Source organism: Pseudomonas sp. Ps21-P2 (assembly GCF_039672565.1).
GTDB lineage: Bacteria > Pseudomonadota > Gammaproteobacteria > Pseudomonadales > Pseudomonadaceae > Aquipseudomonas.
Map to the genome: position 1 here is coordinate 57,672 of NZ_JBDFPL010000008.1, position 56,937 is coordinate 114,608.

At 60.6% G+C, this 56,937-nt stretch carries 52 protein-coding genes (1 of these 52 cut by a window edge); 17 read left to right on the forward strand and 35 right to left on the reverse strand.

The annotated features are described in order from the left end of the window. Positions 1-84 precede the first annotated feature (84 nt). From ABEH28_RS20055 to ABEH28_RS20110, 12 genes are all read right to left on the reverse strand, one after another. Positions 85-729, reverse strand: a complete 645-nt coding sequence (locus ABEH28_RS20055; RefSeq protein WP_346630894.1) for a methionine ABC transporter permease — start codon at positions 727-729, stop codon at positions 85-87. After that, positions 719-1,849 (reverse strand): ATP-binding cassette domain-containing protein, encoded by a 1,131-nt coding sequence (locus ABEH28_RS20060; RefSeq protein ID WP_346630895.1) that lies wholly within the window; start codon positions 1,847-1,849, stop codon positions 719-721. Before ABEH28_RS20060 ends, ABEH28_RS20055 begins: the two co-directional genes overlap by 11 nt. 2 nt (positions 1,850-1,851) lie before the next feature. Beyond that, a complete protein-coding gene (locus ABEH28_RS20065) occupies positions 1,852-2,646 on the reverse strand; it encodes a MetQ/NlpA family ABC transporter substrate-binding protein (RefSeq protein WP_282371881.1) in 795 nt (264 codons plus the stop codon). 75 nt (positions 2,647-2,721) lie between these two features. Continuing rightward, positions 2,722-4,089 (reverse strand): LLM class flavin-dependent oxidoreductase, encoded by a 1,368-nt coding sequence (locus ABEH28_RS20070; protein ID WP_346627274.1) that lies wholly within the window; start codon positions 4,087-4,089, stop codon positions 2,722-2,724. Further along, positions 4,089-5,294, reverse strand: coding sequence for an SfnB family sulfur acquisition oxidoreductase (locus ABEH28_RS20075; protein ID WP_346631026.1), 1,206 nt, complete (start codon positions 5,292-5,294; stop codon positions 4,089-4,091). Before ABEH28_RS20075 ends, ABEH28_RS20070 begins: the two co-directional genes overlap by 1 nt. 37 nt (positions 5,295-5,331) lie before the next feature. Continuing rightward, positions 5,332-6,573: an SfnB family sulfur acquisition oxidoreductase gene (locus tag ABEH28_RS20080; protein ID WP_282371883.1), complete on the reverse strand. Its 1,242-nt coding sequence runs from the start codon at positions 6,571-6,573 to the stop codon at positions 5,332-5,334. Positions 6,574-6,710: 137 nt separating this feature from the next. Then, entirely contained in the window at positions 6,711-6,851 is a 141-nt protein-coding gene (locus ABEH28_RS20085) for a hypothetical protein (protein WP_192173021.1), read from the reverse strand. 210 nt (positions 6,852-7,061) lie between these two features. Further along, the gene (locus tag ABEH28_RS20090; RefSeq protein ID WP_346630896.1) at positions 7,062-7,796 is read right to left on the reverse strand and encodes a hypothetical protein; all 735 of its coding nucleotides are present in this window, start codon (positions 7,794-7,796) and stop codon (positions 7,062-7,064) included. 572 nt (positions 7,797-8,368) lie between these two features. Then, complete coding sequence (gene tcyN, locus ABEH28_RS20095; protein ID WP_192173019.1) at positions 8,369-9,112, reverse strand: L-cystine ABC transporter ATP-binding protein TcyN; 744 nt, start codon at positions 9,110-9,112, stop codon at positions 8,369-8,371. A gap of 3 nt (positions 9,113-9,115) precedes the next feature. After that, positions 9,116-9,784 carry a cystine ABC transporter permease gene (gene tcyL / locus ABEH28_RS20100; protein WP_133775647.1) on the reverse strand — a complete coding sequence of 223 codons (669 nt, stop codon included), beginning with the start codon at positions 9,782-9,784 and terminating at the stop codon, positions 9,116-9,118. Further along, entirely contained in the window at positions 9,781-10,578 is a 798-nt protein-coding gene (tcyJ, locus tag ABEH28_RS20105; protein WP_192173018.1) for a cystine ABC transporter substrate-binding protein, read from the reverse strand. The genes tcyL and tcyJ overlap by 4 nt, the downstream gene beginning before the upstream one ends. 230 nt (positions 10,579-10,808) lie before the next feature. Beyond that, positions 10,809-11,810, reverse strand: coding sequence for a D-cysteine desulfhydrase (locus ABEH28_RS20110; protein ID WP_346630897.1), 1,002 nt, complete (start codon positions 11,808-11,810; stop codon positions 10,809-10,811). A gap of 206 nt (positions 11,811-12,016) precedes the next feature. On the opposite strand from ABEH28_RS20110, the gene epsC reads away from it, so the two are divergent. Both epsC and betT read left to right on the forward strand, forming a co-directional pair. After that, on the forward strand, positions 12,017-12,970 hold the full coding sequence (epsC, locus tag ABEH28_RS20115) for a serine O-acetyltransferase EpsC (protein ID WP_192173231.1): 954 nt from the start codon (positions 12,017-12,019) through the stop codon (positions 12,968-12,970). 492 nt (positions 12,971-13,462) lie between these two features. Then, positions 13,463-15,457, forward strand: a complete 1,995-nt coding sequence (betT, locus tag ABEH28_RS20120) for a choline transporter BetT (RefSeq protein ID WP_346630898.1) — start codon at positions 13,463-13,465, stop codon at positions 15,455-15,457. Positions 15,458-15,487: 30 nt separating this feature from the next. Here betT and ABEH28_RS20125 read toward each other — a convergent pair whose 3' ends face one another. Further along, on the reverse strand, positions 15,488-16,240 hold the full coding sequence (locus ABEH28_RS20125) for an SDR family oxidoreductase (RefSeq protein WP_282373249.1): 753 nt from the start codon (positions 16,238-16,240) through the stop codon (positions 15,488-15,490). A gap of 238 nt (positions 16,241-16,478) precedes the next feature. On the opposite strand from ABEH28_RS20125, the gene mgrA reads away from it, so the two are divergent. Continuing rightward, a complete protein-coding gene (gene mgrA / locus ABEH28_RS20130; protein ID WP_346630899.1) occupies positions 16,479-17,516 on the forward strand; it encodes an L-glyceraldehyde 3-phosphate reductase in 1,038 nt (345 codons plus the stop codon). A gap of 107 nt (positions 17,517-17,623) precedes the next feature. Here the strand turns inward: mgrA and ntrC are convergent, their stop codons facing one another. The 6 genes from ntrC to glnA all read right to left on the reverse strand — a co-directional run bounded on the left by ntrC (position 17,624) and on the right by glnA (position 23,923). Further along, entirely contained in the window at positions 17,624-19,060 is a 1,437-nt protein-coding gene (gene ntrC / locus ABEH28_RS20135) for a nitrogen regulation protein NR(I) (protein ID WP_074890141.1), read from the reverse strand. Beyond that, a complete protein-coding gene (gene glnL / locus ABEH28_RS20140) occupies positions 19,057-20,142 on the reverse strand; it encodes a nitrogen regulation protein NR(II) (RefSeq protein ID WP_074890143.1) in 1,086 nt (361 codons plus the stop codon). The genes ntrC and glnL overlap by 4 nt, the downstream gene beginning before the upstream one ends. A 302-nt stretch (positions 20,143-20,444) precedes the next feature. Continuing rightward, entirely contained in the window at positions 20,445-21,089 is a 645-nt protein-coding gene (locus tag ABEH28_RS20145; protein WP_346630900.1) for a DUF4124 domain-containing protein, read from the reverse strand. Beyond that, the gene (locus ABEH28_RS20150) at positions 21,073-21,621 is read right to left on the reverse strand and encodes a DUF4124 domain-containing protein (protein WP_346630901.1); all 549 of its coding nucleotides are present in this window, start codon (positions 21,619-21,621) and stop codon (positions 21,073-21,075) included. The genes ABEH28_RS20145 and ABEH28_RS20150 overlap by 17 nt, the downstream gene beginning before the upstream one ends. 126 nt (positions 21,622-21,747) lie before the next feature. Then, complete coding sequence (locus ABEH28_RS20155; protein WP_346630902.1) at positions 21,748-22,314, reverse strand: chorismate mutase; 567 nt, start codon at positions 22,312-22,314, stop codon at positions 21,748-21,750. Positions 22,315-22,516: 202 nt separating this feature from the next. Beyond that, positions 22,517-23,923: a glutamate--ammonia ligase gene (gene glnA / locus ABEH28_RS20160; RefSeq protein WP_037018763.1), complete on the reverse strand. Its 1,407-nt coding sequence runs from the start codon at positions 23,921-23,923 to the stop codon at positions 22,517-22,519. Positions 23,924-24,255: 332 nt separating this feature from the next. On the opposite strand from glnA, the gene thiI reads away from it, so the two are divergent. Together thiI and typA are read left to right on the forward strand one after the other, a co-directional pair. Next, positions 24,256-25,710, forward strand: coding sequence for a tRNA uracil 4-sulfurtransferase ThiI (thiI, locus tag ABEH28_RS20165; protein WP_122624387.1), 1,455 nt, complete (start codon positions 24,256-24,258; stop codon positions 25,708-25,710). A 140-nt stretch (positions 25,711-25,850) separates the two neighbouring features. Further along, entirely contained in the window at positions 25,851-27,671 is a 1,821-nt protein-coding gene (typA, locus tag ABEH28_RS20170) for a translational GTPase TypA (RefSeq protein WP_122536774.1), read from the forward strand. Between the two features lie 191 nt (positions 27,672-27,862). Here typA and ABEH28_RS20175 read toward each other — a convergent pair whose 3' ends face one another. From ABEH28_RS20175 to ABEH28_RS20185, 3 genes are all read right to left on the reverse strand, one after another. Then, the gene (locus tag ABEH28_RS20175; RefSeq protein ID WP_074890161.1) at positions 27,863-28,318 is read right to left on the reverse strand and encodes a YkgJ family cysteine cluster protein; all 456 of its coding nucleotides are present in this window, start codon (positions 28,316-28,318) and stop codon (positions 27,863-27,865) included. 121 nt (positions 28,319-28,439) lie between these two features. Then, a complete protein-coding gene (locus tag ABEH28_RS20180) occupies positions 28,440-29,825 on the reverse strand; it encodes a GTPase/DUF3482 domain-containing protein (protein ID WP_282373380.1) in 1,386 nt (461 codons plus the stop codon). Then, positions 29,818-31,197 (reverse strand): DUF2868 domain-containing protein, encoded by a 1,380-nt coding sequence (locus ABEH28_RS20185; protein WP_346630903.1) that lies wholly within the window; start codon positions 31,195-31,197, stop codon positions 29,818-29,820. The genes ABEH28_RS20180 and ABEH28_RS20185 overlap by 8 nt, the downstream gene beginning before the upstream one ends. Before the next feature lie 254 nt (positions 31,198-31,451). On the opposite strand from ABEH28_RS20185, the gene ABEH28_RS20190 reads away from it, so the two are divergent. Then, positions 31,452-31,964 carry a dihydrofolate reductase gene (locus ABEH28_RS20190; protein ID WP_282373378.1) on the forward strand — a complete coding sequence of 171 codons (513 nt, stop codon included), beginning with the start codon at positions 31,452-31,454 and terminating at the stop codon, positions 31,962-31,964. 217 nt (positions 31,965-32,181) lie between these two features. After that, on the forward strand, positions 32,182-33,237 hold the full coding sequence (locus ABEH28_RS20195) for a haloacid dehalogenase-like hydrolase (RefSeq protein ID WP_346630904.1): 1,056 nt from the start codon (positions 32,182-32,184) through the stop codon (positions 33,235-33,237). A 42-nt stretch (positions 33,238-33,279) separates the two neighbouring features. Here the strand turns inward: ABEH28_RS20195 and ABEH28_RS20200 are convergent, their stop codons facing one another. Then, positions 33,280-34,548 carry a DASH family cryptochrome gene (locus ABEH28_RS20200; RefSeq protein ID WP_346630905.1) on the reverse strand — a complete coding sequence of 423 codons (1,269 nt, stop codon included), beginning with the start codon at positions 34,546-34,548 and terminating at the stop codon, positions 33,280-33,282. A 143-nt stretch (positions 34,549-34,691) separates the two neighbouring features. Here ABEH28_RS20200 and ABEH28_RS20205 point away from each other — a divergent pair, with 143 nt between their 5' ends. After that, positions 34,692-35,156 carry a DUF3429 domain-containing protein gene (locus ABEH28_RS20205; protein WP_346630906.1) on the forward strand — a complete coding sequence of 155 codons (465 nt, stop codon included), beginning with the start codon at positions 34,692-34,694 and terminating at the stop codon, positions 35,154-35,156. Positions 35,157-35,300: 144 nt separating this feature from the next. Here the strand turns inward: ABEH28_RS20205 and ilvD are convergent, their stop codons facing one another. After that, positions 35,301-37,148 (reverse strand): dihydroxy-acid dehydratase, encoded by a 1,848-nt coding sequence (gene ilvD, locus ABEH28_RS20210; RefSeq protein WP_282373373.1) that lies wholly within the window; start codon positions 37,146-37,148, stop codon positions 35,301-35,303. 471 nt (positions 37,149-37,619) lie between these two features. Between ilvD and ABEH28_RS20215 the strand changes: the two genes are divergently transcribed. Further along, positions 37,620-38,078, forward strand: a complete 459-nt coding sequence (locus tag ABEH28_RS20215; protein WP_346630907.1) for a transposase — start codon at positions 37,620-37,622, stop codon at positions 38,076-38,078. Between the two features lie 228 nt (positions 38,079-38,306). On the opposite strand, the gene ABEH28_RS20220 is transcribed toward ABEH28_RS20215, so the two are convergent. After that, complete coding sequence (locus ABEH28_RS20220; RefSeq protein WP_192173004.1) at positions 38,307-39,503, reverse strand: class I SAM-dependent rRNA methyltransferase; 1,197 nt, start codon at positions 39,501-39,503, stop codon at positions 38,307-38,309. Between the two features lie 167 nt (positions 39,504-39,670). Between ABEH28_RS20220 and ABEH28_RS20225 the strand changes: the two genes are divergently transcribed. The 3 genes from ABEH28_RS20225 to ABEH28_RS20235 all read left to right on the forward strand — a co-directional run bounded on the left by ABEH28_RS20225 (position 39,671) and on the right by ABEH28_RS20235 (position 41,889). Next, positions 39,671-40,537 (forward strand): HDOD domain-containing protein, encoded by an 867-nt coding sequence (locus ABEH28_RS20225; protein ID WP_192173003.1) that lies wholly within the window; start codon positions 39,671-39,673, stop codon positions 40,535-40,537. Between the two features lie 38 nt (positions 40,538-40,575). Continuing rightward, on the forward strand, positions 40,576-41,388 hold the full coding sequence (gene mutM, locus ABEH28_RS20230) for a bifunctional DNA-formamidopyrimidine glycosylase/DNA-(apurinic or apyrimidinic site) lyase (protein WP_192173002.1): 813 nt from the start codon (positions 40,576-40,578) through the stop codon (positions 41,386-41,388). Positions 41,389-41,553: 165 nt separating this feature from the next. After that, positions 41,554-41,889 (forward strand): multidrug transporter, encoded by a 336-nt coding sequence (locus ABEH28_RS20235; protein ID WP_192173001.1) that lies wholly within the window; start codon positions 41,554-41,556, stop codon positions 41,887-41,889. Here the strand turns inward: ABEH28_RS20235 and ggt are convergent. The 4 genes from ggt to ABEH28_RS20255 all read right to left on the reverse strand — a co-directional run bounded on the left by ggt (position 41,871) and on the right by ABEH28_RS20255 (position 46,309). Then, positions 41,871-43,604, reverse strand: a complete 1,734-nt coding sequence (gene ggt / locus ABEH28_RS20240) for a gamma-glutamyltransferase (protein WP_346631027.1) — start codon at positions 43,602-43,604, stop codon at positions 41,871-41,873. The genes ABEH28_RS20235 and ggt overlap by 19 nt on opposite strands. Positions 43,605-43,691: 87 nt before the next feature. Beyond that, a complete protein-coding gene (locus ABEH28_RS20245; protein ID WP_065991092.1) occupies positions 43,692-43,943 on the reverse strand; it encodes a YfhL family 4Fe-4S dicluster ferredoxin in 252 nt (83 codons plus the stop codon). Between the two features lie 99 nt (positions 43,944-44,042). Continuing rightward, positions 44,043-44,525 carry a pantetheine-phosphate adenylyltransferase gene (gene coaD / locus ABEH28_RS20250; RefSeq protein WP_192172999.1) on the reverse strand — a complete coding sequence of 161 codons (483 nt, stop codon included), beginning with the start codon at positions 44,523-44,525 and terminating at the stop codon, positions 44,043-44,045. Between the two features lie 344 nt (positions 44,526-44,869). Further along, positions 44,870-46,309, reverse strand: a complete 1,440-nt coding sequence (locus ABEH28_RS20255) for a coniferyl aldehyde dehydrogenase (RefSeq protein WP_346630908.1) — start codon at positions 46,307-46,309, stop codon at positions 44,870-44,872. A gap of 147 nt (positions 46,310-46,456) precedes the next feature. Here ABEH28_RS20255 and ABEH28_RS20260 point away from each other — a divergent pair, with 147 nt between their 5' ends. The 3 genes from ABEH28_RS20260 to ABEH28_RS20270 all read left to right on the forward strand — a co-directional run bounded on the left by ABEH28_RS20260 (position 46,457) and on the right by ABEH28_RS20270 (position 49,330). Beyond that, the gene (locus ABEH28_RS20260) at positions 46,457-47,653 is read left to right on the forward strand and encodes an MFS transporter (protein WP_346630909.1); all 1,197 of its coding nucleotides are present in this window, start codon (positions 46,457-46,459) and stop codon (positions 47,651-47,653) included. 72 nt (positions 47,654-47,725) lie between these two features. Then, positions 47,726-48,412, forward strand: a complete 687-nt coding sequence (locus ABEH28_RS20265) for a TetR/AcrR family transcriptional regulator (RefSeq protein WP_282368652.1) — start codon at positions 47,726-47,728, stop codon at positions 48,410-48,412. 63 nt (positions 48,413-48,475) lie between these two features. Further along, positions 48,476-49,330, forward strand: a complete 855-nt coding sequence (locus ABEH28_RS20270) for a sulfurtransferase (RefSeq protein ID WP_346630910.1) — start codon at positions 48,476-48,478, stop codon at positions 49,328-49,330. A gap of 18 nt (positions 49,331-49,348) precedes the next feature. Here ABEH28_RS20270 and ABEH28_RS20275 read toward each other — a convergent pair whose 3' ends face one another. From ABEH28_RS20275 to ABEH28_RS20300, 6 genes are all read right to left on the reverse strand, one after another. Next, positions 49,349-49,672: an AzlD domain-containing protein gene (locus ABEH28_RS20275; RefSeq protein ID WP_346630911.1), complete on the reverse strand. Its 324-nt coding sequence runs from the start codon at positions 49,670-49,672 to the stop codon at positions 49,349-49,351. Continuing rightward, positions 49,669-50,397, reverse strand: a complete 729-nt coding sequence (locus ABEH28_RS20280) for an AzlC family ABC transporter permease (RefSeq protein WP_346630912.1) — start codon at positions 50,395-50,397, stop codon at positions 49,669-49,671. Before ABEH28_RS20280 ends, ABEH28_RS20275 begins: the two co-directional genes overlap by 4 nt. A gap of 68 nt (positions 50,398-50,465) precedes the next feature. After that, positions 50,466-51,482 (reverse strand): hydrolase, encoded by a 1,017-nt coding sequence (locus ABEH28_RS20285; RefSeq protein WP_346630913.1) that lies wholly within the window; start codon positions 51,480-51,482, stop codon positions 50,466-50,468. Next, positions 51,466-52,086 (reverse strand): 16S rRNA (guanine(966)-N(2))-methyltransferase RsmD, encoded by a 621-nt coding sequence (gene rsmD, locus ABEH28_RS20290; protein WP_065991110.1) that lies wholly within the window; start codon positions 52,084-52,086, stop codon positions 51,466-51,468. Before rsmD ends, ABEH28_RS20285 begins: the two co-directional genes overlap by 17 nt. Continuing rightward, positions 52,086-53,582: a pitrilysin family protein gene (locus tag ABEH28_RS20295; RefSeq protein WP_346630914.1), complete on the reverse strand. Its 1,497-nt coding sequence runs from the start codon at positions 53,580-53,582 to the stop codon at positions 52,086-52,088. The genes rsmD and ABEH28_RS20295 overlap by 1 nt, the downstream gene beginning before the upstream one ends. Next, positions 53,579-54,931 carry a pitrilysin family protein gene (locus ABEH28_RS20300; protein WP_346630915.1) on the reverse strand — a complete coding sequence of 451 codons (1,353 nt, stop codon included), beginning with the start codon at positions 54,929-54,931 and terminating at the stop codon, positions 53,579-53,581. Before ABEH28_RS20300 ends, ABEH28_RS20295 begins: the two co-directional genes overlap by 4 nt. A gap of 250 nt (positions 54,932-55,181) precedes the next feature. Here ABEH28_RS20300 and ftsY point away from each other — a divergent pair, with 250 nt between their 5' ends. Further along, a complete protein-coding gene (ftsY, locus tag ABEH28_RS20305) occupies positions 55,182-56,735 on the forward strand; it encodes a signal recognition particle-docking protein FtsY (protein WP_346630916.1) in 1,554 nt (517 codons plus the stop codon). After that, positions 56,732-56,937 carry the 5' portion of a cell division ATP-binding protein FtsE gene (gene ftsE / locus ABEH28_RS20310; RefSeq protein ID WP_037018829.1) on the forward strand. It continues 466 nt past the right edge of the window, so only the first 206 of its 672 coding nucleotides appear in the window; its start codon is at positions 56,732-56,734; its stop codon lies off the right edge, out of view. The genes ftsY and ftsE overlap by 4 nt, the downstream gene beginning before the upstream one ends.

Genomic DNA, 56,937 nt, shown 5'->3' on the forward strand with positions numbered 1-56,937 from the left:
CCGGCTAAAGCCAGTCCTACTGAATGAACGCATGCCGATAGTGGGACCGGATTCAGCCAGTCCTGCAGGGAAGGCGCTCTTTGATCAGCGCTTGTTCAGTCGCAATGCCAATCGATCCCCGCCCAACTGAATCACCGCTACCAGGATCACGAGCAACACGATCACGGTGAGCATCACCTGCGTATCAAACCGCTGATAACCGTAGCGATAAGCGATGTCGCCCAGGCCGCCCGCGCCGATGGCACCGGCCATGGCCGACGAATTGATCATTGTCACAATGGTGATGGTAAATCCGCCGACGATGCCCGGCAGCGCTTCGGGCAACAGCACGTGCCAGACGATGTGCCACCGGCGGCAGCCCATCGCTTGTGCCGCTTCGATCAGGCCGTGGTCCACCTCGCGCAGGCTGACTTCCGCAATACGCGCGAAGAATGGCGTCGACGCGATGGTCAGCGGCACCACCGCCGCCCACACGCCGTAGGTCGTGCCGACGATCAGCCGCGTGAACGGAATCAGCGCGACCATCAGAATCAGGAACGGCACCGAACGAAAAATATTCACGAACGCGCCCAGCACCCGGTTCACATTGGGCGCCTCAAAAATGCCTCCCTTGCCGCTGGTGACCAGAATCACCGCCAGTGGAATGCCCAGAATCAACGCAATCAGCGACGACATGCCCACCATCAGAAAGGTGTCGATGACGCCCTGCCACAGACGATCAAGCCACATAACCCAATACCTCCGCGTGCTGCGCGTGTTTGCGGGCACGATTGAGCAATTCGTCCGCCGACAGCGGCGAATGACTTACCGCCAGCAGCAGGTGACCCAGCGCACGCCCCTGAATGCGTTCGACGCCGCCATGCAGCAGGCTCACCCGCCCGCCAAATGCATTGAACAGTGCCGACAAATCAGGCTCCTTGCCGTCGCTGCCGGTGAATTGCAGGTCCAGCACAACGCTGACGTGTTGTTCGGATGGCTGCGGCTGCAAGCGCGCCTGCAAATCCTCCGGCAGCGCATGTTGCAGCGGCGCCAGCAGCGTCTTGCTCACTTCATGCTGCGGGTTGCCGAACACCTGCCAGACCGGGCCCTGCTCGACGACCTCACCTTTTTCCAGCACCACCACCCGGTCACAGATCTCCCGGATCACCGCCATCTCGTGGGTGATCAAAATGATCGTCAGGCCCAGGCGCTGATTGATCTCGCGCAGCAGGCCGAGAATCGATTGCGTGGTTTCCGGGTCGAGGGCCGAGGTCGCCTCGTCGCACAGCAGAATCGCTGGATCATGCACCAGCGCCCGGGCAATGCCGACGCGCTGCTTCTGCCCGCCCGACAATTGCGCGGGATAGGCGGTGTGCTTGCCTTCCAGCCCCACCAATGCCAGCAGCTCGGCGACTTTGCGCTGACGCTGCGCCTTCGGCACGCCCGCAACCTTGAGCGGCAGCTCGACGTTCTGCCAAACGGTCTTGGCCGACATCAGATTGAAGTGCTGAAAGATCATGCCGATGCGTCGGCGCAGCGCCACCAGCGTGTCTTCGTTAAATTCGCCGATGTCCACCTGATCGATCAGCACGCGCCCGCTGCTGGGTTTTTCCAGGCGATTGATGGTGCGGATCAGCGACGATTTGCCTGCGCCGCTTCGGCCGATGATGCCGAACACTTCACCGCGCTGGATATCCAGATCGATGCCCGTAAGCGCCGGCACCGGCCCTTGCGGACCTCCATAGACCTTGCCCAGATTGATGAAGCGCACATGGGCGCGTTGCTTCTCAGGATGCAGTTCTGCTTGCTCGGCGGCATGGGGAGCCGCAGCACCCTCAAGCGTCAAAGCGCGTTGCGCGGATGCCGTCATGATCAGTTCTTCCAGCCAACCTGATACAGCGAGCCATTGACCTTATCCAGCGAGGCGCGCACGACCGGCGAGTGTTGGTAGATGTCGATGAACTTGGCCAGACGCGGGTCATCCTTGTGGTCGGGCTTGATGACGAACTGAATCACGTACTCCGGGTGATCGAGGCCGTCGAACAGAATCGCCGAGCCGGCATCGAAGGTCTTCGACAAACGAATGTAGGCCGGGTAGCCCTGCACCAGATCGGCATCGTCATAGGCGCGCACCAGTTGCACGGCTTCGACCTGAATCAGCTTGATCTTCTTCGGGTTGGCGGTGATGTCGTCTTCGGTGGCCTTGTAGCCCACGCCCGGTTTTAGGGTAATCAAGCCGGCTTTGGCGAGCAGCTGCAGGCCGCGTCCGCTATTGATCGGGTCATTGGCGATTGCGACGGTGGCGCCGGTTGGCAGCTCATCGAAGCTTTTGTACTTCTTCGAATACAGCCCGACATTGTTGATGATGCCCGGCGCGTACGGCACCAGATCAAAACCCGACGCCGCTTTGGCGTTTTCCAGAAACGGGATGTGCTGGAAGTAGTTCACGTCAATGTCGCCAGCGTTGAGGCTGACGTTGGGCGCGATCCAGTCGGTGAATTCCACCAGCTCGACCTTCAGGCCTTGTTTATCGGCTTCGGCGACGGCCGCTTCCAGCGGGATGGCGAACGCCGCCGTGGTGCCGACTTTGAGCGGTTGATCGGCAGCGTGGGTGACGCCGGCAAACAGGCCCAGGGACAGCGCGAGGGTGAGGAGGGTTTTGATCATTGAGGGGTAATCCGTGTCAGTGGTCTGGTTTGAATTTGGGGTGCTTGTAAGGCCGTCTCGCGAGCAAGCTCACTCCTACAGATTGCTACGTGTTCTATAAGCCGCCCCCGCATGCCGTTCCGGCAGTCGAGCGTCGCCGTCCTCAAACAGCTTCTCGCGCAAGGTGCCGTGCTCGTAGGCGGTCTTGTATGAGCCGCGCCGTTGCAGCTCGGGGATCACCAGATCGATGAAATCCTCGTAGCTCTCCGGGGTGACGATGCGGGTCAGGTTGAAGCCGTCCAGGCCGGTTTCGGCGATCCACGATTCCAGCTCGTCGGCGACCTGCCCGGGCGAGCCGATCAGCGTGATGTAACGGCCGCCGAGGGCGTGTTGATCAAGCAGCTTCTGGCGGGTCCAGTCGTTGTTCTTGAGAATCTTCGTCGCTGACTGAATGGCATTGCCTTTCACGTGCTGGATCGGCTCGTCGAGCTCGTAGTCGGCGAAGTCGATGCCGGTGGACGCAGCAAAATGCGCGAGCCCGGCCTCGGCGCTGGCGTAGTTCAGGTACTCCGCGTGCTTGGCCCGCGCCGCTTCTTCGGTGGGGCCAACGATGACGTTGAGGCCCATGAACACTTTGATGTCATCGGGGTTGCGCCCGGCCGCCACGGCACTGGCGCGGACCTTGTCGACCTGCTCGCGGGTCGCGGGTTTGTTCTGCGCGCTGATGAACACGCACTCGGCGTTGCTGCCGGCAAACTGCAAACCGCGCTCGGAACTGCCCGCCTGAAACAGCACCGGCGTGCGCTGCGGCGACGGCTCGCACAGGTGATAACCCTCCACCTGATAGAACTCGCCGCTGTGCCGCACGTAATGGACTTTTTCCGGCTGGGCGTAGACGCGCGCCTGACGGTCCTCGATGACTGCGTCGTCCTCCCAACTGCCTTCCCACAGCTTGTACAAAACCTCCAGGTATTCATCGGCCTGGTCGTAGCGGCGGTCGTGTTCGATCTGCTCGGTCAGGCCCATCGCGCGCGCGGCGCTGTCCAGATAACCGGTGACGATGTTCCAGCCCACGCGGCCGCGCGTCAGGTGATCCAGCGTCGACATGCGCCGGGCGAACAGATACGGCGCCTCGTAGGTGAGGTTGGCGGTCAGGCCGAAGCCGAGGTTTTTGGTGACCGCGGCCATGGCCGATACCAGCAACAGCGGATCATTCACCGGCAACTGGATCGATTCCTTCAGGGTTACGTCCACCGACTTCTGGTAGACGTCATAGACCCCGACGATGTCCGCGATGAACAACCCGTCGAACAGCCCGCGCTCCAGCAACTGCGCCAGCTCTGTCCAGTATTCCAGGGTCTTGTACTGGGTCGACGTGTCCCGGGGGTGTGTCCAGAAACCGTGATTGATGTGGCCGATGCAGTTCATGTTGAACGCGTTGAGCAGGATCTTTTTCTTGCTCATCAGATCGTCCCCCGGCGTGGCGGGTTGACGTCATTGAGGTAGTAGTTGCCGATGGCGTGATACTTCCAGCGCACCGGGTCGTGCAACGTGTGGACTCGCGCGTTGCGCCAGTGCCGGTCAAGGCCGTGCTCTGCCAGCGTGGCCTGGGAACCGGCGAGTTCGAACAAGGTGCTGCCGGCTTCCAATGAGATGTCGGTGCTGATCGCCCGCGCCTCCGCGACCGCTATCGATGCCTGGGCCAGATTGTCGGCTGTGGTGTCGGCCTGGGCCCGATCCAGGAATTCCCCCGAACGTTCGAGCAGGGCTTCGGCGGCGTGCAGGCGAATGCCGAGCTTGCCAAAGCTGTGCAGTGTCAGCGGGTCATCGACGGCTTTTTCGATGCCAGAGTCGATCCAGGGCCGCGTGCGGGTGCGCACGAAATGCAGCGCGTCTTCAAAGGCCGCGCGGGCGATGCCGGTGTCGATGGCCGCATGGAGGATTTGTGCGAGAGGGCCGACGGTGGTCGGGCGCTCGAAGGCGGTCTGAAACGGCACCACGTCGTCGGCGTCAACGTACACGTTATCGAACACCACCGAGCCGCTGCCCGTGGTGCGCTGGCCGAAGCCGCTCCAGTCATCGATCACGCTCAGCCCCGTTGCGTTGGCTGGCACGAATGCCAGCTGCTGCACGCCGTTTTCATCGACCACCGAGGTCGGTATGCGTTGGGCGTAAAGCGCGCCGGTGGCGTAGAACTTGCGGCCGTTGATGCGCCAGCCGTTGCCGTCGCGGCTCAGTCGGGTGGTGCGGTCGTGGGCGGTTTTGGTACCCAGTTCAGCCAGCGCGTTACCGAAGCGCTGACCGGCGAGGACCTCGGCGTACAGACGCGCCTGCTGCGCCGGGCTGCCATTCACGCGCAGCACTTCCAGCGCGTAAAAGTGGTTCTGTGGAATTTGCCCCAGAGAGGCGTCGGCGGCAGAGATGATCCGAATGACCTCGGCCAGGGTGACATTGGACACGCCAGCGCCGCCAAAGGCCTTTGGCACGCTGATGCCCCACAGTCCCGAGCGGGAAAACGCTTCCAGTTCCTGATGGGGCAGGCGCCGTTCACGATCACGGGTGGCGCTCTGTTGTTTGAAATCTTCCGCCAGCGTGCGGGCGATACGCAGCGCCTCGGCGTCGTCACGAATGATCGCGGTCACGGCGGTCGCCTGCGTGTCACGCGGCAAGGTTTGAAGGCTCATAGGTGTGCTTCCAGTGGTCTGGTTATATCCAGGAGTGACGGGCGGGCAGGGCGCCGTTCAGGTGCCAGGCGCCGACGGCGTGGACCTTCCAGCGCACCGGGTCGTGGAGGGTGTGAACCCGCGCGTTGCGCCAGTGACGATCGAGATTGAATTCGGCCAGCGTCGCGCGACTGCCCGACAGCTCGAACAGCTTTTCGCTGGCCTGCAGGGCGATTTGCGTGGTCAGCACCTTGGCTTCGGCGACCACGATGGACGCCCGCGCCGCTGATTGTTCGTCGATGGGTTCGGCGGCGATGTCATCCAGCGCACGGCCGGCCTTGCGCAGCAGCGCTTCGGCGGCGTGCAGCTCGAGTTTCAGCTTGCCGATGTCAGCGATCACATACGGATCGTCACCGGCGCGCTCGACATTGGCGTCGATCCACGGCCGCGAACGCTCGCGCACAAAACGAATGCTTTCGTCGATGGCTTCCCGGGCAATGCCCGCATCGATGGCGGCCTGAATCAGTTGCGAGACCGCGCCCTGAATGTTCGGAGACAGGCCCAGCTTCCAGTTATCAACAACCAGTTCGCCACTCACGCGCACGTTTTCCAGCAGCACGCTGCCGCTGGCGGTGGTGCGCTGACCGAAGCCGGACCAGTCGTCGATGATGTGCAGCCCCGGCGTCCCGCGTGGCACGAACACCAGCACTTGTTTGCCGTCGTCATTGATGGCCTTGACCGCCACCCAGTGGGCGAACAGCGCGCCGGTCGAGTAGAACTTGCGGCCATTGAGCAAAAACTGATCACCGTCCGCAGTTATTCGCGTTCTGACGTCGAGGGTGTTTTTGGTCCCGCGTTCGGGGCCGCCGTTGCCGATACGTGCGCCGCCGAGCACGCTGGCGAACAGGGTTTCTTTCTGCGCCTCGGTAGCGCTGCCGATCAGCGAGTTGAGAATCCCGAAGTGGTTTTGCGGAATCTGGCCCACGGCAGGGTCAGCCGCCGAGAGGATGGCGAAGACCTCGGCCACGGTTACGAACGACACCTGCGGCCCGCCGTATGCGCGCGGTACCGTGATGCTGCCCAGGCCGCTGCGGCTGAACAACTCGATTTCCGACCAGGGCAGTTGCCGCTCGCGGTCTCGCGTGGCGGCATTCGGGCGCACGATCGCGGCCAGTTCATGGGCCGCGGCAAGGGCATCGGCGTCGTTGCGCAGTACGTTGGCAGGGAGCAGGGGAGGAGCCACGTCCAGGGTGTGCTGGACAGAAAGGGCGTTCAGATCAGTCATGGTGGTGACCTTCACGAGCGCGAGCACTGGGGTCGTTGTGCTTGACCATTCGAACCTCGAATCAATACCGCGATAGCGGCGGGAAAATTGACGATGGTCCGGTGGTCCGGTGCATATACCCTAAGCGTGTATAAACATTAAATAAACTCACATTTAGGAATAAGCATAGAAGGCGAAATGGCGGCTGCTGTCGCCAGCGCCGTGGCTTGCGTGTAGGTCAGGCATGAACCGAAGGCCAGCGCCAGAATCATGTACTTGACCAAATGTCTGAAGGGCATGGCGAACACCTTGTGAGGGGTTTCACCGCAGGCTAGCAGCCCGTTCCCGCGTATCCAGGGGGAAGCTGTAGGACGCTGATGGAGATGATGTGGGAGGTTTCTTCTCTGTGGCTGATCCGTGGCGCCGTTCACGGTTGCAGCACGCCGGGCGGCAGACGTATCGCGGCACGCCGAGGGTGCGCCGCGACAGCGTCTTGAGCGGGGTCGATATCAAGCTCCGACCTCATCGGTCATGTCGGTCGATACCTTGATCAATCGCGCCGGCGCCCAACGCGAGTTATTGCCGACCCGGTCAATCACGCAATAGCTCACCTCCAGGTGCGGATCATCGCCCGCCTCGCGCACCAATTCTGCTGGTACTTCAACCACGATGGGCAGGCCGACCTCTTCTTGGGTGAGCGCTGGCAGATCCAGACGCATGTCGCCCCAGCGAAGAGTGATTTCATCGTAGGCATCCATGTTGGGATAAGCGTCGAGGGTGAGCTGTACGCCCTCATCGAAGTGGCGCGCAGTCAAACCGTCCTGCATGACCGACTCGGCGAACGTCACCGGTGCCAGTCCCTGATTCTCATCGCCCTCGCCGCTGACCAATTGACCGCCGGGAATCTCCAGTTTGACCCATAGCTTGGCGCCGGGAGATTTAATGGGTTCGCTGCCAATTTTGGTAACGCGATAGTAGGTTTTCACTTTTCCACTTCGAAGAAAACTTTCGGGTACATGTAGGACGGATGTATGCCCGATGTCGGACTCCGATAAAAGTTTTGAGGCGGCATAACAGCCTCCCCAAAACAATTCGATCAAATCACCGCAGTCCATCTCTGGCCAAGGGTCGATGTGCACTCGCAGATCGGCCGCCGCCAAGGCGCCAATCCCGTGCTTGTTCGACTGCGGAAGATACGGCGCCATCAACTTGAAAGACTGAGTCATTACAGGGATACGGATCATCTTTTAATACTCTTCGAATGCGTGCCTGGATCAAGGCAAGTCAGGTGATTAATTCACTGCAACTGCAGCGTGATAACGACTGGCACTAGTACACGCCGGGATGCATAGGCATGGCAAACATTACAAACGGAGGTAATTAGTGGGTTGCTGTTCTGGAAAAAGAATAAACCGAGAGCGATTTCAGCTAATTGTGTTGCGGTGTTTGTGTCAACGGTAATTAAGTTTTTAAAGTGTGTGTAACGCAAATGCAGAAGTTTCCTACAGTTGGGCGTTGCTTATGGGGAGGGGGGTGCGACTGTGGTCCTACCTGAGCCGCCGGGCGCGCCATATTCCGCAGTCAGTAAGCTAATGAAAAGTGTCAGCGACAGTTATTTGTGGGCGAGGAAATGGTCAATCAACGTTGCGGGGAAGTAGAGACAGTGAGCGCTGTTCGTATTGAAAAAACAGATAGATTGATTACGGCTAGCCGGCGTCGAAATAGTAGGACTTTTAGTGAGTCAACGCTTTTCTAAATATGAACGACAAAGAAAACGGCGCCTATGGGCGCCGTTTTAAACACATAACGTGTCGGACTAATTCCTGCTGCGCTCAAGAAACTGCCTTGTGCGTTCTTCTTTGGGGTTGGCGAACAGCTCTTTCGCTTCGCCCTGTTCAACGATGACGCCCTTGTCGATGAAGATCACCCGGTTGGCGACGTCCCGCGCGAAGCTCATCTCATGGGTCACGATCACCATCGTGCGTTTCTCCAGAGCGAGGGCGTGAATGGTATTCAGCACCTCACCCACCAGCTCGGGATCGAGCGCCGACGTCGGTTCATCAAACAGAATGACCTCCGGCTCCATGGCCAGCGCCCGGGCAATCGCCACACGCTGCTGTTGACCACCGGACAGACGACGCGGATAAGCGTCTTCTTTACCCGCGAGGCCGACCTTCGCCAGCAGCGTGCGGCCCAGCTCGATGGCCTGTTCGCGCGGCATCTTCTTGACCACAGTGGGGCCTTCGATGACGTTTTCCAGCGCGGTGCGGTGGGGGAACAGATTGAAGTTCTGGAAGACGAACCCGACATGCTGGCGCAGTTGCCGGATCAGACCCTGCTGCTGGCTCAACGGGCGGCTCAAATCGACTTTGATGTCGCCCACGACAATGCTGCCGCTCGTAGGCACTTCCAGCAGATTCAGGCAGCGCAGCAGCGTCGTTTTACCCGAACCGCTAGGGCCGATGATCGCTACCACTTCGCCCGGCTCGACCGTCAGGTCAATGCCCTTGAGCACTTCGTTGCCCTTGAATTGCTTGGTCAGTTTTTCAACCGTGATCATGCCTCAGGACTCCACATCGTGGCGGTTGGCCCGTGCTTCCAGGCGATTTTGAAAATGCGCCAGGATGCTGCACAGCACCCAATAGATCACCGCAACGGTGAAATACATGGTGAAGATCTCCAGCGTCCGCGAAGAGATCAGCTGCGCCTGGCGGAACACTTCCGGCACCTGAATGGTGGCGGCCATCGCCGTGTCCTTGACCAGTGAAATAAAGCTGTTGCCCAAGGGCGGCAACGCGGTGCGTGCAGCTTGCGGCAGGATGGCGCGGCGCATGGTCTGGGCGCGCGTCATACCAATGCTCGCAGCGGCTTCCCATTGCCCCCGGTCCACCGAACCGATCGCGGCCCGAAGGATTTCGCAGGCATACGCGGCCATGTTCAGCGACAGGCCGATCAGCGCTGCGGTGATCGCATCCAGTTCAATGCCCAGGTCCGGCAAGCCGTAATAGATCATGAACAGCTGGACGAGCAGCGGCGTGCCACGGAAGAACGAGACGTAAACCCTGGCGACGGCGCTGATGACCCAGATCTTCGACAAACGCATCAGTGCCAGGCCGAAGCCCAGCACCAATCCGAAAAACATCGACCCCAGGCTCAAGCCCACCGTGTAATACGCGCCCTTGAGCAGGAAGGGCGCGGAGTCCAGCGCGAGCTGAAGGCTCTCTGGAATCATTTGGTCACGTCAGCCTTGAAGTACTTGTCCGACAGCTTGGCGAGGGTGCCGTCTGCGCGCAGCTTGTCGATGGCCTTGTTGATCGCGTCCAGCAGTTCAGGCTCGCCCTTGCGCAGTGCGATACCGGATTCCTGACGAGAGAACGGTTCGCCGGAAACGGCCAGCTTGTCCTTGGTCTTGGCGACCAGTTCCAGCGCAGCGAGACGGTCGACGAGGATGGCGTCGATACGGCCGACACGCAGGTCCTGGTATTTGGTCGGATCATCGTCGTAGGTTTTGACGATGGCATCAGGCACGTTGGCTTTCAGCCATTCTTCGTAGTTGGTGCCCAGGCCGACGCCCACTTTCTTGCCTTTCAGGTCTGCGGCCGTTTTGATCACGCCGACGTCTTTGGTCTGCACCAGCGCTTGAATGCCCGACACGGTGTAGGGTTCGGAGAAGTCGTACTTCTTTTTACGCTCGTCGGAGATGGTCACCTGATTGACCACGACATCCAGACGCTTGGACTCCAATGCCGCCAGAATGCCGGCCCACGGCGTGGCTTGCAGCTTGACCTTGACGCCCAGTTCCTTGGCCAGTGCTTCGGAGAACTCCACTTCGAAACCGGTCAGCTTGCCGTCTTCACCCACGAAGCTGAACGGGGGATAAGTGCCTTCCAGGCCGACATTAAGGGTTCCGTTCTTTTTGATGGTTGCCAGTTGATCGCCAGCGACAGCCTGGCTGACCAGACCCGTGCCCAGCACCAGGCTAAAGGCCGACAACAGAAAGGTGCGGCGGATTGCAGACATGTTCATGAAAGTCCCCTGTTTTAATTGGAATGTCAGGCAAGTATCAGACCCGACGAAGCTACGTTGGCATCACGCGTTTATCCAGCTTTTTCAGTCGCCTGCAAGGCTCTGCACGCCGGCTGGCGGCGATCATAAGACTCGAGCCCAACGATGAAAAATAATAAAAAGCGGATCGGTTATCAGTTTCTGGAATATGGCGTTCACGCGACAGTTTGCGTGGCAGCGGGACGAAGGCCCTATCCCGCCGAAAAGACGTCTTGATACGCAAACAAAGCTGGCGCGCCGCCGGTGTGGAGAAAGACGATCGGGCCGTCTTCGAAGCGCTGCCGGCCAATGCCGTCGAGCAGTCCAGCCATGGCTTTGCCGGTGTAAACCGGATCCAGCAACAGCCCTTCATGGCTGGCCACCAGCCGGATTGCCGCCAACGTCCCGGCATTCGGCTCGCCGTACCGTGGGCCGAAGTATTCATCCCACAGCTGCACCTTGAATGCGGCGGGCAACGATTCTTCCAGCAGTTCGACGGTTTGCTCGGCCAGGCGCTGAACCTTGGGCGCCTGGGTTTCTTCCGGACGCGATACGGTCACGCCTATCACCGGAAGCTCAGGCAGTTCTTCCGCCAGCGCCAACGCCAGGCCGCTGTGGGTGCCGGCACTGCCCGACGCGAGCACGACGGCCGCGAATGACAGGCCGCTTTGCTTGATCTGCTCGGCCAGTTCAAAACCGGCCTGCACATAACCCAGCGCGCCGAGGGCATTCGAACCGCCGATTGGCACCAGATAGGGCCTCTTGCCGCTGAGGCGAAGTCGGCTGGCCAGGGCTTGTAACTGGTCGTCGGCGTTGTCGAGGTTCTCGACCAATTCGACCTTGGTATCGAACAAATCCAGCAGCAGGCGATTGCCGTTGCCCAGGTAATTGCTGTCGTCGGTTGCAATCGGGTTTTCCAGCAGCGCCACACAACCCAGGCCGAGGCGGGCGGCGAGGGCAGCCGTCTGACGCACGTGGTTGGACTGAATGGCGCCCGCGGTGATTAATGTGTCGCATCCTTGAGCCAGGGCATCGGCCGCGAGGTATTCCAGCTTGCGCAGCTTGTTGCCGCCCATGGCCAGCGGGGTGACGTCGTCGCGTTTCACGTAAATGTCGCGCCCGGCCCAGGTCGAAAGGCGTTCGAGCTTTTCAAAGGGCGTCGGACCGCCGAGCAATTCCAGACGATTAAAACGGGCGAGCTGTTGTTTGATCATGGTGGCGTCGACAGGTCTGCAATTGAGTCGCAGGACTATAGGCAGACGTTTCCCACAGGGCAACCGCCCGGCGTCCTCCATCCCCTGCACAGAAGCCCCACGAAAATAGTTATTTTTTTGCCGCGAAGGGATGTCGTAGAGTGATTCCACTTCGGCCGTTACAGCCTGACTGGCCGTTGAATTGAGGAGAAATCTGCGTGAGCACTATTCCCGACCTGTCCCCGGAATCCTGCGCCGAGGGCGTGACCGGCCACTGGCAACTGCAGCGGATTGTGGGCGAATTGCGCGCCGCGCGTGATGACTGGCGTACCAGCAACGGCCGAATCAGCGGGGAGAAGGGCGGCCGCGAGCTGCCTTCCCGCGAGGCCATGCGCGACATTCTCGATGCGCTCTGCGGCGCGCTGTTTCCAATGCGGCTGGGGCCGGTGGACCTGCGCGAAGAGAGCGAGGACTTCTACGTCGGCTACACCCTCGACGTGGCATTGAATTCGCTGCTCGATCAGGCGCGGCTCGAACTGCGCTACGCCGCCCGCCAGAAAGGCCAGGATGCCAGCTGCGCGGATGTGCATGCGGAACGGCTGATTCAGGATTTCGCCAGCGCACTGCCGACGATTCGCCGCGTCCTCGACACCGACGTGCTGGCGGCGTACCACGGTGACCCTGCCGCGCGCAGTGTTGATGAGGTGTTGTTGTGCTACCCGGGCATTTTGGCGGTGATTCACCATCGTCTGGCCCATCATCTGTACCACAACGGTTTGCCCCTGCTGGCGCGCATCAGCGCCGAACTGGCCCATTCCGCCACGGGCATCGATATCCATCCCGGTGCGCAGATCGGCCCGAGCTTCTTTATCGATCACGGGACCGGCGTGGTCATCGGCGAGACCGCGATCATCGGCGAGCGCGTGCGCATCTATCAGGCCGTTACCCTCGGTGCCAAACGCTTCCCCTCCGATGAAGACGGCCAATTGCTCAAGGGCCATGCCCGTCACCCGATCGTCGAAGACGATGTAGTGATCTATGCCGGCGCCACGATTCTGGGGCGCATCACCATCGGCAAGGGCTCGACCATCGGCGGCAACGTGTGGCTCACGCGCGGCGTCCCGGCGGGCAGTAACGTCAATCAGGCGAGCCTGCAGCATGAGGATGGCTGTCCGAAGTAGCCCGTCATATCGCAAATTTCAGGGTGAGCACACTGGCCTCTTCCCGGCTGAAGCCGGCCCCACTAATTGACCGCATAGCTCTTGTAGGACCGGCTTTAGCCGGGAAGGCGTCAGTCGTTATGTCGCAAATCTTCGGGTGAGCACACTGGCCTCTTCCCGGCTGAAGCCGGTCCTACTAATTGACCGCATAGCTTTTGTAGGACCGGCTTTAGCCGGGAAGGCGTCGGTCGCCATACCGCCAAGCCTCCATAATTTTCCAGCGCATTGAAAACCCTCCCGAACCCACGGAACGAAAGGCTTTCGTCGTCCGTCCTACTCTCGCCTGATTAAGCGTCACGCCACCGTGCATTAGTCTCCGGCCGTCTATTCGTGCTTTAATTGAACGTTCAATCAAGTTAAACCGGTGGTTCGCTGCCCGCTGATCTCAGGAGGCCTACCTTTGCCGCATCTACGTTCCATGATCGATCCCCTCGCCCGCGCGGCGGTATTCATATGAATAATTCAAGCGCTTCGAACAGCTCGCCTGTTCGCATGAATGGCCCTGTTTTCTACTTCGCTGCCAGCTTCATCCTGATCTTCGGACTGGTCGTGATCGGCTTCCCGGAAGCCTCAGGGGCCTGGTTGCTCGCCGCGCAGAACTGGGCCGCCAACACCGTTGGCTGGTACTACATGCTGGCCATGACCCTGTATCTGCTGTTCGTTGTGGTCACTGCACTGTCCGGCTACGGCAAGATCAAGCTCGGCGCCGACCACGACGAACCCGAATTCAGCTATCTATCCTGGGCCGGCATGCTGTTCGCCGCCGGGATCAGCATCACGCTGTTCTTCTTCTGCGTATCCGAGCCGCTGACCCACATGCTGCAGCCGCCGCAGGGTGAGGGCGGGACCACCCAATCGGCCCGTCAGGCCATGCAGCTGCTGTTTCTGCATTGGGGCCTGCACGGGTGGGGCGTTTTCGCCTTCGTCGGTATGGCGCTGGCCTACTTCGCCTATCGCCATAACCTGCCGCTGGCGTTGCGTTCGGCGCTGTATCCGTTGATCGGCAAGCGCATCAACGGCCCGATCGGTTACGCAGTCGACGGTTTCGGCATCATCGCCACCATCTTCGGCCTCGGCGCCGACATGGGGTTTGGTGTACTGCACCTGAATTCCGGGCTGGACTACCTGTTCAACGTGCCGCACACCCAATGGATTCAGGTCGGTTTAATCACTCTGATGATGGGCGCGGCAATCCTGGTGGCCATTGCGGGCGTCGACAAAGGCGTGCGCGTCATGTCCGACATCAACATGCTGCTGGCCTGCGCGCTGCTGCTGTTCGTGTTGTTTGCCGGACCCACGCAGCACCTGCTCAATACGCTGGTGCAGAACATCGGCGATTACCTCGGCGCGTTGCCGGTCAAGAGCTTCGACGTCTATGCGTACGATGGCCCGAGCGACTGGCTGGGTGGCTGGACCGTGTTCTATTGGGCGTGGTGGATTGCCTGGTCGCCGTTCGTGGGTCTGTTCATCGCGCGTATCTCCCGTGGTCGCACCATTCGTGAATTCGTCTGCGGCGTGCTGCTGATCCCGCTGGGCTTCACCCTCGCGTGGATGTCGATTTTCGGTAACAGCGCCATCGACCTGGTGCTGAACCACGGCATGGCTGCGTTGGGCCAATCGGCTATCGACGATCCGTCGATGACCCTTTACCTGATGCTGCAGACGTACCCATGGAGCCGGACGGTCATTGCCGTGACGGTGTTCATCAGCTTCGTGTTCTTCGTGACTTCGGCCGACTCCGGCACCGTGGTGCTGTCGACGCTTTCTGCCAAAGGCGGCAGCCCGGACGAAGATGGCCCGAAATGGCTGCGTGTGTTCTGGGGCGTGATGACGGCGCTGATCACCAGCGGCTTGCTGTTCTCGGGCAGCATCGATGCGCTGAAGTCGGCGGTGGTACTGACTTCGTTGCCGTTCTCGCTGATTCTGCTGCTGATGATGTGGGGGCTGCACAAGGCGTTCTACATGGAGTCCCAGCGCCAGATCGCTCAGCTGTATTCACTGGCACCGGTCTCCGGATCCCGGCGTGGCGGCTGGCGTCAGCGTCTGACTCAGGCCGTGGCGTTCCCGTCCCGTGATGAGGTTTACCGCTTCCTCGACCAGACCGTACGCCCGGCGATTGAAGAAGTGACGGCAGTGTTCGTCGAGAAGGGCCTGACCGTCGTGACTCAGCCGGATCCGGCCAACGACACGGTGGGCCTGGAAATCGGCCACGGTGAAGAGCGTCCGTTTGTGTACCAGGTGACCATGAGTGGCTATTTCACACCGTCCTTCGCACGCGGCGGCATGGGCTCCAAACAGCTGAACAACCGCCGTTATTACCGCGCCGAAGTGCACTTGAGCGAGGGCAGTCAGGACTACGACCTGGTGGGCTACACAAAGGAACAGGTCATCAACGACATCCTCGACCAGTACGAGCGCCACCTGCAGTTCCTGCACCTGGTGCGTTAAGGCGCTTGCTTTTACACCTTCGATTTCTACCTAAGCCAAGCCACCATTGGCCCGCAGCACCTGCCCATTCACCCAGCCTGAATCCGGGCCGGCTAGAAAGGACACGACGCTGGCGATATCTTCCGGCTGCCCCAGGCGCTGCAACGGCGGCATGTTGGCAAAGTGCTGGATTTGCTCCTCGGTTTTGCCTTGCAGGAACAGCTCGGTCGCCACCGGCCCCGGCGCGACGGCATTCACCGTGATATTCCGCCCGCGCAGCTCCTTGGCAAATACATGGGTGAAGGCTTCGACGGCCGCCTTGGTCGCGTTATAGATGGCATAGCCCGGCAGGTTCAGCGCCAGCGCAGTGGTGGAGAAGTTGATGATGCGACCGCCGTCGTTCATCCGCGCGCTGGCCTCGCGCAACGTGTTGAAGGTGCCTCGGGTGTTGATGTTGAACGCCTGATCGAATTGCTCATCGCTGGTGTCTGCCAGCGGCAGTGCCTTCATGACGCCGGCGTTATTGACCAGCACATTGACCTTGCCCAGCTTCGCTTCCGTTTGCTCGAACAACTCGCGGACCTCGTCAGCCTGGGCAACGTCGGCTTTCATCGCGATGGCCTGACCGCCCTCGTCTTTGAGCTGCGCAACCAGGGCGTCCGCTTCTGCCGCGCTGCTGGCGTAATTCACGACCACCGCGAAACCGTCGTGGCTCAAGCGCCGGGCGATTTCCGCGCCGATACCACGGGAGGCGCCGGTGACGATGGCGACCGGACGGGGGATGTGTGGAGTGGACTGCGTCATGGTGAGGCTCCGATTCATTTGAAAGTGAGTGCAGCTTCACATGGCAGACCGCGTTGATAAACGCCGCAGAAACGCCTTCATTGTTCTGCTGCAGCGAACAATGCAGTGGCCGTCGCTTTCCTTCAGCGCTGGAGCGTAGCGTTCGTCCACTCTCTTGAACCCCCTCGCCGCAGAGAAATCCGAGTAATCTCGCAGGTTCGTTTTGTGACTGACTTCCATACAAGAAAGAGAGGACTGGATGACTTACATCGCTGCCGAAAACCGTTATGAACGCATTCCCTATCGCCGTGTAGGCCGCAGTGGGCTGGTGCTGCCAGCGCTCTCCATGGGTCTGTGGCACAACTTCGGTGACAGCACGCCGATCGACACCCAGCGTGCGATGCTGCGCACGGCCTTCGATCTGGGTATCAACCACTTCGACCTCGCCAATAACTATGGCCCGCCGTACGGCAGTGCCGAAATCAACTTCGGTCGCCTGCTCAAGGAAGACTTCAAGCAATACCGCGACGAACTGATTATCTCCAGCAAAGCCGGCTGGGACATGTGGCCAGGGCCTTACGGTCAGGGCGGCGGATCGCGCAAATACGTGCTCGCCAGCCTCGATCAGAGCCTGCAGCGCATGGGCCTGGACTACGTCGATATTTTCTATTCCCACCGCTTCGACCCTGATACCCCGCTGGAAGAAACCGCGAGCGCACTGGCCACCGCTGTGCAGCAGGGCAAAGCGCTGTATATCGGGATTTCGTCGTATTCGGGCGCCAAAACCCGCGAAATCGCAGGCCTGCTGAAAGAGTGGAAAGTGCCGCTGCTGATTCATCAGCCGGCCTATAACCTGCTCAATCGCTGGGTGGAAAAAGACCTGCTGGACACCACCGAAGAACTCGGCTCGGGCGTCATTGCATTCACCGCGCTGGCCCAGGGGCTGCTGTCGGACAAATACCTGAACGGCATTCCAAAAGACGCACGGGTCAACCGTCCCGGTGGCGGGTCGCTACAGGCGGCGCATTTATCGGAGCAGAACATCGAGCACGTGCGTGCGCTGAACGAGATCGCCAAGCGTCGCGGTCAGAGCCTGGCGCAGATGGCACTGGCCTGGACACTGCGCGATCCGCGCGTCACGTCCGCACTGATCGGTGCAAGCCGTCCGGAGCAGATCATCGAGAACGTCGGGGCCCTCGACAATCTTCAGTTCAGTCAGGAAGAACTGGCCGAGATCGACCGGTTTGCGGTGGAAGGCGGAATTAATCTGTGGGAGAAGCCATCTTCGGCTGAGTAAACCCGCAGCCATCGTGGGCGCTCTTGCCCGCGATGGCGTCCTGCCTGCGGCGAATCCGTCTTTCAACTGACGCCATCGCAGGCAGGCGCTGCTGCCTATCGCAGGGATTAGCCCTCGTCACCCTCGTCGTCATCCCCGCCATCGATCTTCATGCCCAACTCCTTGATCTTGCGGGTCAAGGTATTGCGGCCCCAGCCCAGCAGCACGGCGGCGTCGCGACGACGGCCGGCGGTGTGCTTGAGCGCGGTCTCGATCATGATGCGTTCGAACGTCGGCACGGCACTGTCCAGCAGGCTGGATTGACCGCGGGCCAGCGCCTGATCGGCCCATTGGCGCAGCGCTTGTTCCCAGTTGGTCACCGGGGCAGCGTCCTGGGGCAGACTCAGCAGTTCAGGTGGCAGATCGCTGACATGCACTTCGCGGCCCGACGCCATCACCGTGATCCAGCGACAGGTGTTTTCCAGCTGACGGACGTTGCCCGGCCACGGCAGGTGCTTGAGGTATTCCTCGGTTTCCGCCTTCAGCAGCTTGGGCTCAACCGCCAGTTCCTGCGCAGCGCGGCTGAGGAAGTGGCGCGCCAGCGTCGGAATGTCTTCGCGACGGTCGGACATGCGCGGGATGTGAATGCGGATCACGTTCAGGCGGTGGAACAAGTCTTCGCGGAACTTGCCGGCCTGGACCAGGGTTTCCAGATTCTGGTGCGTCGCCGCAATAATGCGCACATCGACTTTAACCGGCACGTGGCCGCCAACGCGGTAGAACTCGCCGTCAGCCAAGACGCGTAGCAGCCGGGTCTGGGTATCGGCTGGCATGTCGCCGATTTCATCGAGAAACAGGGTGCCGCCGTCGGCTTGCTCGAAACGCCCACGACGCAGGTTCGCCGCGCCGGTGAATGCGCCTTTTTCGTGGCCGAACAGCTCGGACTCCATCAAGTCTTTCGGAATCGCTGCCATGTTCAGCGCAATGAACGGCGAAGCCGAGCGTGGGCTGTGGCGGTGCAGGGCGTGGGCAACCAGCTCTTTACCGGTCCCGGACTCGCCGTTGATCAGCACGGTGATGTTGGAGTGGCTCAAGCGGCCGATGGCGCGAAACACCTCCTGCATCGCCGGCGCTTCGCCGATGATTTCCGGGGTGCGGGTCAAGGTTGGCGGAACGGCCAGGCCCTGCTGCTCCTGAGCGTGCTGATTGGCGCGTTTGACCAGCGAAACGGCTTCGTCAACGTCGAACGGCTTTGGCAGGTACTCGAACGCACCGCCCTGATAGGACGCCACGGCGCTGTCGAGGTCCGAGTGAGCGGTCATGATGATGACCGGCAGGCGTGGATGCTGTTCGCGAATGCGCGCCAGCAAGTCCAGGCCGCTGGCGCCGGGCATGCGGATGTCGGAAATGATCACGTCCGGTTGCTGACGGGCCAGGCGGCTCATCACGCCATCGGCGCTGTCGAAACTCTGCGTGGTCATGCCCTCTTGCTGCAGGGCTTTCTCCAGTACCCAGCGGATGGAACGGTCGTCATCGACGATCCAGACAGTTTCACTACGGCTCATGTCGACGCTGCTCCTTGTTCCAGCGGCAGGAAGATCGAGAATGTTGTATGGCCAGGGTGGCTATCACACTCGATCAGCCCCTGGTGCTGACTGATGATGTTCTGGGTAATGGCAAGGCCCAGCCCGGTGCCATCCGGGCGGCCGCTGACCATGGGGTAAAAAATGGTTTCTTGCAGCTCCGGCGGAATGCCGGGGCCGTTGTCGATGATTTCGATCTTGCTGACCAGACGATGGCGCACATGGCCGATGGTGAACTGGCGCATGGCGCGGGTGCGCAGGCTGATGCGGCCCAGACGCAGCTCGTTCTGGCTGCTGATGGCCTGCATGGCGTTGCGCACGATATTGAGCACGGCCTGAATCATCTGCTCGCGGTCAATCAGCACATCGGGAATGCTCGGGTCGTAGTCGCGCACGATGGTGATGCATCCCTGGCTTTCGGCTTCGACCAGGCTGCACACGCGCTCGAGCACTTCATGCACGTTGGTCATCGCCAGCATCGGCAGCTTGTTCGAGCCCAGCATGCGGTCGACCAGATTACGCAGGCGGTCGGCTTCTTCGATGATGACGTTGGTGTAGTCCTTGAGGCTCTCCTCCGGCAGCTCGCGTGCCAGCAACTGCGCGGCGCCGCGAATCCCGCCAAGGGGGTTCTTGATTTCATGGGCCAGGCCACGCACCAGCATTTTGGTGGTCTCCTGCTTGGACAACTGAGCCTCTTCCTTGGTGATCCGCAGCAAGCGATCACGGGGGTGGACTTCCAGCAGCAGCATGGTCTCGGCCTGGGAAAGAATCGGGGTGACGGCGTAATCGACCGTCAACGTCTGGCCGGTGAGGGCGGTCAGCATCGCTTCACGTTTCGTGAACGGGTGCGCCTGTTCCACCGCCTGACGAAGCGAACTGAGCGCTTCGGCAGATTCAGTGAACAGCTCGCTGATGAATTGGCCGTGGCTACGTTGACCACTGATGGCCAGCAGCATTTCAGCGGCAGGATTCATGTACTCGAGGCGCAGGTCCGAGTTGAGCAGAATCGTGGCAGTGGTCAGGTTGTCGAGTAACAACCGATGCAACGCATCGCTGATAGTCATGAATCCCGGTGACCTCTTTTGGCTCTATGCACTCGGGCTGGGCCGTGAGTGCAGGCTCTGATTGGTCTTTGCCAGCGTATGGAACCGCTAGAACGTGTGGTGTGCTCGCGCATTCATTACAAAATGCAAAAACCAAACCAAGGCTCCGAAAAGAAGCGCGGATTGAGTAATTACGAACGTTTTTTGGACGGCAGGCCCGGCGACAGTGCATGGATTTCTGAACGCTGAACCAAAATGGGCTTTTTACGCGAAAGCTCGTTCAGGTTGTGCACCAGAATAGAGCATAGGCGGTCGGGCAGGGTTTAGCGGAAGAACGAAAAGAAACTCGATTCTTCTTCCGGCTTGTCCTTGATAGGGCATTCGGGGCGCACACCGTAATCATCGTTTTTACAGGGCTGTGCGAGCCGCTTCTGGGCCAGAGAGATGCGGATGAGGTGAAAGGGTTGATTGGGGGTTCGCTCCAGCACTCGCCCGTACTGATCAATGATCTCTACGGACAGCTGGTGAGTGCCACGGTCGATGTTCGTCAGCGGGAAAACCGGGCTGCGCGTCGGCTCGCCGTAGGGTTTGCTGTCAAGCAGTAACCTGTACAAGTGATCCGGCTGCAACTCGGGATCATTGCTGACGGTGACATTCAGATTGCCTTCAATGTCGCGGATCGTGCTGTCGGGTTCCGGCGCCAGAATCCGCAGCAACTGATAATGGAAGATGGGTCTCGCCGCTGGCTTCGGTGTGGATGCCCGACTGGGCGCCTTCGTGGGCTGATCGACCCGGTTGGTCGGCGCTATGTCGACCTTCTTCGCATTGCGGTGAGGCTGATCGGTGAAGACCCGATTGCCGTCTGCATCGACGTAGGTATACACCTCCGCCAAAACGGCCTGGCTCACGCTGAACAGCAGGCACAGAGCGACGGCCAACTGGCAGACGAATTTAAGGCCGGCCGACATGGACTCGCTGCACTGTCAGATTGACCGTCTCGCTTTGCTGGATCGAACGCTGATTTTCCAGCACCTGAACCGAAAAGCTGTGTTCGCCCCGATCAAGCTCCATGACCTGTAGCCGCGGAATATTGGTGGGCTGGCCATAGGGTGCGCCGTCCACCACTAACTGCAACAGGTGCCCGGGCTGCAAACGGGGTTCTATGGCCACGCCAACGGTGAACGAGCCGTTATTGGCACGAAGCGCTTCGTCTTGGGGTAGGTCTTTCAGCGCGAGCACCTGATAGGCAGCGGCGCTTTGCTGGTCCCGGTTTTGGTTTTGGTTTTGGTTTTGGTTCTGCGTGGCGGGCAGTGGCGGCGGCGGTGCAGGGACGACGGTCTCGACACTGTTGAGTGGCGGCAGCTCGACGGTTTCGGCTTTGGTCCCGTTCGGCGGCTGGTTGCTGTACGCCGTATTGCCGGAGGCATCGGTGTATTTGTAGATCTGCGCGGCAGCGGGCAGCGCAAATACCAGCAACAGAAGGGCAAGACATTGACGCATGAACACTCCAGTGCAGCGATCAGGACAACCAACAATGGTGCCGCGCTAAATCCATGACGCGGCATGGATCAGCATAGAGGAATACTGATCGACGGTGTCATTCGAGAAGCGGACCTGCGCACCCGCTCACGGGCTTGGTGTGGTCCGGCAGAGGTCGCCTCCCGCCCGTTGCAGCGCGGTCTCAATGACGGGATCACTTGCCTGTCGCTGGATTTCCGACTGCACCCAGCCAGCGCATTTGGCATCGCTGCGGTAAGGCTGAAACGCCGAGTAACTTTGCATCAACACCGGCAGCAGCGTATCCAGCCGACCGCGGATGCCATCGGTCAGGTTGACGTCTGGCTTCTCCGGAGAGTGGCCGGTTTCGCGCCACTGTTCGAGGCGCGCGTATTGCACCATTTTGTTGGCTTCCATCTGGGCGGTCATGAAATCGCGTACGTCGTCGGCGCCCAGCTTGAATTCACTCGCCCGTGACTCGGCGTTCTCAATCACCTGGCGCTCGCGCTCACTGTCCTGAACCGGCTTGCCGCTGTGCCATTTGCTGCGCGCCACGTCATTGGCGATTTCCAAGCGTTGCTCGATGGCCGCGATGAGCAGTTGAAGCTGTGCGGGAGGCTGCTGAGTGTTCGCTGCATAAAGGCCTGGCGCAAACACGGCCAGCGCGAAGAAGGTGATCTGAATCAGCTTGGGCATAAGGGTGTGTTCTCGCATGAGTAATCTGGCTCGCGATCGTCGAGGCACGTATTCGGAAAAGTCGGAGTGCTGACTATATTGCCTCAACAGGTGATCTCAACTGCGTTACATATGTATGTACGTAACGCGGCGAAAGACGAGCACAAAAAAGGCCTCCCGAAGGAGGCCTCTTGTTCACGCGGCTCTCGCCGGCGCGACTGGATCAGCAGCTGTAGTACAGCTCGTATTCCAGTGGGTGTACGAACGTGCGCACTTTGATTTCTTCTTCGGATTTCAACGCGATGTAAGCGTCGATGAAGTCGTCGCTGAATACGCCGCCTTTGGTCAGGAACGCACGACCTTTGTCCAGCTCTTCCAGGGCTTCCTTCAGGCTGCCGCAAACTTGCGGGATCTCTTTCGCCTCTTCAGGCGGCAGGTCGTACAGGTTTTTGTCAGCCGCATCGCCAGGGTGGATCTTGTTCTGGATGCCGTCCAGGCCAGCCATCAACAGGGCAGCGAAGGCCAGGTACGGGTTGGCTGCCGGGTCCGGGAAACGTGCTTCGATACGACGGCCCTTAGGGCTGTTGACGTAAGGAATACGGATCGACGCCGAACGGTTACGAGCCGAGTAGGCCAGCATGACCGGCGCTTCGAAGCCTGGAACCAGACGCTTGTACGAGTTGGTTGCCGGGTTGGTAAAGCCGTTCAGGGCCTTGCCGTGCTTGATGATGCCGCCGATGAAGTACAGAGCGGTGTCGGACAGGCCGGCATAACCTTCGCCTGCGAAGGTGTTCTTGCCATCTTTGGAGATGGACATGTGAACGTGCATACCCGAACCGTTATCGCCGTACAGAGGCTTTGGCATGAAGGTAGCGGTGCGGCCGTAAGCGTCGGCAACGTTGTGCACGACGTATTTCAGGGTCTGAACTTCGTCAGCCTTTTTAACCAGCGTGTTGAATTTCACGCCGATTTCGTTCTGGCCTGCGGTTGCCACTTCGTGGTGGTGAACTTCGACGACCTGGCCCATTTCTTCCAGGGCGTTGCACATTGCGGTGCGGATTTCGTGGTCGTGGTCGAACGGTGGAACCGGGAAGTAGCCGCCTTTGATGCCTGGACGGTGACCCTTGTTACCGCCTTCGATGTCAGCATCGGACATCCACGAACCTTGTTCGGAGTAGATTTTGAACATGGAGCCGGAGATGTCGGACTTGAATTTCACTTCGTCGAAGATGAAGAATTCTGGCTCAGGGCCGGCGAATACAGTGTCACCGATACCGGTCGACTTCAGGTATTCCTCGGCGCGGTGAGCAATGGCGCGTGGGTCGCGATCATAACCTTGCATGGTCGAAGGTTCGATGATGTCGCAAACCAGGATCAGGGTAGGCTCTTCGGTGAACGGATCCAGCACGGCGGTTTCGTCGTCCGGCAGCAGGATCATGTCGGAGGCTTCAATACCTTTCCAGCCCGAGATGGAGGAACCGTCGAACATTTTGCCGACTTCGAAGAAGTCGTCTTCCAGCGCATCGCGGGCCGGCATGGTCACGTGGTGCTGAGTGCCTTTGGTGTCCGTGAAGCGCAGATCAATCCACTTTACGTCATGATCTTTGATGAGTTGAACCGACTTCGACATGTTGTCCTCCGGGGTGGATTAGGGCCTGAGTAGTGGTTGGCCCTTCAATTTGGGTGATGCCGGGCGCGATACTCGACCAAGGCAACCTGCCTCACAAGGGAGCAATTTGCATGCCAGTGCCCTGTGTTGGGTTTTCCGCGGGAATACCTGTCTTTAACCGCGTTAAACGTCGCATATTCGAAAACCGACGCACCCTTATGGTGCCAAGTAATTGTATACAGGGCCGTTTTGGTGCGCGGACGATTGGCCGTACGATAACTGGTTAAACCTTGAGCAATTTCCGCTATAATCCGCGCCCCCCTTTTTCGACCGGGACCTAGCGCGCTGTTTTCATGAAATTAATCGTCAAAGTCTTCCCAGAAATCACTATCAAAAGCCGGCCTGTGCGCAAGCGCTTCATCAAACAGCTGGCCAAGAACATCCGTACGGTGCTCCGCGATCTGGACCCGGCGTTGGTGGTGGATGGTGTGTGGGACAACCTTGAGGTCGAAACCAGGGTCGAGGATGCCAAAGTCCTGCGCGAGATGACCGAGCGGCTCAGCTGCATGCCCGGCATCACGCACTTTCTGCAGGTTGACCAGTATCCGCTGGGCGACATGGAAGACATCTACGAGAAGTGCAAGCTGCACTTCGGCGACGCGCTCCCCGGCAAGATTTTCGGGGTGCGCTGCAAGCGTGCGGGCCATCATGACTTCAGCTCCATGGACGTCGAGAAGTACGTCGGCAGCAAGCTGCGTCGTGAATGCAACGCCGCCGGCATTTCGCTGAAAGCCCCGGAAGTCGAGGTCAGAATCGAGATTCGGGATCAGCGCCTGTTCGTGATCCACAGCCAGCACAACGGCATCGGCGGTTATCCGCTGGGTTCGCTTGAACAGACCCTGATCCTGATGTCCGGTGGCTTTGACTCAACCGTGGCCGCGTACCAGATCATGCGTCGCGGCCTGATGAGCCATTTCTGCTTCTTCAATCTGGGCGGACGTGCTCACGAGCTGGGCGTGATGGAAGTCGCGCACTTCATCTGGAAGAAGTACGGCAGCTCTCAGCGGGTGCTGTTCGTGAGCGTACCGTTCGAGGAAGTTCTGGGAGAAATTCTCGGAAAAGTCGATAACAGTCATATGGGCGTAGTATTGAAGCGTATGATGTTGCGCGCTGCGACCAACATTGCCGACCGGCTGGAAATCGACGCGCTGGTGACCGGCGAGGCGATTTCCCAAGTGTCCAGCCAGACGCTGCCCAACCTGTCGGTCATCGATTGCGTAACGGAGAAGCTGGTCCTGCGACCGCTGATCGCCAGTCACAAGCAGGACATCATCGACCTGGCCGATCAGATCGGCACCGGCGATTTTGCCCGGCACATGCCCGAATACTGCGGTGTGATTTCGGTGAATCCGAAGACCGCCGCCAAGCGCAATCGGGTCGAGCACGAAGAAAAATCGTTCGACATGGCCGTGCTCGAACGTGCGCTGGAAAACGCTCGTCTGGTACCGATCGATCGCGTGATCGAGGAATTGGGCCAGGACGTTCAGATTGAAGAAGTCAGTCAGGCGCTGGCGGGGCAAGTGGTCATCGACATCCGTCACCCGGATGAAGCAGAAGACCGCCCGCTGGCGCTGACTGGCGTCGAAGTACAAACGCTGCCGTTCTTTGCATTGAACAGCCGTTTCAAGGAACTGGATGACACGCGCCAGTACCTGCTCTATTGCGACAAAGGCGTCATGAGTCGCCTGCATGCTCATCATCTGCTCAGTGAGGGGCATGCCAATGTGCGCGTTTATCGACCGAGCTAAGTGCCCGGGGCTGTTTGCCTGTGGCTTGCGTCACCGGCCCCCCGACACCAGTCGTCAGCCGTAACGGCTTTCGCCGGCTCCACCGTTCATAGCTGCCTACAATCAGACAGCTGACCGAATCCTCTGATCGAGATACACAAGTGATCGAAAATCTACGCAACATCGCCATCATTGCTCACGTTGACCACGGTAAAACTACCCTCGTCGACAAGCTTCTGCGCCAGTCCGGCACCCTTGAGCGCAACGAGCTCAACGACGAACGCGTGATGGACTCCAACGACCAGGAAAAAGAGCGCGGTATTACCATTCTCGCGAAGAACACCGCGATCAACTGGAATGGCTACCACATCAACATCGTTGACACCCCGGGCCACGCCGACTTCGGTGGTGAAGTAGAGCGCGTGATGTCGATGGTTGACTCCGTTCTGCTGCTGGTCGACGCTCAAGACGGCCCTATGCCGCAAACCCGTTTCGTGACCAAGAAGGCTTTCGAAGCCGGCCTGCGTCCGATCGTGTGCATCAACAAGGTTGACCGTCCAGGCGCGCGTCCGGACTGGGTTCTGGACCAGATCTTCGACCTGTTCGACAACCTCGGTGCCACCGAAGAACAGCTGGACTTCAAAGTCGTCTACGCCTCGGCCCTGAACGGCATTGCCGGTCTGGATCACACCGACATGGCTGAAGACATGACCCCGCTGTACCAGTCGATCGTCGACAACGTACCTGCGCCGAAAGTCGACCGTGACGGTCCGTTCCAGATGCAAATCTCGGCACTGGACTACAACAGCTTCCTGGGCGTCATCGGTGTTGGCCGTATCGCTCGTGGCCGCGTCAAGCCGAACACCCCGGTTGTCGCGATCGGTGCTGACGGCAAGCGCCGCAACGGCCGTATCCTGAAACTGATGGGTCACCACGGTCTGCACCGCATCGACGTAGAAGAAGCTGCCGCTGGCGACATCGTCTGCATCAGCGGTATGGACTCGCTGTTCATCTCCGACACTCTGTGCCACCCGGACGCAGTTGAAGCGATGAAGCCGCTGACCGTTGACGAACCGACCGTTTCGATGACCTTCCAGGTCAACGACTCGCCGTTCTGCGGTAAAGAAGGCAAGTTCGTGACCTCCCGTAACATCAAGGAGCGTCTGGACAAAGAGCTGCTGTACAACGTTGCTCTGCGCGTTGAAGAAGGCGACTCGGCTGACAAGTTCAAGGTCTCGGGCCGTGGTGAGCTGCACTTGTCGGTACTGATCGAAACCATGCGTCGCGAAGGCTTCGAAATGGGTGTCGGTCGTCCTGAAGTGATCATCCGTCAGGTAGACGGCGTGAAGCAGGAACCGTTTGAAAACGTGACCATCGATACCCCGGAAGAATCCCAGGGCAAGGTCATGGAAGAGATGGGTCTGCGTAAGGGCGACCTGACCAACATGGTGCCGGATGGCAAAGGCCGTGTGCGTCTGGAATACAACATCCCTGCTCGTGGCCTGATTGGTTTCCGTAACCAGTTCCTGACCCTGACCAACGGTGCTGGCATCCTGACCTCGATCTTCGACCGCTACGACACCATGAAGTCCGGCGACATGTCCGGTCGTCAGAACGGCGTTCTGGTATCGGTTGAAACCGGTAAGGCACTGACCTACTCCCTGGAAACCCTGCAGGCGCGCGGCAAGCTGTTCGTCGAGCACGGTCAGGAGATCTACAACGGTCAGATCGTTGGCTTGAACAGCCGCGACAACGACATGGGCGTCAACCCAACCAAAGGCAAGAAGCTCGATAACATGCGTGCTTCGGGCAAGGACGAGACCATCGCTCTGGTTCCACCTGTTCGCTTCACACTGGAACAGGCTCTGGAATTCATCCAGGACGACGAGCTGTGCGAAGTCACCCCTAAGTCGATCCGTCTTCGCAAGAAGATCCTCGACGAAGGCGAGCGTACCCGTGCTGCCAAGAAAGCCAAGGCGTAACTAGCCCCGGCTGAACGAAAACGCCCCCGGTCGAAAGGCCGGGGGCGTTTTTGTTTGTCTGGGGTTTGGTTTGGCCGGGTCGATGTTGCTCAATCCGGCCCCTTCCCGGCTAAAGCCGGTCCCACTAAAGCCCGCGCGCCTTTGGTAGGACCGGCTTTAGCCGGGAACGCGTGCGCGAACTCTGTAGGGGCTTAGAACTTCAACGGCACACGGCCGGAGTTCGAGTTCAGCGTGCCGGTGCTTTCGCGCACGACTTCTTTCGGCTTGTACGCGCAATAACCCGGGCGTGGGCCGATCTTCGGGTGATTGCGGCAGGTGTCGGGGCGCTTGTCGTAGATCGTGCACAGCCGGCTCTTGCGATCCAGGTACAGGCAGTCGTTGTTGCTCATGCGCTGGAGGGTGAAGATCCCGGACTTCTGGTTGAAGCGCTCGACGATCCCGTCCTTCTGCAACCGCTTGGCGATGTTCTTCGGGTTATCCCCTTGTTCGAACTCGTCAACGATGCCGATCCGGATCAGGTCCTTGATCTTCACTTCCACAGGCAGCGTGCAGCAGCTGGAAACGCAGCCCCCGCACATATAGCTGGAGTATTTCTGCCAGGTCTCGATGCGGTCGAGTTCTGCAGCGGCGATCAAGGTGGGTTTCATGCGCGTGTGCTTCCGGGTGTATCGGGCGCGCGATCATACCGGTCCGCGCGCAATTCCCCTACCGCAAAATGATTGAAGCGACTGTCGGCAGCTTGCCGCCCGATCAGTCGTGTGGCTCATTTCAGACGAGCACGGTTTTCGCCAACGCCTCGACTTGCTCCTGCCGCTCGCTTTGATTCAGCTTCGCCCCCGGATTCAGCGACGACCATTGCGGATGCGCTCGCGCCTTATGCAGCGCCTCCGGCAACTTGCCTTCGCGCCAGGTTTTGTCGAGAGGGGCCGTCAGTTTGATGCTCTCTATCGCGGCATGACCCCGCACCTCCAAGGCTTGCAGCAGTTGCCGTTGGCGCAGCGCCAGCAGTCGGAGCACGGCATCGTCGACCGTCAGTTCGCGCTGCCCCTTGAATTTGTCCATCAACCGGCTGCCATAACTGCGCGCTGTTTGCAGGGCGCCGCCGGCAATCGCGCCGACCAGTGCCGCCGCACCCAGCGTGATGCCGCCAACCAGCAAATCCACGCCAGCACCTGCGGCCGCGCCCGCAGCGATACCGCCACCCACGCGCACGCCCAGCAATTTCAGGGTTTCGGGATTGAACAGATCATCGCCCCAACGGCCATCCATCAACGGTAAATCGCTGGCCGAGGCGTCTTCGCGACGAAAGGCGTAGAGCTTGAGCAGCGACTCGACGCAACGTTGTTCGCGCTGGCGCACGGCCTTGCGCAGGTCATCGATCGCCGCCTGGACCTGACCGGAATCGGTGGCGACACTTCGGCGGCAGGCCGCGCAGTCCAGCAACAGTTCGGCGATCAACCTGGCTGCGCTCTGCTTGCGAGCTTCACGCTGGGCCTGTTGGTCTGCGATGAGACGCTCAAGTCTTCCCCGTGAGGTTTCCAGCAGCAGGGCGAGGCTTTCATACAGACGGCGTTCGCCATCTTCGGGCGGGGCGACGCTGTCGAAGCGTACCAGCGCATGCAGCCCAAGACGCGCCAGCGCTTCACGCCAGTCCGGTTCGCGCTGCTGCGCACTGCTGACAAAATTGAGCACGGGCAGCAAGGGTTTGCCGCAACTGGCGAGCACCGCCAGCTCGTCGCGATATTTGGCGAGCACCGGCTCTCGCGCGTCGATCACGTACAGGCCGGCGTCGGAGGCGAGCAACTGACGAAGCACTTTGGCTTCCTGTTCGAAACGCTGGCGCGCCTCGCTGCCCTCCAGAAAACGCCCGAGCCGCGCCGGGCCGTCGAGCCGTTCGCCGGGTCTGTCCAGCCGCTCGAGATAATCCAGCAGGGCGATGGCGTCTTCCAGGCCGGGCGTGTCGTACAGCTCCAGCAGCGCCTCGCCATCCACCGACAGCCGCGCGCCTTCGACGTGCCGGGTGGTGCTCGGACGATGGGAGACTTCGCCGAAGCCGAAATCGCGCGTGAGCGTGCGCAACAGCGAGGTTTTGCCGACGTTGGTGTGGCCAACCACGGCCAGTTTCAGCGGTCGAATTGCGTCCTTGTCAGTCATGTCCGCTCTCCAGCCAGGTCACTGGCGCACTGTCGGTCCAGTTCAGTTCAAGCTGCTGCAGCGCCGTGTGCCAATCCTCCAGTCGGTCGGCGTCCAGCGCCTGTCCGGTGGGGGCCGGCAACAGCCAGATGCGTGTGGAGGTGGCGCAACGCGCGAGTTCGGCAATCAACGCCAGGCTGCCGCGGTCTGGCGAGCGACGTGGGTCGCAGGCAATGGCAAGGCGTGCGGGCGGATAGCGTGTCAGTTGGTCAAGCAGTGTGCGCCGTGATTCCCGGGAGTCGAGAACGCCGGCGTTGACCACGTTGTCGGGAAGCTCGGGCGGCCATGGCTGCTGATTGTCCAGTTCGATGGCGACCAGCAGCGCGCCCTGGCTTTCGCTCGCCGACGGACCGGAGGTTACCGCGTGAAGCTGAGGAGGCGCTGCATCGTTGATGCCCAGCCGTTCACTGCTGGGCATCAAGCGCTCGCGCAGTTCGACGAAGCCGGGGTGATTCAGATCCAGTGCCAACCCTTGTCGACCCACGCGCCAACGCAGGTAACACAGCACCGTCAGCAGAAAACGCGGCACAATACCGAACACCACCAGCACGCCGACCAGCCATCCGGCCCAGGCCTGACGGGCGTTTTCGATGGCGAGGGCGTTGTCGCCGCTGGCACGAATCATCGATTCGGTCGGCACGCTGAAACCCAGCAACGACGGAATCGCCCCCAGGCCTCGGGTCAGGCTGACAAAAATGTCACTGCCCAAAATGGTCGTTTCCCAGACGAAGCCGTAGCGCCGCGTCGCCATCAGTAACAGCAGCAGCGTCAGGGCGCTGAGCAGGGCGAGCAGCCACAGGCCATTGACGCAGATGCCCAGCACCCAGCGGTTCAGACGCTTGCGTTGCAGCAGCAATATCAACGCCGGCGCGAGCTGCGCGGCCTGGGCATCGCGTGCCAGCTTCTCGCTGAGCCACATCCAGAGGCGACCGAGGCCAGCGGTACTTTCCCCGACGAAGAGCAGGCCCATCGCCCAGCTTGTCAGCAGAATCAGGTTAAGTCCGAGCAGGCTGCCCAGCGCCCAGAACACATTGACGGGTGTCTGTCCGTCGCCCAACGCAGCGAAAGCCAGTCCGGCGCCGCTGACCACCGCGAACACCGCCAGCACGATCAGCGCCAGCCGCGCGCCTTGTTTCCAGTGGTGCAGGGCCTTGCGCATGCCGTCGCGTTCGGCAAGCCACAGGGCGCGGTGTTTGATCCGGGTTTGCAGGTCGCCCGCAGCGACGCGAGCGCGGCGATTGGCTTCTTCGTCTTCGAGCGCGCCGGCGTGTTCTTCACGCAGGCGCACAGCTTCGGTCAGCCAGAGTTCATCAAGGGGAGTCAGTGCAGTCACGCGGCGTCTCGTCGGTAAAGTCGTGGGTGAGCATAACCGGTGTGGCTGCGATCGCGCATTGCCAAGGGTTCGCGTTGTTTGGACAACCGCCATCGCGAGCAAGCTCACTCCTACAGGTTCGTCGTTCGCAATTTTCCGCCATCTGCGGCCATTGTAGGAGTGAGCTTGCTCGCGATAGGGTCCTTCCGGGCGATGGTCATTCGGCTCGCACTCCGGGGAAGGAATCCGGGGGTGGCCTCTGATATCCTCGCGCCATGAAAAAACATCTCCCCCTGAGCTTGATCGCCGCACTCGCTGAAAACCGGGTCATCGGCGTCGACAATTCCATGCCCTGGCACCTGCCGGGCGATTTCAAATATTTCAAGGCAACCACGCTGGGCAAGCCGATCATCATGGGTCGCAAGACCTGGGATTCCCTGGGCCGTCCGCTGCCGGGTCGGTTGAATCTGGTGGTCACGCGCCAGCAGGATTTGCAGCTTGAAGGCGCCGAAGTATTTACCTCTCTGGACGCGGCGGTGCACCGCGCGGAAGAGTGGGCACGCGAGCAAGGTGTCAGCGAAGTGATGCTGATCGGCGGCGCCCAGCTCTACGGGCAAGCCCTTGAGCACGCTGACCGCCTGTACCTCACCCGCGTTGCGTTGAGTCCCGAAGGCGATGCGTGGTTTCCGGAATTCGATCTGGCGCAGTGGAAACTGGTTTCCGACACGCCAAACCCGGCGCTGGATGACAAGCCTGCGTACAGTTTCGAGGTTTGGGAGCGGGCCTGATATCGCTATCGCGAGCAAGCTCACTCCTACAGGGGAATGCGATCAACTGTGGGAGTGAGCAGCCCAAGCGCTGTCACAAAAACGTCGTTTTCATGTCATCTGTCGCGAATGGCGCCTGAGGTGACGCGGTGAGAACGGACGCTGTCGCTGACGCATCGAAACAGTCATGGCTTTTTGTTACGGTCCTCCTCGAACCAAAAAAGGGGAGGGGATCACCATGAAATTCGTACCAACATTATTGGCCACCGCGCTGTGTATGGGCCTGGCCGGACAGGCACTCGCCACCGAGCTGACCCACTGGCCTGCGACTGCCGCCAAGCAGCTCAACGCAATGATTGCGGCGAACGCCAACAAAGGTAATTTCGCCGTTTTCGACATGGACAACACCAGCTACCGCTACGATCTGGAAGAGTCACTGCTGCCGTTCATGGAAAACAAAGGGCTGATCACCCGCGACACGCTCGATCCTTCTCTGAAGCTCATCCCGTTCAAGGACACCGCTGACCATAAGGAAAGCCTGTTCAGCTATTACTACCGGCTTTGCGAAATCGACGACATGGTCTGTTATCCATGGGTCGCGCAAGTGTTTTCCGGCTTCACCCTCAAAGAACTCAAAGGCTACGTCGACGAGCTGATGGCCTCGGGTAAACCCGTACCAAGCACGTATTACGAAGGCGACGTGGTCAAGACCATCGAAGTGCAGCCGCCCAAGGTCTTCACCGGCCAGGCCGAGCTGTACAACAAGCTGATGGAAAACGGCATCGAGGTCTATGTGATGACCGCAGCGTCAGAAGAGCTGGTGCGCATGGTCGCTGCTGATCCCAAGTACGGCTACAACGTGAAGCCGCAGAATGTCATCGGCGTGACCACGCTGCTGAAGAACCGCGAGACAGGCGAATTGACGACCGCGCGCAAGCAGATCACCGCCGGCAAGTACGATGAGAAAGCCAACCTCGGCCTGGAACTGACGCCTTACCTGTGGACCCCGGCAACCTGGATGGCCGGCAAGCAGGCCGCGATCTTGACCTACATTGATCAGTGGAAAAAACCGGTGCTGGTGGGCGGCGACACCCCTACCAGCGACGGTTACATGCTGTTCCACAGCGTCGATGTCAGCAAAGGCGGCGTTCATCTGTGGATCAATCGCAAGGACAAGTACATGACTCAGCTCAACGGCATGATGAAGACCAACGCCGAGGCTCAGGCTAAAGAGGGCTTGCCGGTCACGGCGGACAAGAACTGGGTAATCGTCAAGCCGGACGAGATTCAGTAAGCCGTCTCATCGCGGCACGGTGATTTGCCGTGCCGCGCACTGTCAGGCCCATAACCTGCGGTATGCGCCGTCGGCATCATGTTCGTCCGCTTGCTTCGTGGTGTTAAAGCGCCGACCGCCCCTGGGGTCCGTTCCGTAGCCGGTGATGTACAGCCAGTTACCCTGATTGCTGTAGACGTCGTAATCCACCAGCTGCGCTTCGAACCAGGCGGCCCCGGCGCGCCAATCGCCCTTGAGGTCAAAAATCAGGTAACTGGCGACGATCTGGCGCATTCGGTTGGATAAGTAGCCGGTTGCTGCCAATTCCCGCATGCCAGCGTCAATCAGCGCCTCTCCGGTTTCACCCCGACACCAGCGCGCGAACCCCTGTGGGTCGTGGCCCGGCTCGCTGCCACCTTTCAGGCCGCTGGCGCGGTAGAGAAACCGGCCGTATTTCAGATGCAGCAAGCGAAAGTAATCACGCCAGAGCAATTCGAAATATATCCAGTACGTGCTGTCGTTGGCGCCGTGTTCGGCCTCGAAAGCCTTCAACGTCTTATCAATCTGCGGCGCTGACAGCGAACCCCGTGCAAGCCAAGGCGAAAACTTGGTGGAGTCGTCCACAGCACTCAGGTTGTTGCGGGTGGCTTTATAGCTGTTCGCCAGACCCCGACGGAAATACTGCTGCAGATGTTCGATGGCCGCCTGCTCGCCGCCTTGGAACGTCTGGTTTTGATAAGGAAACGCCGAGCGGATGTCCAAAGCGGGAGGCGTCTGCAGCGTGACCGGCTTGATGCTCAAGCCTTGGGGCAGCGCAGGAATCGTCGTTGGCGACGGTATGACGGGGCGTGCAGAAGTGTGGGCTTTTTCCACAAGACGACGAAAGCTGCTGAATACGTCGGGCAACTCCTCGACCGCCATCGGCAACTTATCCAGCGAAAACAGCGTCGACTGCCAGTGATCTTCCACGGTCAATCCCGCTGCGCGAAGGCCCTGCACCTGTGCTTCCTCTTCCGGCGCCGCGATGCGTTCGCAGATGACCGTATCGATACCCCATTCGTGGGCCAGGGCGACAAGCCGTTCAACCGGATCACCCTCGACCTGCATCAACCCACTGCCGTGAGCCCGCAATTGCTCGGCCAGTGCGCTGACCGCTGATTGCTCGAAATACTGGCGGTGGGCGCCGATGCGCTCGAATCCCCATGGCGACGAAGTCGTCACGGGTGTGCAGTAAACCGGCAGCAGCGTGTCAGCAATTTCACATGCGTGATTGAACGCTGGGTTGTCGGCAAGTCGCAGGTCCTGACGGAACCAATAGATCAACGTATTCATATGAAGGTCTCAGCGTCTAGGGATCAAGGCCTTGATCAGTTGGTTTGAGGACGTGGTCCTTTTTCCGTTCGAGCGAAGAGAAGCTAAACAGGATTGCGCTTTTGAGCGATAGTCTTTCAAGTAAATGACTGGAAGGGGCTCAAATGAAAGCGTTGTCGCTGTCTTCGTCGCCAAGGTATGTCGCCCTGCTGGGCTATGGGGGGTTGCTGCCGTTCGTTGGGCTGCTGTTGCTGATTCTTTTTTCAGTCGAATATCGCCCTTTCTTGACGCAAGCGCTGGTCGCCTACGGGGCGGTGATCCTGAGCTTTGTGGGCGCGCTTCATTGGGGGTTCGCCATGACCCTGCAAGGGTTGAGTGCCGATCAATGTCGCGAGCGGTTCATCTGGAGTGTCATCCCGGCACTGATCGCCTGGCCCGCTCTGCTATTGCCGGCACCGCTGGGGCTTTTGCTGCTGATTTTCGGGTTCGTCACGCATTACTGGCAGGACCGGCGTCTGGTGAAGGCGACAACACTTCCCGCCTGGTATTTGCCGATGCGTCTGCGTCTGACGTTGGTCGCCAGTCTTTGCCTGCTGTTGGGTGCGATCACCGTAGCCATCGGCTCATGAACCGCCGGTGTCTGGATCTGTTGCCGGCGAAATTGATGGGCCCGGGTGGATGTTCGACGGATGGTCGAGCCTTGCCTCTTTAAAGCGGCCGGCAGACAAAAAAACACCCCGACAGGCGGGGTGTTTTTCAGTGCGGGGCGATGCTTACGGCACCAGCTTGTCCAGCAGGGCCTTGTCACGCACGGCACCTTTGTCGGCGCTGGTCGCCAGCAGGGCGTAGGCCTTGAGGGCGGTGGTCACCTTGCGAGGGCGCGACTCAACCGGCTTCCAGCCTTTCTTTTCCTGCTCGGCGCGGCGTTCGGCCATTTCCGCGTCGTCGATCATCAGGTTGATCGAGCGATTCGGAATGTCGATCAGCACCTTATCGCCGTCACGAACCAGACCGATCGCGCCGCCGGCTGCGGCTTCAGGAGAAGCATGGCCGATGGACAGGCCCGAGGTCCCGCCCGAGAAACGCCCGTCGGTCAGCAGCGCACAGTCTTTGCCCAGGCCTTTCGACTTCAGGTACGACGTCGGGTACAGCATTTCCTGCATGCCCGGGCCGCCTTTCGGACCTTCGTAACGGATGATCACGATGTCGCCGGCCTTCACCTCGTCCGCCAGAATGCCGCGAACGGCGCTGTCCTGGCTTTCGAAAATCTTGGCGTTGCCTTCGAACACGTGAATTGACTCGTCCACACCCGCAGTTTTGACCACGCAGCCGTCAAGCGCGATGTTGCCGTACAGCACGGCCAGGCCCCCTTCTTGAGAGTAGGCGTGCTCGACGCTACGGATGCAGCCGTTCTCGCGGTCGTCGTCCAGGGTGTCCCAACGGGTCGACTGGCTGAAGGCCGTCTGGGTCGGAATACCGGCAGGGCCCGCTTTGAAGAAGTGATGCACCGCTTCGTCGTCAGTCTGGGTGATGTCCCACTTGGCGATGGCTTCTTCCATGGATTTGCTGTGCACGGTCGGCAGGTCGGTGTGCAGCAGGCCGCCACGGGCCAGCGAGCCCAGAATGCTGAAGATGCCGCCGGCGCGGTGGACGTCTTCCATGTGGTACTTCTGGATATTCGGCGCGACCTTGCACAGTTGCGGCACGCGGCGCGACAGGCGATCGATGTCGCGCAGGTCGAACGGAATCTCGGCTTCCTGGGCAGCGGCCAGCAAATGCAGGATGGTGTTGGTCGAACCGCCCATGGCGATGTCGAGGGTCATCGCGTTTTCAAAGGCCTTGAAGTTGGCGATGTTGCGCGGCAGCACCGAGTCGTCATTGTCTTTGTAATAGGTTTTGCACAGGTCGACGATGGTGCGGCCGGCCTGCAGGAACAGCTGTTCGCGGTCGGAGTGGGTCGCCAGCGTCGAGCCGTTGCCCGGCAGTGCAAGGCCCAGGGCTTCGGTCAGGCAGTTCATCGAGTTGGCGGTGAACATCCCGGAGCACGAACCGCACGTCGGGCAGGCGCTGCGCTCGTATTCAGCGACTTTTTCGTCGGACGCGGTAGAGTCGGCAGCAATGACCATGGCGTCAACCAGGTCCAGGCCGTGGCTGGCGAGCTTGGTCTTGCCGGCTTCCATCGGACCGCCGGAAACGAATACCACCGGGATGTTCAGGCGCAACGCAGCCATCAGCATGCCGGGGGTGATCTTGTCGCAGTTGGAGATGCAGACAATGGCATCGGCGCAGTGGGCGTTGACCATGTACTCGACCGAGTCGGCAATGATCTCGCGGCTTGGCAGCGAATACAGCATCCCGTCATGGCCCATGGCGATGCCGTCATCCACCGCGATGGTGTTGAATTCCTTGGCGACGCCGCCTGCTCTTTCGATCTCGCGCGCCACCAGCTGACCCATGTCCTTCAAGTGGACATGGCCCGGTACGAACTGGGTGAACGAGTTGGCGATGGCGATGATCGGCTTCTTGAAGTCGTCGTCCTTCATGCCCGTGGCACGCCACAAGGCGCGGGCGCCGGCCATATTGCGGCCGTGGGTGGACGTTTTCGAACGGTAATCAGGCATTGGAACACTCCGGCTAATCGGCTGAATAAGGAAGGGAGTGAGCTTCTAGTGACGTCGTGTGCAAAAGGCAGTGACCGGATGCAGCGAAGAAACCGAACGGTACGGGATCACCGTACGCCCAGCCTGAGCTCATAAACCCGCCGGGGATGACTGGCGATGAATAGCGCTGATTCTACACCTGTGAGGGCGGGAGGGAATGGCGGGAAGTGGGGCTGCGGATTCATCGGTCTGATTGCCAACCGGGTCGGTGGGGGATCCGACCTCAATCGCGAGCAAGCTCACTCCTACAAAGATGCCCGCTGATTCGAGCGATCAATGGTCCCGGCGCAATTGCAAGGTCCGGTGCGGAACCCCTGTAGGAGTGAGCTTGCTCGCGATAAGGATCTTGTAGACACATCCGGAATCTCTGTTTGACGGTTACCCCTCAGGCACTGTTCTAGCCTTTCCGGCAATCACCAACAGGAGCGAATGATGCCGGAATTACCGCGTGGAAAATGTTTAAGAAACGGGAGGTTTTCGGAGTCGGGACGGATTTACCTCGTCACATCGGTCACCCAAAACCGGGAGCAGATTTTCAACGACTGGAAGCTGGGGCGTTTGGTTGTAAACGAGTTCCGCGCTGTTCAGTCCTCGGGGGCTGCGGATTCGTTAGCGTGGGTCATCATGCCCGACCACATCCACTGGTTGCTTGAACTGACGGGAGGTGAATTAACTCGGGTTTTGCAGGGTGTGAAGTCGCGAAGCGCTCGCGCAATCAATCAGTCGCGAGGGACGCACAGGCAAGTCTGGCAGAGAGGTTTTCACGATAGAGCATTACGACGGGAGGACGATCTTTTGATGATGGCCAGATACATCGTCGCCAATCCATTGAGAGCTGGATTGGCGAAGCGAATTGGAGATTATCCGCTTTGGGACGCGAGTTGGTTTTAACGCAGAATCGCGAGCAAGCTCACTCCTACAGGTACCGTGGATCACATGTAGGAGTGAGCTTGCTCGCGATCTGTTGCGAAGCGACAGTAATCCTGTAATGCATTCCGTCAGGCATATCACTGTCGTCTGATTTGCTGCCCGGTCCCGGCAGATCGCGGCACAAGCCACGCTCCTAAAGGTTCTGCAGATTGCTTGTAGGAGCGCGCCAGCTCATTACGCCGAAAATCTTTAGCTGTTCGGCAGCAACCGGCAGGTTATGCTTTTGATGTAGCGGGTCTCTGGGATCGCAGGGTGGACCGGGTGGTCCGGGCCCTGGCCTCCGCGCTCGAGCAGCTGGATGTTGCGGTCCAGATGGCGGGCGCTGGTCAGCAGGATGTTTTGCAGGTCGTCTTCCGGCAGGTGCATCGAGCAGGAAGCGCTGACCAGAATGCCGTCCTTGCTGAGCAGGCGCATGGCTTGCTCGTTCAGGCGGCGGTAGGCGCCTTCGCCGTTTTTCATGTCTTTCTTGCGTTTGATGAACGCAGGCGGGTCGGCGATGATCACGTCGAAACGCTCTTCAGCGGCTTTCAGCTCCTTCAGCGCTTCAAACACGTCGCCTTCGATGCAGGTGACCTTCTCCGCGAAGCCATTCAGCGCCGCGTTACGCTCTACACCGTCCAGCGCAAAGGCAGACGCATCCACGCAGAACACTTCGCTGGCGCCGAACGCACCGGCCTGGATGCCCCAGCCGCCGATATAACTGAACAGGTCCAGCACACGCTTGCCCTTGGCGTAAGGCGCCAGGCGCGCGCGGTTCATGCGATGGTCGTAGAACCAGCCGGTCTTCTGGCCTTCCATCACCGGCGCTTCGAATTTCACGCCGTTCTCTTCCAGCGCGACCCACTCCGGCACCAGGCCGAACGCGGTTTCAACGTAGCGGTTCAGCCCTTCGGCGTCGCGCGCGGCGGAGTCGTTCTTGAGCAGAATGCCGCTCGGTTTGATCACTTGAATCAGCGCAGCCAGCACGTCGTGTTTCAGTTGCTCCATGGCGGCTGACGCCAGCTGCACCACCAGAATGTCGCCGAAACGATCTACAACCAGACCCGGCAGCAGGTCGGAGTCGCCATAGACCAGGCGATAAAACGGCTTGTCGAACAGACGCTCGCGCAGCGACAGGCAGACGTTCAGGCGATGAACGAGCAGCGACTTGTCCAGTGGCAGCTTGACGTCGCGGGACAGCAACCGTGCGCAGATCAGGTTTTGCGGGCTCATCGCGACGATGCCCAGCGGCTTGCCACCCGCGGCTTCGAGAATGGCTTGAGCGCCAGGAGCAAAGCCGTTGAGCGGGGTGGCAGCGACGTCGATTTCGTTGCTGTAGACCCACAAATGACCGGCGCGCAGGCGGCGATCGGCGTTGGGCTTGAGGCGCAAGCTAGGCAGGGACATGACGTCGCTCCGGAAAAAAGAGCGGGAGTATAGCGCGTCAGTCGGCTGGCGGGCGCGCCGTGCTCTGTTACCGTCTGGCTGTCCGTCGGATCCGTTGAATCGTCATCCAGTTGTCGACCCATGGCCGCGAGGGGTTAGAATCGTGGCCTGACCCCGAGTGTGAAGTTATGTCCCAAGAGCTTACGTCCGAGCAGATCCAGCAGGCGTTACAAGGCATCAGCGTCCCGCCCCAGCCGCAAATCATGGTGGATTTGCAGATGGAGCAGTACATGCCCGACCCTGACCTGGGTGCCATCGCCCGGTTGATCGCCCAGGATCCGGGGCTTTCCGGCGCGCTGCTGAAAATCGTCAATTCCAGCCATTACGGCCTGAGCAATAAAATCGCTTCGATTCAGCGGGCGGTGAATCTGCTCGGCAGTCGCTCGGTCATCAACCTGATCAACGCGCAGTCGATCAAGGGCGAGATGAGCGACGAAACCATCGTCGTGCTCAACCGTTTCTGGGACACCGCCCAGGACGTTGCGATGACCAGTCTGACGATCGCCAAGCGCATCGGCTCACAAACCGTGGACGAATCCTACGCGCTGGGTCTGTTTCATGACTGCGGCGTGCCGCTAATGATCAAGCGTTTCCCCGATTACATGAGCGTGCTCGAAGAAGCGTATTCCAACGCCACCGCCGAGTGCCGCGTCGTCGACACCGAGAACAGGCTGCTGAACACCAACCACGCCGTTGTCGGTTATTTCACCGCCAAGTCCTGGCGTTTGCCTGAACATGTGAGCAACGCCATTGCCAATCACCACAACGCGCTGGCGATTTTTCAGGACGACTCGGGTCGCAACGCGCCACTGAAAAACATGCTGGCCGTGCTGAAAATGGCCGAGCATGTGTGCGAATCTCACCGCGTCCTGGGCAACGAGCCCGTCGACCACGAGTGGAACAGCATTGGTCCTCTGGTGCTCGACTACGTCGGCTTCTCTGACTATGACTTCGAAAACCTCAAAGAAAGTATTCGTGAGCTGAGTGCGCACTGACCCTGCGCACCTGACCTCACCCTTCATCGAGCGGCCCCATGCCTGAATTACCTGAAGTCGAAACCACTCGTCGGGGCATCGCACCGCATCTGGTGGGCCAGCGCGTCAGCCGGGTGATCGTGCGCGATCGTCGCCTGCGCTGGCCGATCCCCGAAGACCTCGACGTGCGCCTGTCTGGGCAGAAAATCGTGGCCGTCGAGCGCCGCGCCAAGTATCTGCTGATCCAGGCGGAGGTCGGCACCTTGATCAGCCACCTCGGCATGTCGGGCAATCTTCGCCTGGTGGATGCCGGTCTGCCGCCGCTCAAGCATGAGCACGTCGACATCGAACTCGAGTCCGGCCTGGCCTTGCGCTACACCGACCCCCGTCGTTTCGGCGCCATGCTCTGGAGCCTTGATCCGCTCAACCACGAGCTGCTCGCGCGCCTGGGGCCGGAACCGCTGACCGAGGTGTTCGATGGTTTGCGTCTGTTCGAGCTTTCTCGCGGCCGGGCGATGGCAGTCAAGCCTTTCATCATGGACAACGCAATCGTGGTGGGCGTCGGCAACATCTATGCGACCGAAGCCCTGTTTGCCGCCGGAATCGATCCGCGCCGTACCGCCGGGAGTGTTTCCAAGGCGCGCTATATAAAGCTGGCCATTGAAATCAAACGCATCCTGGCCGCCGCCATCGAGCGAGGCGGGACGACGCTGCGGGATTTCATCGGCGGCGACGGCCAGCCCGGCTACTTCCAGCAGGAACTGTTCGCGTACGGCCGCGGCGAGCAGCCGTGCAAGGTCTGCGGGACCACGCTGCGAGAAGTGAAGCTGGGTCAGCGGGCCAGCGTTTACTGCCCGAAGTGCCAGAAATAATTCCCGACAGCGACAGGAAGTACTGACCGCCGCTTGGTCGCCAGGGTTTATCCGACGTCTCCTACAGGGCGTGTGTCGTCAGTGAGACACGCCGCCCCTTGCGTAAGCCCGCGCCCTGTTTATAGTGAACAGCTTCATATCTGCCTTAGCCTGAAGGACCATGCCATGAGCCCGTTTCGCATGCTTGCTGCCACGTTGGCCGTGTTCTTCGGCTTGCAATTCACGCCTGCGCTGGCTCAGGACGCGACAGGCAGTGGTGATCCCGTCTACGAAATCGAAAGTCCTCCTGCCTACGCGATGATCGGCGACCTGCTGATTGCGCGGCCGATTCTCATCGTTGCCACCGTCATTGGCGCCGGGTTGTTTGTGGTTGCATTGCCGTTTACCGCCGCCGGTGGCGGCATTGGCCGCACCGGCAAGGCCCTTGTCGTGGATCCGGGCAAGGCGGCATTTGTCCGCTGCCTGGGTTGCACCGGCGATGGTTACGGCAAGCAGGACTGATCGGCGCAGGCGCGCATCAGCTTCAGCGCGCCATCGGGTTTGAATATCGTCGAAACGCCGATGCCGCGTGGATCACTGGCCGCTTCAACCCGGGCACTGTTCTTGTGCCACAACAACACCTGCTGGTTGCCAAAATCCTTCGCCGTCTCTTTCAGCGTGTAACCGCGCTCGCGCAGGTCAGCCAGTTCCTGCTCAGTGAAAGTCCCCGGCTCGTACTCGACCACATCCGGCGTGTACTGGTGGTGATAGCGCGGCGTTGATGCCCAGTTGGCAATCGGCTGATCATCAAGGTATTGCAGTATCGACAGCAGCACCATGCTGGGGATACGGCTGCCGCCCGGGGTGCCGAAGGCTGCGAGGGACTGCGGGCCTTCTATGAAACTCGGGCTCATGCTGGAGAGGGGCCGCTTGCCCGGCTCAATGGCGTTGGCGTGACCGCCTGCCGCCGCCGAGGTGCTTTGGCCTTTGGGGTCGATGGCAAAGTCGTCCATTTCATCGTTGAGGATGATCCCGGTGCCAGGCACGGTGAACGCGGAGCCGAAGGGCAGATTCAGCGAGAGTGTCGCCGTGACGGCGTTGCCTTCGTTGTCCAGTACGGCGAAATGGCTGGTGTTGTCGCCCTCACGCCAGCGCGGGGCGGGTGGCAGGATGTTGTTGGGCGTGGCGCGGTGGGGGTCGATGCTGGTGGTGAGTTGCAGCAGGTAGTCGGGGGAGAGCAGTTGAGCCACCGGATTGGGCACGAAGTCAGGGTCCCCCAGCAATACGCGATCACGGTAAGCGCGGCGCAGTGCCTCGATCACCAAGTGCGCCCGCTGGATTTTCCCTGACGACCGCCACGGCAGCTGTTGCAGCATGGACAGGCTTTGCGCCACAGCGATGCCACCTGCCGAGGGCGGCGGTGCGCTGATCAGCTCCCGTTGATCGGCCATCTGAACGCGCAGAGGCGTGCGCGTGACGACTTCATATTCTTCGAAATCGTGGTAATTCCAGATGCCCCCTGCGCGGCGAACGCCGCTGACCATCGCCTGCGCCACCAGACCGCTGTAGAACCCTGCGCGGCCATTGTCGGCAAGGCGCTCCAGCGTCTGCGCCAGTTCCGGCTGGGTGATGACGTCACCCAGATTTGGCACATCGTTGTTGCGCAGAAACAGGCGCGCACTTTCCTTGTTATTACGCAGCGCGAACAGCCGCCAACTGGCGCGTTCGCGATAAACACTGTCCACTTTGAAACCGCGATAGGCGACCCGGATTGCCGGCGCGAGTGAAATCGAAAGCGGCAATCGGCCATAGCGTTCGGCGAGCTCGACTAGCGCAGCGGGAAGCCCGGGAATCGCGGCCGCCAGAGGTCCGTTGAGGGACAGGTCCGGCTGGAGGATGCCTTTGCGGTGGAACATTTTGGGTTTGGATTTGAGCGGCGCCTTTTCGCGCGCGTCGAGAAACTGATACTGAACGGGGTCGCCGGATTGGCGCAGCAGGAAAAACCCGCCGCCGCCGAGGCCCGACCCGTAGGGCTCCACGACGGCGAGGGTCGCGCTGATGGCGATTGCGGCATCGAATGCGTTGCCGCCGTCGACCAGGATTTCCTGACCGGCGGCCGTCGCAATGGGGTGCGGACTGGCAATGGCGGCCTGATCAGGGTGATCGGGGCTGGCCTGGGCCGAAAAAACGCACAGCAGAAACACTGCGCCTGACAAAACAGGTATCCGTTCCAGCATAGAGATCATGCGTATCTCGCTCAATTCAACAGGCGTTAAGCCAGTGTCTTCGGCGAAAGCACGTATGCCGACAGGATATGCGTTCGGTTATGCCTTGCTTGTGATCAGGTTGTACTTGGCCATGAGCTCGTCCTTGCTCTCCACGTGGTTTTCATCCAGCGGGATGCAGTCCACAGGGCAGACTTGCTGGCACTGCGGCTCGTCATAGTGACCCACGCATTCGGTGCACAGGTTGGGATTGATCACGTAGATCTCTTCACCCTGGGAAATCGCTTCGTTCGGGCACTCGGGTTCGCAGACGTCGCAGTTGATGCAATCGTCGGTGATGATCAGGGACATGGATACTCCTGCCACGGTCGACACCGGGGCATATCAAAACGAATGCGGCGGATTGTGCCGCATTAGCGCTCGGTATGCACCTCGCCTCGACGCAAGGCCTCAGGCTTTTTTGAAGCGTTCGCTCAGCGCCTGGGCCACGGCGGGGTGTACGAATTTGGTGATATCACCACCTAACGCTGCGATTTCCCTGACCAGCGTAGATGAAATGAACGAATAGCGTTCGGACGGCGTAAGAAAAAGACTTTCGATGTCCGGGGCCAGTTGCTTGTTCATGTTGGCGAGCTGAAATTCGTACTCGAAATCCGACACCGCGCGCAGGCCGCGCAGCAGGATGTTGGCGTTCTGTTCCTGGGCGAAGTGCGCCAGCAGTGTCGAGAATCCTACGACTTCCACATTGTGCAGGTGTTTGGTCGCTTCGCGGGCAAGCGCAACCCGTTGCTCCAGCGGAAACAGGGGATTTTTCTTGGGGCTGGCGGCGACGGCAATGACCACTTGATCGAACAGGCGCGAAGCGCGCTCGACCAGATCGCCATGACCCTTGGTGATAGGGTCGAAGGTGCCGGGGTACAACACTCGGTTCATCGCGTCGTCCTGGTCGGAGTTCGTTGGGGACTGGATGGTAGCGCAGCACGCTGAGCCGGCCAAGTCGCGCAAGTCTGGAGTGGGCCTGCCGGTGTGATAACCCTTGGGTTTACGGCGTGACGCTAAATGCATTCCCGGCTAAGCCGGCCCCACAATGTTCCACAGCCATTCCCGCCGATTGCATGCGGTCTCATAGTGGGGCCGGCTTCAGCCGGGAAGAGGCCGGTGTGGGCGCCAACAGATTTGCGGTGTGACGCCAAATGCAGTCCCGGCTAAGCCGGTCCCACAATGTTCCACAGCCAGTCCTGCGGGGCGCGTTGTGTCGGTGTGAATTCGTACACGCATCAGCGCACGAACAGTCGCTGAATCAATTTCTGGATCGCCTTTCCATAGGGCGGGTAGATCAGGCGTGCGGCGTTGAAGCGTTGTTTGATCAGCACGCCTTTGGCATGACTGAACGTCAGAAACCCTTCGTGCCCGTGGTAATGGCCCATGCCCGACGCGCCGATGCCGCCGAAAGGCAAGTCGTCCTGAGCGACATGCAGCAGGGTGTCATTCAGGCAGACGCCGCCCGAATGCGTCTGCTCCAGCACGCGGTTCTGTTCATGTCGGTCGTAGCCGAAGTAGTACAGCGCCAGTGGCCTTGGGCGTTGATTGATGTAGGCGAACGCGTGCTCGATCTGGTCATAGGGCACGATCGGCAGCAGCGGTCCGAAGATCTCGTCCTGCATGATCAGCATGTCGTCGCTCACATCCAGAATCAGGCTGAACGGCATTCTGCGGTCCTGCCCCTCGGCGAACAGCTGTACCACCCGGGCACCCTTGGTTTGCGCGTCGGCGAGATACGAATTCAGCCGTGCGACATGCCGCTGATTGATGATTGCGGTGTAGTCCGGGTTGTCGGCCAGCGTGGGATAAAAACGCGTGACGGCTTCTTTGTAGGACTCAACGAATTCGTCAACGCGGTCCCTGGGCACCAGCACGTAGTCGGGTGCTACGCAGGTTTGTCCGGCGTTGAGGGTTTTGCCGAAAGCGATGCGTTCGGCGGCGTCCTTTAGCGGGATGTCGCGGGACACGATGGCGGGGGATTTACCGCCCAGCTCCAGCGTCACGGGCGTGAGGTTTTCCGCCGCCGCGCGCATGACATGCCGCCCGACGCTGGTGGCGCCCGTGAACAATAAGTGATCAAACGGTAACCTCGAAAAGGCCGCGCCGACCTCCGCCTCGCCCAGCACAACCCCGACGTGATCCTCCGCAAACACTCGTGCCAGCAGGCTTTTTAGCAAAGCGCCGGTGGCGGGCGTGGATTCGCTGAGCTTGAGCATCACGCGGTTACCCGACGCCAACGCGCCCACCAGCGGCCCGATGGCCAGATACAGCGGGTAATTCCACGGCACCACCACGCCAATCACGCCTAACGGCTGGTAAACGACTTTCGCGCTCGCGGGCTGGAACGCCAAGCCGACGCTTCGGCGGGAAGGCCGCATCCATTGCTTCAAATGACGCTGGGCATGGCGGATGTTGTGCAGGCAGGGCATCAGCTCGGCGAGGAGCGTTTCATCGGCGCTGCGGTGGCTGAAATCAGCGCTGATCGCGTCAATGATCGCCTGACGCTCGGTGCTGAGCAGCCCGTGCAGGCGGTCGAGCCATTGCTTGCGTTCTTGCAGCGTCGGCATCGGATTGGCGGCGAATGCGCGACGTTGTTCGTCGAATACCTGCTCCAGGCTGCTGCGAAAGGGAGGGGCATCGTCTGCATAGGGCAGAAGCTTGGATTCGACGGGCATCGCAGCAGTCCTTATTAACGTTATGCAGGGGTTTTTAGAGTCATTGCTCTACGAAGTCAACGGTCCTTGCATTCGCTCGCAGACGCACGCCAGACTGTCCCGGCTAAAACTAAACTGCCGCCCTGCAACACCTGACACGGAGTCTCAATGCGCACGGACTATCTGGCGTTTTTCATTTCCCTGTTTCTCTCCCGCCTCGCCGATCAGGTTCTGCTGTTTCTGGTGCCGCTGATTGTCTTTCAAACCACTAACAGCGCGTCCCTGGCGGGGCTGGCGTTCTTCGTCGAGACATTGCCGCGCTTCCTTGCATTCCCGATTTGCGGCGCGCTGTGCGACAAATACTCGCCCATCCGGTTGCTGCACATCAGCCAGATCTACCGCGCCTTGATCTGTCTGGTCGCGATGGGGCTGTACGGCCTGTTTGGCGGCATCGGCTGGCTGATCGGGCTGTCGGCGATCTGCGGCGTCCTGACCACCCAGGGGATCATGGCCCGGGAAGTGGTCATGCCGCATATTTTCCCGGATTACCGCTACGGCAAGACGCTCTCCTACTCTCAGATCGCCGACCAGACCGGCCTGGTGCTCGGGCCTTTGCTGGCCGCGCTGGCCCTGGAAATCTGCCCGTGGTGGGGCGTTGTCATCGGTGTGGCGCTGGTGTTCGTTGCGGCGGATCTCGCCATGGGCGTCTGGCAACGCAAGAGCGACGTCACGCTGGAGCGCTTTGATCAGCACGCAGGCCGCTGGACCCAGCCACTGAAAATCGCCTTCGGACACATCTTCCGACTGGCCGAACTGAAGAAGATCATTTTGCTGGCGGTCGGCGTCAACCTGATCGTCGGCGTCACCCTGGCCAGCTCGGCGGCCATGGCGATCGGCTCGTTTGGCGAGAGCAAAGATTTCTACGCCGGTCTGCAGGCGGCGGGCGCCTTGCTGACCATCGCGATTCTGTTTGTTCTGGCCCGGGTCAGCCTGCCGCTGAAACTGCTCGGTGTGATGTCATACATCGCCTTGCTGCTGGGCGCATTCATTACCGCCACGAGCGCGTCATCCGAGGTCTACCTTGTTGGCTTTCTGCTGATCGTCGGCTTCGACAAGATGTTCAACGTCTACATGCGCAGCATTCGTCAGCGGGTCATTCCGGCGCGGGACTTCGGCAAGACCGTCGGCGTCATCACGCTGCTGAACAACCTGTCGCAACCGCTGGCCGGGTTACTGGTGGGAGTGCTGACGGCGCCGATCGGTCTGCGCGGCGTCATTTTAATCAACGTGCTGGCGGCAGCCGTGCTCGGTGTTGGCGTCGCAGCGGTGGTTCGGCTCAGGGTGGCAACGGCCGTGGAGCGATGAAGTCTGCAACGGGCCCAACGCTTGCGTTAAGATCCGGCACATCCCTGTTACGTTTCGACGTTCGAGTTGAACATGGCGCCGCGCATCAAAACCGTACGCATCAACACCCGTGAACGCATCGTGCACAGCAGCCTGGAGCTGTTCAATCAGCAGGGCGAGCGCAGCGTCAGCACCAATCACATCGCTGCGCACATGGAAATGTCGCCCGGCAATCTGTACTACCACTTCCCCAACAAGCAGGCGATCATCGCCGAGTTGTTCACCGAATACGAAACGCTGGTCGACAGCTTTCTTCACCCGCCCAAGGGCCGTCTGCCGGGTGTCGAAGACAAACGCCATTACCTGATGGCGATCATCGACGGCATGTGGCGCTACCGTTTTCTGCACCGCGACCTCGAGCACCTGCTTGAAACCGATCCCGAGCTGGCAGTGCGTTACCGACGCTTTTCCCAACACTGCCTGATCAAGGCGATGTCCATTTACAGCGGCTTTGTCGACGCGCAGATTCTGAGCATGGACAAGGTCCAGATCGAATCGCTGACGCTCAATGCGTGGATCATCCTAACGTCTTGGGTGCGTTTTCTGTGCACCACCCGGGAGAACGCCGCTCACCTGAATGAGGACGCGATACGTCGCGGCGTTTATCAGGTGCTGATGCTGGAACTGGCCTACGTCACGCCCCAGGCGCGGGAAGCAGTGAATGCGCTGTGCGCGGAGTTTTACGTGCCGTTGGCCAAGGCACTGGAAGACGCTGGCTGACTCGGCCCGGTTGTCTCACTCGATTGTCGTATCGCCCTTTTTTACTGCCTGCAGGAGCCTGTCATGTCCATCGCGCAATTGATCAGCCCGCAACAATTGTCAGAACGCCTGACCCAGCCCGGGCTTGTGATACTGGATTGTCGTTCGTCGCTGGACGATCTGGACTACGGCCAGCGCAGCTACGCAGAGGGCCATATCGAAGGCGCTTCTTACGCTGACTTGCTCAATGATCTCAGTGGTGCCATCACCAAGGGTGTGACCGGTCGCCACCCGCTGCCGGATCCGCAGACACTGATCGAGCGCTTGCGGTTCTGGGGTGTGAACAACCACAGCGATATCGTGCTGTACGACGATGGCCCGGGTGCGCATGCCGCCCGAGCCTGGTGGTTGCTGGCGTGGCTGGGCAAGCGCGACGGCGTGTATGTGCTCGATGGCGGGCTCAAGGCCTGGCATGGGGCGGGTCTGCCGCTGAGTCTTGATCCGCCGCACCAACCCGAGGGTTCATTCGACGGCGTGCCAGATGAATCGATGGTGCTGACGGCCGAGCAACTGCAGGCCCGCATCGGCGATCCCGCCATGACGCTGATCGACGCACGTGCCCCCGCGCGGTTCCGGGGTGAGGTCGAGCCCATCGACCCTATTGCGGGGCACATTCCGAGCGCACAGTGCGCGGCATTCACCGACAACCTCGGGCCGGATGGCCACTTTCTCCCGGCAGAGCAGCTGAAGCAGCGCTTCGCCGAGGCACTACAAGGCCGTCCTGCCCATGCGCTCGTCGCTTATTGCGGTTCCGGCGTGACGGCCTGTCACAACCTGTTTGCCATGACTCTCGCCGGGTATCCGTTGGGGGCGCTGTACGCGGGGTCATGGAGCGAATGGATCAACGACCCGCAGCGGGGCGTCGCGACCGGGGACTAAGGTAGCGGCGTATGTGCCTCACATCTGGCCCATCGCCCAGCGCAGCAAGAAGAACACCAGCAATCCGCCGCCAATGGTCGCCAGAAGATTGCGGCTGAATGCCGCAATGCCAATCGACACGATCCCGGCCAGCAAGTAGGCGTTGTCCAGGGACAACTGCCAGTGCGCGCCGTCGGGCAGCAACATGCCAGGGACGACGATGGCGGTCAGCACGGCGGTGGGTACGTAATGCAGGCCTTGGCGCACCAGCGGCGGGAAACGCAGGCTCGGCCAGGCGAACAGGCTGTAGCGCATCAGAAAAGTGATCGCCGCCATGCCCAGAATCAGCCACCAGTACGTCATGGGCGCACCTCGTTCGGGGTCATGTCGTCCAGCCTTGCCGCTTGCCTTCTCTCCAGAAACACCCCCGTCGCGATGCCACTGAACGCTGCGGCCATGAGCCCCAGCTTGTAGGGCCATGACCATGTCAGCAGGGCAACCGCGCCAGCGACCAGCGCGGCGGCGATTTGTGGGTGGGTGCGCAGTAGCGGCACGACGATACCGATGAAAGTTGCCAGCATCGCGAATTCCAGGCCCCAACTGGCCATGTCGGGAAAAGCCTGACCAAACAGCACGCCCACCAGCGAGCTGCTTACCCAGCAGGCATACAGCGAGCTCGCCACGCCCAGCCAGTACCAATGCGCGAGGGGCGTCCGTCCGTGGACCAGGTAGTGGCGTTGGACGATGGCGAAGGTTTCGTCTGTCAGCCAGAACGCCAGCAACAAACGCCATCGCTGGGGCAGCCCCTGAACCTGTGGCTGCAGGGTGGCGCTGTACAGCACGTGGCGCAAATTGACGATGAACGTCGTCAACAGAATCACCGCCGCGCCGGCCCCGGCGCCCATCAGGCTGATGACGATAAACTGCGCCGATCCTGCGTAAACGAACATCGACATGCCGACCGCCTGCCACAGGGTCAGCCCACCCACACCGGCGAGGGTGCCGAAGATAATGCCGAATGGGGCAATGCCAACCAGCATCGGCACGCTGTCGCGAAGGCCGCGGACGAAGAATTGATGACGGGACATGGTTTTTCTCCTTATGCCCCGGATGGTAAGCGGGTGGCGCATAAGTGTCTTGAACGATCGTGCAGGCGTTAGCGGCTTGGCTGCGTGCCATGGACGTCCGTCAACCACGCCGGAATCCGTTGCTCCAGGTAATACGTCGGCTTTCTAATCGTGCCGCCGACAAAACCCACGTGCCCGCCTTTTTTCTGCAGGTCGAATTCGGTACTGGGCGAAAGCTCCGAGCCTTCAGGCAGGCTGTGCTTGAACACGAACGGGTCGTCCAGGGATTGAATCAGCAGCGTTGGCGTGCGGATGGCGCCGAGGAAGTACCGACTGGAGGCGCGCCGGTAGTAATCATGGGCGTCCACGAATCCATTGAGCGGCGCTGTCACGCGCCCGTCGAAATCCCAGAACGTGCGCATGTCTTTCAGCGAGCCCAGTGCCGCCAGTTCTGCCAGCCCGTCACTGAGGCCTTCGTGCTGAAAGCGTCGCTGCTTGTCCTTGATGTAGCCGACCATCTCGCGCATGAAGTGCCGCTGGTAAACCCTGGAAAACCCCAGCCCGATCCGGTCGGCGCACTCGTCCAGTCGAAACGGCACCGACACCGCCGCAGCCCCCTGCAGGTGGCTGTCGAACCCGGTTTCGCCAAGGTGCTTGAGCAAAATATTACCGCCGAGGGAATACCCGACCGCGTAAAGCGGCGCCAACGGTCGAGCCTTGCGCAGATGATCGATCACGGCGGCAAGGTCTTCGCTGGCGCCGGAGTGATAGCTGCGGGGCAACAGGTTCGGCTCCCCTGAGCAACCTCGCCAGTTGAGGGCAGCGCTGGCCCAGCCGCGTTTTTCCATGGCGTGCTGCAGCCCGGCGACATAGGGGGAGTTGGACGAGCCGGTCAGACCGTGCAGCACCAGCACAACCGGCACAGTGGCGTCGTGCGGGCCGTGCCAGTCCATGTCGAGGAAATCACCGTCTTCCAGCCAGATGCGCTCGCGCCGACGCTCGAGGTGAGTGGTCGGCCGCCAGAGCGGTCCCCACAGGGTCTGCAAGTGCGGGTTACCCAGGCCGAATGCCGGGACAAACCCGGGAAGGTCAGCTCGCGACGGCACTGCGTTCCCACACCGCGTAGTGAACCTGACCGGCTTTCTTTTCACGGTGCAGGCGCCAGTTGGCGGGCATGCCCAGCGTCGACGGCGCGGTTTCGCTTTCGGTGTAGATCCACGCGCTGTCCGCCAGCCAGTTGCGCTCTTCCAGCAGCGTGCAGGCAGGCATCAGCAAGTCCTGGTGGAACGGGGGGTCGAGGAACACCACGTCGAACTGTTCGGCCGGCTGGGTCTCCAGATGACGGAGCGCGTCGCCGGTAGCGGTTTTGCCGACGGTGCAACGCAGTGTGCCGAGGTGTTCGCGCAGGCTGGAGATCGCCATCGAGTTGGTGTCCAGCGCCAGACCCATGCTGGCGCCGCGGGACAGGGCTTCAAGGTACAGCGCGCCACTGCCGGCGAACGGATCGAGCACGCGCGCGCCCTCGATGTACGGCGCCAGCCAGTTGAACAGGGTTTCCCGCACACGGTCCGGCGTCGGGCGCAGACCGGGGGCGTCAGGGAAACTCAGACGGCGACTGCGCCATTCGCCGCCGATGATCCGCAGTTGGCCCAGGCCCGTGTGGATTTTGTGCCCTTTGTGGATACGCGGCGGCTTGGAAGTCGAGGTCATCAGTGCTCCGGAACGCCGAGCGGTTGCTCGGCGGGTTTGTCAGTAGGGGGTGGCAGTGGCTTTTGCGGAACGGTCGGACCTGCGGTCACGATCACCAGCTTGTCGGCGTCCAGATGTTTGTTCATCACGGTCTTGATCTGCTCGACCGTGACGCTCTGGGACTGCGTCATGAAATCTTCGAGGTAGGTCAGCGGCAGATTATAGAAGCCGACCGCGCCCAGTTGGCCAACGATGGCCGCATTGCTGGCAGTCGCCAGTGGAAAGCTGCCGGCCAGTTCGCGCTTGGCATCATCGAGCTCTTTTTGGGTCGGGCCGTTGGCAAGGAAGTCACGGGTGATGTCCTTCACCAGCTTGAGGGTGTTTTCGCTCAGTTCGGCCCGGGTCTGCAGGCTGATCATGAACGGACCTTGCGCCTGCATCGGCGTAAAGCCCGAAGAGACGCCGTAGGTCAGGCCACGTTTTTCCCTCACTTCGGTCATCAGACGGCTGCCGAAGCCGCCGCCACCCAGGATCGAGTTGCCCAGTGAAAGGGCCGCGTAATCAGGATCGCCGCGAGTGATGCCCAGTTCAGCCAGCATCAGGTGCGTCTGCTTGGACGGAAACTCGATGTGAGTCTCACTCGGCTTGGGTTCGGTGGGTGCGACGGTTGGCGCCAGCGCCGGGCCTTTGGGGAGCGCAGCGGAAACTTGCGCCGCAACGGCTTCGGCTTCCGCTCGCGTCAGGTCTCCGGCCAGCGCAATCACTGCGTTGCCAGCGGCGTAGGCCTTGGCATGAAAGGCCTTCAGTTGAGCCAAGGTCAGAGGCGCGATGCTTTTGGCCGTGCCCATGCTCGGATGCGCGTAGGGATGATCGCCGTACAACCGCTTGAACAGCTCATCGCCTGCGAGCTTGCCCGGGTTCTGCTTTTGATATTCGAAGCTCGCCAGCAGCTGATTTTTAATCCGCGCCAGCGAGTCCGCCGGGAAGGTCGGTTTGCCCACCACTTCGGCAAACAGTTTCAACGCAGGCTCGCGTTTGTCGGCGGCGCTCAGGCTGCGCAGCGAAGCGATCGCCATGTCGCGATAGGAGCCGTTGCCGAAATCAGCGCCCAGCCCTTCGAAACCTTCGGCGATGGCGCTGACGTTCTTGCCTTTGACGCCCTCGTTGAGCATCGCGTTGGTGACCAGCGCAATACCGGGATTGGCGCCGTCCTGGCTGCTGCCGGCCGCGAACAGCAGGCGCATGTCGAACATCGGCAGTTCATGGGCTTCGACGAAGAGCACGCGAGCGCCTTCGGCGGTATTCCACGACTGGATGTTCAGCGAGCGGCGAGCCGGCGCTTTACTGTCCAGCTCTTTCAGGGATTCCAGCGTGCTGGCGGCCTTATCGATGGCTTTCGGGGCTTCGGCGGCGGTCTCTGCCATCGCCGATGCCGAACCGAACAGACCAAAGGTTACGGCAAGTACAAATGAGCAGGCCCGCGTTCGCGCAAAGCGGGATTCGTTGCGCTGGCTCATTGGGCTTTCTCCTCAGGCAAAACATGCGCAACGGCGAGGCGCTCGCGGGTGAAATAAGTACGGGCAGCTTTCTGGATGTCTTCCGGCGTCACGCTTTGCAGCGCGGCCAGTTCCTGATCGATGAGTTTCCAGGACAGGCCCACTGTTTCCAGTTCGCCAATGGTGCTGGCCTGACTGGTGATGGAATCGCGCTCGTAGACCAATCCGGCGATCACCTGGGCGCGGACCCGTTCCAGCTCTTCCTTGGCGGGCGGCTTGGTTTTCAGCTCGTCGAGCAGGCGCCAGATGCCGGCTTCAGCGTCGGCGAGGGTTTTCTTCTTTTGCTGATTGGGCGTGGCGCTGATGGTGAACAGGCTGTCGCCGCGGGTGTAGGCGTCGTAATCGGACGAGGCGCCGGTGACCAATTCTTCGCCGCGCTCCAGGCGGGTCGGAATGCGCGCGCTGTAGCCGCCGTCGAGCAAGGCCGAAATCAGGCGCAGTGCGTTGACTGACTGTGGATCGGTGGCGGTGGCCAGGCTCGGCACATTGAAGCCATACATCAGGCTCGGCATCTGCGTGGCGACATGCACGGTGATCTGGCGCATGCCGGGCTCGGCCAGCTCCAGCGGTTTTTTCGACGGCGGTACATCGCGGCGCGGCACCGGGCCGAAGAAGCGCTCAGCCAGGGCTTTTACTTCATCGGGCTTCACGTCACCGACCACCACCAGCGTGGCGTTGTTGGGGACGTACCAGGATTCATACCAGTGGCGCAGCTCCTCGACCTTCATACGCTCAAGGTCCGCCATCCAGCCAATGGTCGGCGTGTGGTAGCCGCTGGCGGGGTAAGCGATGGCCTTGAAGCGCTCGTAGGCCTTGGCGTTCGGCTTGTCATCGGTGCGCAGGCGGCGCTCTTCCTTGATGACTTCGATCTCCCGGGCGAACTCTTCAGGGGGCAGGCGCAGGGTGGCCATGCGGTCGGCTTCCAGTTCGAAGGCAACAGCCAGTCGATCACGGGCCAGCACTTGGTAATAAGCGGTGTAATCATCGCTGGTGAAGGCGTTCTCTTCAGCGCCCAGGTCGCGCAGGATCAGCGATGCTTCGCCCGGACCTGCCTTGGAGCTGCCCTTGAACATCATGTGTTCCAGCGCGTGGGAAAGGCCCGTCTGGCCAGGCGTCTCGTAACTGGAGCCGACCTTGTACCAGACCTGTGAAACCACGACCGGCGCGCGGTGATCTTCACGGACGACGACCTTCAGGCCGTTGTCCAGCGTGAATTCGGTGGTGGGTTGTGGGTCGGCAGCCGATGCGGCGAAGGGCAAACAGATTGTGCTGAGCAGCAGGCCTGCGGCACAGCGGGCTAGAGCATTCATTCGTGATTTGAACCTTGGAGACGGCCTGCTTAGCGTCAGCGGGCGCGGGGGTGTTAGGATAGCGGCCAGTTCGCTCGGCGACTATGGCTGTGACGTAGGACTCTTCGTCCAGTGCCGGAAGGCGATGCGCAAAAGGCGTAAACGGAAGGGCTCTGGCTGAACAAGCGGGCTCGATTACAGTCTGTTTCGCATACAGAATTTTTCAGAGGCGCCGCTCTGGCGCGTCGTTACCGTGAGATAGCCGTCCTCCATGTTTGGTTCCAACGACGACAAAAAGACCCCAGCCCCGGCTGGCGAGAAGAAAGGCCTGTTCGGATGGCTGCGCAAAAAGCCGCAGGAAGCCACTCCAGAACCGCCTCAGAATGCCCCCGCACCCGCGCCAGAATCCGTGCCCAACCAGGCGCCGGCTGTTGCTGAGCAGATCAACGCCCCGGTCATCCCCGCCGAGCGCGCGCCGCAACCCACGTCGCAGCCCTTGCCACAAACAGCGACGACTGAAGCGCTTTCGGCCCCGGTCGAAGATCCTTGGCTTCACCTGCCTGTTGCTGAAGAGCCAGTCGCTTTCACCGATGAGCGCGAGCCTCACGTTACGCCGCCCATCCCGGTTCACACCGAGTCCAACGTGGAATCTGCGGCCGCTCCCTTGGCTGAAGTCCCCGCTCAACCGGCGCTCATCGACACCACCTCGTTCGAAGTGGCTCCGTCTGTCGAGCCGACCCCGGTCGCGCTGCCTGATCCGGTGTCTGGCAATGATCTCCCGTCGCTGACGCCGCCGTTGACGACAGCGCCGAGGTTTCCAGCCGCAGCTGCGGTGCCCGTTCTTGAAACCAATGTGCCGCCTGTCCCGTTCGAAGGATCCGCCGCACCCAAGCAGCCTGGTTTCTTCGCGCGCCTGAAGCAGGGCCTGTCGAAAACCAGCGCCAGCCTGGGCGAAGGCATGGCCAGCCTGTTCCTCGGCAAAAAAGCCATCGACGACGACATGCTCGACGAGCTGGAAACCCGGCTGTTGACTGCCGACGTCGGCGTGGAAGCAACGTCGGCGATCGTGCGCAACTTGACGCAGAAAGTAGCGCGCAAGCAGCTCACCGACAGCGATGCGCTGTACAAGTCGCTGCAGAACGAGCTGACTGAAATGCTCAAGCCGGTGGAAGCTCCGCTGGTCATCACTTCGCAGCACAAGCCTTTCGTGATTCTGGTCGTTGGCGTCAACGGCGCGGGTAAAACCACCACCATTGGCAAGCTCGCCAAGAAGCTTCAGCTGGAAGGCAAGAAGGTCATGCTGGCGGCAGGCGACACCTTCCGCGCCGCAGCCGTTGAGCAGCTGCAGGTCTGGGGCGAGCGCAACAAGATCCCGGTCATTGCCCAGCACACAGGCGCCGACTCGGCATCGGTGATTTTTGATGCCGTTCAGGCCGCCAAAGCGCGCGGTATCGATGTGCTGATCGCCGACACGGCGGGCCGCCTGCACACCAAAGACAACCTGATGGAAGAGCTGAAGAAGGTTCGCCGCGTGATCGGCAAGCTCGACGCCGACGCGCCCCACGAAGTGCTTCTGGTGCTGGACGCCGGTACGGGCCAGAACGCGATCAACCAGGCCAAACAGTTCAACCAGACCGTCCAGCTCACCGGCCTTGCGCTGACCAAGCTCGACGGTACCGCCAAGGGCGGCGTGATCTTCGCCCTGGCCAAGCAGTTCGGTCTGCCGATTCGCTACATCGGTGTCGGTGAAGGCATCGACGATCTGCGCACCTTCGAAGCCGAGCCGTTCGTCCAAGCCCTATTCGCCGAGCGGGAGCGCCCATGATTCGTTTCGAACAGGTCGGTAAACGCTATCCGAACGGACACGTCGGCTTGCATGAGCTGAGCTTTCGAGTACGTCGTGGCGAATTTCTGTTTGTGACCGGTCACTCCGGCGCGGGCAAAAGTACCTTGCTGCGCCTGCTGCTGGCGATGGAGCGTCCGACCACGGGCAAGCTGTTGCTGGCGGGTCAGGACCTGGGTCAGAT

Coding starts and splice junctions, on each gene's coding strand:
- ABEH28_RS20055 (WP_346630894.1), bottom strand. CDS start 729: ATGTGGCTTGATCGTCTGTGGCAGGGCGTCATCGACACCTTTCTGATG.
- ABEH28_RS20060 (WP_346630895.1), bottom strand. CDS start 1,849: ATGACGGCATCCGCGCAACGCGCTTTGACGCTTGAGGGTGCTGCGGCT.
- ABEH28_RS20065 (WP_282371881.1), bottom strand. CDS start 2,646: ATGATCAAAACCCTCCTCACCCTCGCGCTGTCCCTGGGCCTGTTTGCC.
- ABEH28_RS20070 (WP_346627274.1), bottom strand. CDS start 4,089: ATGAGCAAGAAAAAGATCCTGCTCAACGCGTTCAACATGAACTGCATC.
- ABEH28_RS20080 (WP_282371883.1), bottom strand. CDS start 6,573: ATGACTGATCTGAACGCCCTTTCTGTCCAGCACACCCTGGACGTGGCT.
- ABEH28_RS20085 (WP_192173021.1), bottom strand. CDS start 6,851: ATGCCCTTCAGACATTTGGTCAAGTACATGATTCTGGCGCTGGCCTTC.
- ABEH28_RS20090 (WP_346630896.1), bottom strand. CDS start 7,796: ATGATCCGTATCCCTGTAATGACTCAGTCTTTCAAGTTGATGGCGCCG.
- tcyN (WP_192173019.1), bottom strand. CDS start 9,112: ATGATCACGGTTGAAAAACTGACCAAGCAATTCAAGGGCAACGAAGTG.
- tcyL (WP_133775647.1), bottom strand. CDS start 9,784: ATGATTCCAGAGAGCCTTCAGCTCGCGCTGGACTCCGCGCCCTTCCTG.
- tcyJ (WP_192173018.1), bottom strand. CDS start 10,578: ATGAACATGTCTGCAATCCGCCGCACCTTTCTGTTGTCGGCCTTTAGC.
- ABEH28_RS20110 (WP_346630897.1), bottom strand. CDS start 11,810: ATGATCAAACAACAGCTCGCCCGTTTTAATCGTCTGGAATTGCTCGGC.
- betT (WP_346630898.1), top strand. CDS start 13,463: ATGAATAATTCAAGCGCTTCGAACAGCTCGCCTGTTCGCATGAATGGC.
- ABEH28_RS20125 (WP_282373249.1), bottom strand. CDS start 16,240: ATGACGCAGTCCACTCCACACATCCCCCGTCCGGTCGCCATCGTCACC.
- mgrA (WP_346630899.1), top strand. CDS start 16,479: ATGACTTACATCGCTGCCGAAAACCGTTATGAACGCATTCCCTATCGC.
- ntrC (WP_074890141.1), bottom strand. CDS start 19,060: ATGAGCCGTAGTGAAACTGTCTGGATCGTCGATGACGACCGTTCCATC.
- glnL (WP_074890143.1), bottom strand. CDS start 20,142: ATGACTATCAGCGATGCGTTGCATCGGTTGTTACTCGACAACCTGACC.
- ABEH28_RS20145 (WP_346630900.1), bottom strand. CDS start 21,089: ATGTCGGCCGGCCTTAAATTCGTCTGCCAGTTGGCCGTCGCTCTGTGC.
- ABEH28_RS20150 (WP_346630901.1), bottom strand. CDS start 21,621: ATGCGTCAATGTCTTGCCCTTCTGTTGCTGGTATTTGCGCTGCCCGCT.
- ABEH28_RS20155 (WP_346630902.1), bottom strand. CDS start 22,314: ATGCCCAAGCTGATTCAGATCACCTTCTTCGCGCTGGCCGTGTTTGCG.
- glnA (WP_037018763.1), bottom strand. CDS start 23,923: ATGTCGAAGTCGGTTCAACTCATCAAAGATCATGACGTAAAGTGGATT.
- thiI (WP_122624387.1), top strand. CDS start 24,256: ATGAAATTAATCGTCAAAGTCTTCCCAGAAATCACTATCAAAAGCCGG.
- ABEH28_RS20175 (WP_074890161.1), bottom strand. CDS start 28,318: ATGAAACCCACCTTGATCGCCGCTGCAGAACTCGACCGCATCGAGACC.
- ABEH28_RS20180 (WP_282373380.1), bottom strand. CDS start 29,825: ATGACTGACAAGGACGCAATTCGACCGCTGAAACTGGCCGTGGTTGGC.
- ABEH28_RS20190 (WP_282373378.1), top strand. CDS start 31,452: ATGAAAAAACATCTCCCCCTGAGCTTGATCGCCGCACTCGCTGAAAAC.
- ABEH28_RS20195 (WP_346630904.1), top strand. CDS start 32,182: ATGAAATTCGTACCAACATTATTGGCCACCGCGCTGTGTATGGGCCTG.
- ABEH28_RS20200 (WP_346630905.1), bottom strand. CDS start 34,548: ATGAATACGTTGATCTATTGGTTCCGTCAGGACCTGCGACTTGCCGAC.
- ABEH28_RS20205 (WP_346630906.1), top strand. CDS start 34,692: ATGAAAGCGTTGTCGCTGTCTTCGTCGCCAAGGTATGTCGCCCTGCTG.
- ilvD (WP_282373373.1), bottom strand. CDS start 37,148: ATGCCTGATTACCGTTCGAAAACGTCCACCCACGGCCGCAATATGGCC.
- ABEH28_RS20215 (WP_346630907.1), top strand. CDS start 37,620: ATGCCGGAATTACCGCGTGGAAAATGTTTAAGAAACGGGAGGTTTTCG.
- ABEH28_RS20220 (WP_192173004.1), bottom strand. CDS start 39,503: ATGTCCCTGCCTAGCTTGCGCCTCAAGCCCAACGCCGATCGCCGCCTG.
- ABEH28_RS20225 (WP_192173003.1), top strand. CDS start 39,671: ATGTCCCAAGAGCTTACGTCCGAGCAGATCCAGCAGGCGTTACAAGGC.
- mutM (WP_192173002.1), top strand. CDS start 40,576: ATGCCTGAATTACCTGAAGTCGAAACCACTCGTCGGGGCATCGCACCG.
- ABEH28_RS20235 (WP_192173001.1), top strand. CDS start 41,554: ATGAGCCCGTTTCGCATGCTTGCTGCCACGTTGGCCGTGTTCTTCGGC.
- ggt (WP_346631027.1), bottom strand. CDS start 43,604: ATGCTGGAACGGATACCTGTTTTGTCAGGCGCAGTGTTTCTGCTGTGC.
- ABEH28_RS20245 (WP_065991092.1), bottom strand. CDS start 43,943: ATGTCCCTGATCATCACCGACGATTGCATCAACTGCGACGTCTGCGAA.
- coaD (WP_192172999.1), bottom strand. CDS start 44,525: ATGAACCGAGTGTTGTACCCCGGCACCTTCGACCCTATCACCAAGGGT.
- ABEH28_RS20255 (WP_346630908.1), bottom strand. CDS start 46,309: ATGCCCGTCGAATCCAAGCTTCTGCCCTATGCAGACGATGCCCCTCCC.
- ABEH28_RS20260 (WP_346630909.1), top strand. CDS start 46,457: ATGCGCACGGACTATCTGGCGTTTTTCATTTCCCTGTTTCTCTCCCGC.
- ABEH28_RS20265 (WP_282368652.1), top strand. CDS start 47,726: ATGGCGCCGCGCATCAAAACCGTACGCATCAACACCCGTGAACGCATC.
- ABEH28_RS20270 (WP_346630910.1), top strand. CDS start 48,476: ATGTCCATCGCGCAATTGATCAGCCCGCAACAATTGTCAGAACGCCTG.
- ABEH28_RS20275 (WP_346630911.1), bottom strand. CDS start 49,672: ATGACGTACTGGTGGCTGATTCTGGGCATGGCGGCGATCACTTTTCTG.
- ABEH28_RS20280 (WP_346630912.1), bottom strand. CDS start 50,397: ATGTCCCGTCATCAATTCTTCGTCCGCGGCCTTCGCGACAGCGTGCCG.
- rsmD (WP_065991110.1), bottom strand. CDS start 52,086: ATGACCTCGACTTCCAAGCCGCCGCGTATCCACAAAGGGCACAAAATC.
- ABEH28_RS20295 (WP_346630914.1), bottom strand. CDS start 53,582: ATGAGCCAGCGCAACGAATCCCGCTTTGCGCGAACGCGGGCCTGCTCA.
- ABEH28_RS20300 (WP_346630915.1), bottom strand. CDS start 54,931: ATGAATGCTCTAGCCCGCTGTGCCGCAGGCCTGCTGCTCAGCACAATC.
- ftsY (WP_346630916.1), top strand. CDS start 55,182: ATGTTTGGTTCCAACGACGACAAAAAGACCCCAGCCCCGGCTGGCGAG.